The sequence below is a fragment of the Paenibacillus sp. Y660 genome, from assembly GCF_057221575.1.
In genome coordinates, this window is record NZ_JBXBBJ010000002.1 from 345038 (window position 1) to 401352 (window position 56315).

At 46.0% G+C, this 56315-nt stretch carries 59 protein-coding genes, 1 other RNA gene and 2 pseudogenes; 20 read left to right on the forward strand and 42 right to left on the reverse strand.

Annotated features, from left to right (window positions below; translation table 11 throughout):
• Positions 1 to 54: 54 nt before the first annotated feature.
• Positions 55 to 1893 (forward strand): DEAD/DEAH box helicase, encoded by a 1839-nt coding sequence (locus AC2TDN_RS04590; protein ID WP_484687143.1) that lies wholly within the window; start codon positions 55 to 57, stop codon positions 1891 to 1893.
• 84 nt (positions 1894 to 1977) lie between these two features.
• On the opposite strand, the gene AC2TDN_RS04595 is transcribed toward AC2TDN_RS04590, so the two are convergent.
• From AC2TDN_RS04595 to AC2TDN_RS04630, 8 genes are all read right to left on the reverse strand, one after another.
• Positions 1978 to 2682: a DUF421 domain-containing protein gene (locus AC2TDN_RS04595; protein WP_484687144.1), complete on the reverse strand. Its 705-nt coding sequence runs from the start codon at positions 2680 to 2682 to the stop codon at positions 1978 to 1980.
• A 192-nt stretch (positions 2683 to 2874) separates the two neighbouring features.
• Entirely contained in the window at positions 2875 to 4104 is a 1230-nt protein-coding gene (locus AC2TDN_RS04600) for an MFS transporter (RefSeq protein WP_484687145.1), read from the reverse strand.
• A 25-nt stretch (positions 4105 to 4129) separates the two neighbouring features.
• Positions 4130 to 5161, reverse strand: coding sequence for an ROK family transcriptional regulator (locus AC2TDN_RS04605; protein ID WP_482069447.1), 1032 nt, complete (start codon positions 5159 to 5161; stop codon positions 4130 to 4132).
• A 198-nt stretch (positions 5162 to 5359) separates the two neighbouring features.
• The gene (locus tag AC2TDN_RS04610) at positions 5360 to 5968 is read right to left on the reverse strand and encodes a transglutaminase-like domain-containing protein (protein WP_484687146.1); all 609 of its coding nucleotides are present in this window, start codon (positions 5966 to 5968) and stop codon (positions 5360 to 5362) included.
• Between the two features lie 181 nt (positions 5969 to 6149).
• Positions 6150 to 7526: an MFS transporter gene (locus AC2TDN_RS04615; RefSeq protein ID WP_484687147.1), complete on the reverse strand. Its 1377-nt coding sequence runs from the start codon at positions 7524 to 7526 to the stop codon at positions 6150 to 6152.
• Between the two features lie 61 nt (positions 7527 to 7587).
• Complete coding sequence (locus AC2TDN_RS04620) at positions 7588 to 8178, reverse strand: TetR/AcrR family transcriptional regulator (RefSeq protein ID WP_484687148.1); 591 nt, start codon at positions 8176 to 8178, stop codon at positions 7588 to 7590.
• A 115-nt stretch (positions 8179 to 8293) separates the two neighbouring features.
• Positions 8294 to 8824, reverse strand: coding sequence for a GNAT family N-acetyltransferase (locus AC2TDN_RS04625; protein WP_484687149.1), 531 nt, complete (start codon positions 8822 to 8824; stop codon positions 8294 to 8296).
• A gap of 54 nt (positions 8825 to 8878) precedes the next feature.
• Positions 8879 to 9613 (reverse strand): class I SAM-dependent methyltransferase, encoded by a 735-nt coding sequence (locus AC2TDN_RS04630; RefSeq protein WP_484687150.1) that lies wholly within the window; start codon positions 9611 to 9613, stop codon positions 8879 to 8881.
• Between the two features lie 206 nt (positions 9614 to 9819).
• Here AC2TDN_RS04630 and AC2TDN_RS04635 point away from each other — a divergent pair, with 206 nt between their 5' ends.
• The gene (locus AC2TDN_RS04635; protein ID WP_484687187.1) at positions 9820 to 10011 is read left to right on the forward strand and encodes a GNAT family N-acetyltransferase; all 192 of its coding nucleotides are present in this window, start codon (positions 9820 to 9822) and stop codon (positions 10009 to 10011) included.
• 39 nt (positions 10012 to 10050) lie between these two features.
• Here the strand turns inward: AC2TDN_RS04635 and AC2TDN_RS04640 are convergent, their stop codons facing one another.
• On the reverse strand, positions 10051 to 10632 hold the full coding sequence (locus tag AC2TDN_RS04640) for a GNAT family N-acetyltransferase (RefSeq protein WP_484687151.1): 582 nt from the start codon (positions 10630 to 10632) through the stop codon (positions 10051 to 10053).
• 296 nt (positions 10633 to 10928) lie between these two features.
• On the opposite strand from AC2TDN_RS04640, the gene AC2TDN_RS04645 reads away from it, so the two are divergent.
• The gene (locus tag AC2TDN_RS04645) at positions 10929 to 11999 is read left to right on the forward strand and encodes an SDR family oxidoreductase (RefSeq protein WP_484687152.1); all 1071 of its coding nucleotides are present in this window, start codon (positions 10929 to 10931) and stop codon (positions 11997 to 11999) included.
• Between the two features lie 64 nt (positions 12000 to 12063).
• Here AC2TDN_RS04645 and AC2TDN_RS04650 read toward each other — a convergent pair whose 3' ends face one another.
• The 4 genes from AC2TDN_RS04650 to AC2TDN_RS04665 all read right to left on the reverse strand — a co-directional run bounded on the left by AC2TDN_RS04650 (position 12064) and on the right by AC2TDN_RS04665 (position 16310).
• A complete protein-coding gene (locus tag AC2TDN_RS04650; RefSeq protein WP_482069409.1) occupies positions 12064 to 12438 on the reverse strand; it encodes a winged helix-turn-helix transcriptional regulator in 375 nt (124 codons plus the stop codon).
• 591 nt (positions 12439 to 13029) lie between these two features.
• Positions 13030 to 13827, reverse strand: coding sequence for a Cof-type HAD-IIB family hydrolase (locus AC2TDN_RS04655; protein WP_482069410.1), 798 nt, complete (start codon positions 13825 to 13827; stop codon positions 13030 to 13032).
• A gap of 76 nt (positions 13828 to 13903) precedes the next feature.
• Positions 13904 to 14656, reverse strand: coding sequence for a pseudouridine synthase (locus AC2TDN_RS04660; RefSeq protein ID WP_484687153.1), 753 nt, complete (start codon positions 14654 to 14656; stop codon positions 13904 to 13906).
• Between the two features lies 1 nt (position 14657).
• On the reverse strand, positions 14658 to 16310 hold the full coding sequence (locus AC2TDN_RS04665; protein ID WP_484687154.1) for an RsmB/NOP family class I SAM-dependent RNA methyltransferase: 1653 nt from the start codon (positions 16308 to 16310) through the stop codon (positions 14658 to 14660).
• 143 nt (positions 16311 to 16453) lie between these two features.
• Between AC2TDN_RS04665 and AC2TDN_RS04670 the strand changes: the two genes are divergently transcribed.
• The gene (locus AC2TDN_RS04670) at positions 16454 to 16969 is read left to right on the forward strand and encodes a thioredoxin family protein (protein WP_484687155.1); all 516 of its coding nucleotides are present in this window, start codon (positions 16454 to 16456) and stop codon (positions 16967 to 16969) included.
• Complete coding sequence (locus tag AC2TDN_RS04675) at positions 16966 to 17502, forward strand: PCYCGC motif-containing (lipo)protein (RefSeq protein ID WP_484687156.1); 537 nt, start codon at positions 16966 to 16968, stop codon at positions 17500 to 17502. Before AC2TDN_RS04670 ends, AC2TDN_RS04675 begins: the two co-directional genes overlap by 4 nt.
• A 180-nt stretch (positions 17503 to 17682) precedes the next feature.
• Here the strand turns inward: AC2TDN_RS04675 and yjbM are convergent, their stop codons facing one another.
• Both yjbM and AC2TDN_RS04685 read right to left on the reverse strand, forming a co-directional pair.
• Positions 17683 to 18486 (reverse strand): GTP diphosphokinase, encoded by an 804-nt coding sequence (yjbM, locus tag AC2TDN_RS04680; RefSeq protein ID WP_484687157.1) that lies wholly within the window; start codon positions 18484 to 18486, stop codon positions 17683 to 17685.
• Positions 18487 to 18503: 17 nt separating this feature from the next.
• Positions 18504 to 19601, reverse strand: coding sequence for a quinone-dependent dihydroorotate dehydrogenase (locus tag AC2TDN_RS04685; protein WP_484687158.1), 1098 nt, complete (start codon positions 19599 to 19601; stop codon positions 18504 to 18506).
• A 174-nt stretch (positions 19602 to 19775) separates the two neighbouring features.
• On the opposite strand from AC2TDN_RS04685, the gene AC2TDN_RS04690 reads away from it, so the two are divergent.
• Positions 19776 to 19916: a hypothetical protein gene (locus AC2TDN_RS04690; RefSeq protein WP_482069417.1), complete on the forward strand. Its 141-nt coding sequence runs from the start codon at positions 19776 to 19778 to the stop codon at positions 19914 to 19916.
• A 6-nt stretch (positions 19917 to 19922) separates the two neighbouring features.
• Here AC2TDN_RS04690 and AC2TDN_RS04695 read toward each other — a convergent pair whose 3' ends face one another.
• The 3 genes from AC2TDN_RS04695 to AC2TDN_RS04705 form a co-directional block, all read right to left on the reverse strand.
• Positions 19923 to 21326, reverse strand: coding sequence for a L,D-transpeptidase (locus AC2TDN_RS04695; protein WP_484687159.1), 1404 nt, complete (start codon positions 21324 to 21326; stop codon positions 19923 to 19925).
• A gap of 156 nt (positions 21327 to 21482) precedes the next feature.
• Positions 21483 to 21719, reverse strand: a complete 237-nt coding sequence (locus AC2TDN_RS04700) for a ferredoxin (RefSeq protein ID WP_053376893.1) — start codon at positions 21717 to 21719, stop codon at positions 21483 to 21485.
• 56 nt (positions 21720 to 21775) lie between these two features.
• On the reverse strand, positions 21776 to 23062 hold the full coding sequence (locus AC2TDN_RS04705) for a DNA polymerase IV (protein WP_484687188.1): 1287 nt from the start codon (positions 23060 to 23062) through the stop codon (positions 21776 to 21778).
• 214 nt (positions 23063 to 23276) lie between these two features.
• Here AC2TDN_RS04705 and cimA point away from each other — a divergent pair, with 214 nt between their 5' ends.
• Positions 23277 to 24893 (forward strand): citramalate synthase, encoded by a 1617-nt coding sequence (gene cimA / locus AC2TDN_RS04710; RefSeq protein WP_482069419.1) that lies wholly within the window; start codon positions 23277 to 23279, stop codon positions 24891 to 24893.
• A 60-nt stretch (positions 24894 to 24953) separates the two neighbouring features.
• On the opposite strand, the gene AC2TDN_RS04715 is transcribed toward cimA, so the two are convergent.
• The gene (locus AC2TDN_RS04715) at positions 24954 to 25493 is read right to left on the reverse strand and encodes a TlpA family protein disulfide reductase (RefSeq protein ID WP_482069420.1); all 540 of its coding nucleotides are present in this window, start codon (positions 25491 to 25493) and stop codon (positions 24954 to 24956) included.
• 290 nt (positions 25494 to 25783) lie between these two features.
• On the opposite strand from AC2TDN_RS04715, the gene AC2TDN_RS04720 reads away from it, so the two are divergent.
• Entirely contained in the window at positions 25784 to 26251 is a 468-nt protein-coding gene (locus tag AC2TDN_RS04720; RefSeq protein WP_484687160.1) for a M67 family metallopeptidase, read from the forward strand.
• On the opposite strand, the gene AC2TDN_RS04725 is transcribed toward AC2TDN_RS04720, so the two are convergent.
• From AC2TDN_RS04725 to AC2TDN_RS04735, 3 genes are read right to left on the reverse strand one after another with little or no spacing between them, the layout of a single operon-like run.
• Positions 26237 to 26971: an exonuclease domain-containing protein gene (locus AC2TDN_RS04725; protein ID WP_482069422.1), complete on the reverse strand. Its 735-nt coding sequence runs from the start codon at positions 26969 to 26971 to the stop codon at positions 26237 to 26239. The two genes, AC2TDN_RS04720 and AC2TDN_RS04725, sit on opposite strands and share 15 nt — an antisense overlap.
• 12 nt (positions 26972 to 26983) lie before the next feature.
• Positions 26984 to 28051 (reverse strand): DUF294 nucleotidyltransferase-like domain-containing protein, encoded by a 1068-nt coding sequence (locus AC2TDN_RS04730; protein ID WP_484687161.1) that lies wholly within the window; start codon positions 28049 to 28051, stop codon positions 26984 to 26986.
• Between the two features lie 44 nt (positions 28052 to 28095).
• Positions 28096 to 29457 (reverse strand): ammonium transporter, encoded by a 1362-nt coding sequence (locus AC2TDN_RS04735; protein WP_482069424.1) that lies wholly within the window; start codon positions 29455 to 29457, stop codon positions 28096 to 28098.
• A gap of 542 nt (positions 29458 to 29999) precedes the next feature.
• Between AC2TDN_RS04735 and AC2TDN_RS04740 the strand changes: the two genes are divergently transcribed.
• Positions 30000 to 30425: a MerR family transcriptional regulator gene (locus AC2TDN_RS04740; protein ID WP_484687162.1), complete on the forward strand. Its 426-nt coding sequence runs from the start codon at positions 30000 to 30002 to the stop codon at positions 30423 to 30425.
• Between the two features lie 37 nt (positions 30426 to 30462).
• Positions 30463 to 31143, forward strand: coding sequence for a zinc metallopeptidase (locus tag AC2TDN_RS04745; protein ID WP_482069426.1), 681 nt, complete (start codon positions 30463 to 30465; stop codon positions 31141 to 31143).
• A gap of 73 nt (positions 31144 to 31216) precedes the next feature.
• Here the strand turns inward: AC2TDN_RS04745 and gltC are convergent, their stop codons facing one another.
• Entirely contained in the window at positions 31217 to 32131 is a 915-nt protein-coding gene (gene gltC, locus AC2TDN_RS04750; protein WP_482069427.1) for a glutamate biosynthesis transcriptional regulator GltC, read from the reverse strand.
• A gap of 39 nt (positions 32132 to 32170) precedes the next feature.
• Positions 32171 to 32812: a rhomboid family intramembrane serine protease gene (locus tag AC2TDN_RS04755; RefSeq protein ID WP_484687163.1), complete on the reverse strand. Its 642-nt coding sequence runs from the start codon at positions 32810 to 32812 to the stop codon at positions 32171 to 32173.
• Positions 32813 to 32916: 104 nt separating this feature from the next.
• Between AC2TDN_RS04755 and tpx the strand changes: the two genes are divergently transcribed.
• Positions 32917 to 33435 carry a thiol peroxidase gene (gene tpx, locus AC2TDN_RS04760; RefSeq protein WP_482069429.1) on the forward strand — a complete coding sequence of 173 codons (519 nt, stop codon included), beginning with the start codon at positions 32917 to 32919 and terminating at the stop codon, positions 33433 to 33435.
• A gap of 80 nt (positions 33436 to 33515) precedes the next feature.
• On the opposite strand, the gene AC2TDN_RS04765 is transcribed toward tpx, so the two are convergent.
• From AC2TDN_RS04765 to cshA, 4 genes are all read right to left on the reverse strand, one after another.
• On the reverse strand, positions 33516 to 33905 hold the full coding sequence (locus AC2TDN_RS04765) for a DUF1499 domain-containing protein (RefSeq protein WP_169082043.1): 390 nt from the start codon (positions 33903 to 33905) through the stop codon (positions 33516 to 33518).
• A 113-nt stretch (positions 33906 to 34018) separates the two neighbouring features.
• Positions 34019 to 34201: non-coding RNA, 6S RNA (gene ssrS / locus AC2TDN_RS04770), on the reverse strand.
• A 47-nt stretch (positions 34202 to 34248) separates the two neighbouring features.
• The gene (locus tag AC2TDN_RS04775) at positions 34249 to 35025 is read right to left on the reverse strand and encodes a YesL family protein (protein ID WP_484687164.1); all 777 of its coding nucleotides are present in this window, start codon (positions 35023 to 35025) and stop codon (positions 34249 to 34251) included.
• Between the two features lie 359 nt (positions 35026 to 35384).
• Positions 35385 to 36995, reverse strand: coding sequence for a degradosome RNA helicase CshA (gene cshA / locus AC2TDN_RS04780; RefSeq protein ID WP_482069431.1), 1611 nt, complete (start codon positions 36993 to 36995; stop codon positions 35385 to 35387).
• Between the two features lie 155 nt (positions 36996 to 37150).
• On the opposite strand from cshA, the gene AC2TDN_RS04785 reads away from it, so the two are divergent.
• The 3 genes from AC2TDN_RS04785 to AC2TDN_RS04795 all read left to right on the forward strand — a co-directional run bounded on the left by AC2TDN_RS04785 (position 37151) and on the right by AC2TDN_RS04795 (position 39759).
• Complete coding sequence (locus AC2TDN_RS04785) at positions 37151 to 37990, forward strand: YitT family protein (protein ID WP_484687165.1); 840 nt, start codon at positions 37151 to 37153, stop codon at positions 37988 to 37990.
• Positions 37991 to 38128: 138 nt separating this feature from the next.
• Complete coding sequence (locus AC2TDN_RS04790; RefSeq protein WP_053376908.1) at positions 38129 to 38323, forward strand: hypothetical protein; 195 nt, start codon at positions 38129 to 38131, stop codon at positions 38321 to 38323.
• A gap of 239 nt (positions 38324 to 38562) precedes the next feature.
• A complete protein-coding gene (locus AC2TDN_RS04795; RefSeq protein ID WP_482069433.1) occupies positions 38563 to 39759 on the forward strand; it encodes a putative glycoside hydrolase in 1197 nt (398 codons plus the stop codon).
• Between the two features lie 112 nt (positions 39760 to 39871).
• Here the strand turns inward: AC2TDN_RS04795 and pfkA are convergent, their stop codons facing one another.
• The 3 genes from pfkA to AC2TDN_RS04810 all read right to left on the reverse strand — a co-directional run bounded on the left by pfkA (position 39872) and on the right by AC2TDN_RS04810 (position 42296).
• A complete protein-coding gene (gene pfkA / locus AC2TDN_RS04800) occupies positions 39872 to 40840 on the reverse strand; it encodes a 6-phosphofructokinase (RefSeq protein ID WP_482069434.1) in 969 nt (322 codons plus the stop codon).
• Positions 40841 to 40870: 30 nt separating this feature from the next.
• Positions 40871 to 41899, reverse strand: coding sequence for a tetraprenyl-beta-curcumene synthase family protein (locus AC2TDN_RS04805; protein WP_484687189.1), 1029 nt, complete (start codon positions 41897 to 41899; stop codon positions 40871 to 40873).
• A 79-nt stretch (positions 41900 to 41978) separates the two neighbouring features.
• Positions 41979 to 42296 (reverse strand): hypothetical protein, encoded by a 318-nt coding sequence (locus AC2TDN_RS04810; RefSeq protein ID WP_484687166.1) that lies wholly within the window; start codon positions 42294 to 42296, stop codon positions 41979 to 41981.
• A gap of 133 nt (positions 42297 to 42429) precedes the next feature.
• On the opposite strand from AC2TDN_RS04810, the gene AC2TDN_RS04815 reads away from it, so the two are divergent.
• Positions 42430 to 43620, forward strand: coding sequence for an MFS transporter (locus AC2TDN_RS04815; RefSeq protein WP_484687167.1), 1191 nt, complete (start codon positions 42430 to 42432; stop codon positions 43618 to 43620).
• An 85-nt stretch (positions 43621 to 43705) separates the two neighbouring features.
• Here AC2TDN_RS04815 and AC2TDN_RS04820 read toward each other — a convergent pair whose 3' ends face one another.
• From AC2TDN_RS04820 to AC2TDN_RS04830, 3 genes are all read right to left on the reverse strand, one after another.
• Positions 43706 to 44425 (reverse strand): YebC/PmpR family DNA-binding transcriptional regulator, encoded by a 720-nt coding sequence (locus AC2TDN_RS04820; RefSeq protein ID WP_484687168.1) that lies wholly within the window; start codon positions 44423 to 44425, stop codon positions 43706 to 43708.
• Between the two features lie 203 nt (positions 44426 to 44628).
• A complete protein-coding gene (locus tag AC2TDN_RS04825; RefSeq protein ID WP_482069438.1) occupies positions 44629 to 44826 on the reverse strand; it encodes a cold shock domain-containing protein in 198 nt (65 codons plus the stop codon).
• Positions 44827 to 44906: 80 nt separating this feature from the next.
• Complete coding sequence (locus tag AC2TDN_RS04830) at positions 44907 to 45608, reverse strand: class I SAM-dependent methyltransferase (protein ID WP_484687169.1); 702 nt, start codon at positions 45606 to 45608, stop codon at positions 44907 to 44909.
• 162 nt (positions 45609 to 45770) lie between these two features.
• Between AC2TDN_RS04830 and AC2TDN_RS04835 the strand changes: the two genes are divergently transcribed.
• The 3 genes from AC2TDN_RS04835 to pepF all read left to right on the forward strand — a co-directional run bounded on the left by AC2TDN_RS04835 (position 45771) and on the right by pepF (position 48306).
• Entirely contained in the window at positions 45771 to 46004 is a 234-nt protein-coding gene (locus AC2TDN_RS04835) for a hypothetical protein (RefSeq protein ID WP_482069440.1), read from the forward strand.
• A gap of 131 nt (positions 46005 to 46135) precedes the next feature.
• Positions 46136 to 46318, forward strand: a complete 183-nt coding sequence (locus AC2TDN_RS04840; RefSeq protein ID WP_484687170.1) for a hypothetical protein — start codon at positions 46136 to 46138, stop codon at positions 46316 to 46318.
• A 197-nt stretch (positions 46319 to 46515) separates the two neighbouring features.
• Complete coding sequence (pepF, locus tag AC2TDN_RS04845; protein ID WP_484687171.1) at positions 46516 to 48306, forward strand: oligoendopeptidase F; 1791 nt, start codon at positions 46516 to 46518, stop codon at positions 48304 to 48306.
• A gap of 428 nt (positions 48307 to 48734) precedes the next feature.
• On the opposite strand, the gene AC2TDN_RS04850 is transcribed toward pepF, so the two are convergent.
• From AC2TDN_RS04850 to AC2TDN_RS04875, 6 genes and pseudogenes are all read right to left on the reverse strand, one after another.
• Entirely contained in the window at positions 48735 to 49217 is a 483-nt protein-coding gene (locus tag AC2TDN_RS04850; RefSeq protein WP_482069442.1) for an HIT family protein, read from the reverse strand.
• 380 nt (positions 49218 to 49597) lie between these two features.
• Entirely contained in the window at positions 49598 to 49873 is a 276-nt protein-coding gene (locus tag AC2TDN_RS04855; protein WP_484687172.1) for a hypothetical protein, read from the reverse strand.
• Positions 49874 to 49882: 9 nt separating this feature from the next.
• Entirely contained in the window at positions 49883 to 50251 is a 369-nt protein-coding gene (locus tag AC2TDN_RS04860) for an MmcQ/YjbR family DNA-binding protein (RefSeq protein WP_482069444.1), read from the reverse strand.
• 107 nt (positions 50252 to 50358) lie between these two features.
• Positions 50359 to 51288, reverse strand: a complete 930-nt coding sequence (locus AC2TDN_RS04865) for a hypothetical protein (RefSeq protein ID WP_484687173.1) — start codon at positions 51286 to 51288, stop codon at positions 50359 to 50361.
• A gap of 119 nt (positions 51289 to 51407) precedes the next feature.
• Positions 51408 to 52241, reverse strand: a complete 834-nt coding sequence (locus tag AC2TDN_RS04870; protein WP_484687174.1) for a DUF2785 domain-containing protein — start codon at positions 52239 to 52241, stop codon at positions 51408 to 51410.
• A 391-nt stretch (positions 52242 to 52632) separates the two neighbouring features.
• A pseudogene (locus AC2TDN_RS04875) lies at positions 52633 to 53990 on the reverse strand (IS1380 family transposase).
• A gap of 529 nt (positions 53991 to 54519) precedes the next feature.
• On the opposite strand from AC2TDN_RS04875, the gene AC2TDN_RS04880 reads away from it, so the two are divergent.
• Both AC2TDN_RS04880 and AC2TDN_RS04885 read left to right on the forward strand, forming a co-directional pair.
• Positions 54520 to 54873: a hypothetical protein gene (locus tag AC2TDN_RS04880; RefSeq protein ID WP_484687175.1), complete on the forward strand. Its 354-nt coding sequence runs from the start codon at positions 54520 to 54522 to the stop codon at positions 54871 to 54873.
• A gap of 271 nt (positions 54874 to 55144) precedes the next feature.
• Entirely contained in the window at positions 55145 to 55687 is a 543-nt protein-coding gene (locus tag AC2TDN_RS04885; RefSeq protein ID WP_484687176.1) for a hypothetical protein, read from the forward strand.
• A gap of 116 nt (positions 55688 to 55803) precedes the next feature.
• Here the strand turns inward: AC2TDN_RS04885 and AC2TDN_RS04890 are convergent, their stop codons facing one another.
• Both AC2TDN_RS04890 and AC2TDN_RS04895 read right to left on the reverse strand, forming a co-directional pair.
• Entirely contained in the window at positions 55804 to 56028 is a 225-nt protein-coding gene (locus tag AC2TDN_RS04890; protein ID WP_484687177.1) for a DUF5348 domain-containing protein, read from the reverse strand.
• A pseudogene (locus AC2TDN_RS04895) lies at positions 56025 to 56315 on the reverse strand (AAA family ATPase); the annotation flags it as partial. The pseudogene AC2TDN_RS04895 and the gene AC2TDN_RS04890, both read right to left, overlap by 4 nt.

The following is a 56315-nucleotide window of genomic DNA, read 5'->3' on the forward strand; positions in this document are numbered from 1 at the left end:
GACAGCTGTTATACTTAACATCAAACGATGTTTACGAAAAGAGGAAATGTATTAATGTCTAACGCCTTTAACGCTTTGGGTATCATTCCCAAGCTAAGCGAATTGCTTCACCAAGATGGAATTACCGAGCCGACTCCGGTTCAAAAGCAAGCAATCCCTCTCCTGCTTAATGGACAGGATGTCATTGCACAAGCACAAACGGGCACAGGCAAAACAATCGCGTTTGCTTTGCCTATTTTGCAACGAATTAATATAGAGAAAGAACAAGTGCAGGCACTCATCCTAACACCAACAAGGGAGCTTGCCATTCAAATAACGAGCGAGCTTAAAAAGCTTGTGCCTGCTGTAGGCGTTAGCGTTCTTGCTGCTTATGGCGGCCAAGATGTTGATGCTCAAATCCGCAAGCTGCAGCGTTCGCCTCATATCGTTGTTGCAACACCAGGCCGTCTTATCGATCATATGAAGCGCGAGACCGTCAGCCTTGGCAAACTGCAAATGCTAGTCCTAGATGAAGCGGATCAAATGCTTCACATGGGCTTCCTGCCAGATGTAGAAAGCATTATCTCGCAAACGCCGAAGGCTCGTCAGACGATGCTCTTCTCTGCTACGATGCCTGATGCTATTCGCAAATTGGCAGCGGATTACATGAAGACACCCGTCGATATTCGCGTTCGCAGCACGAACGTAACGCTCGACAGCATTACGCAAATCGTTTATGAAACGACAGATCGCAGCAAGCAGCAAACGCTTGTACATTTGCTTGAGAAGCATCAGCCTTATCTAGCTGTTATTTTTTGCCGGACGAAGGTTCGCGCGAAGAAGCTGAACAAAGAGCTGCAGGAAATCGGCATTGAATCCGATGAGCTGCACGGCGATCTGACGCAAGCGAAGCGCGAGCAGGTTATGAAACGCTTTAGAGATGCGCGTCTTCAAGTGCTTGTTGCGACTGACGTTGCTGCACGCGGCCTTGATGTTGAAGGCGTAACGCATGTGTACAACTACGACGTACCGCAGGACGGCGAGCTTTATATTCACCGAATCGGCAGAACCGGGCGCGCTGGACATGAAGGCGCTGCGATAACGCTGGCAACGCCATATGACAAGAACCATTTGCTGCTTATTGAGCAAAGCATTAACGCTAAGCTTCCTCGCCGTGCGATTGACAGCGAAGGCGTAGAAACAGCTGTACGTGCACAGTCGGGTGATCGTCCTGAGACGGGCCGCCGTCCTGCTGGTTCTGACGGCGGAAGAGGCGCCACTCGCGGCGGCAAACCTGCGGAAGGCGGTCGCCGTGGCGGTCGCTCCGGACAGCAGGATCGGGGCGCTAAGCCAGGCGGACGCAGAGGCCAGCGCGAGACCGTACGTCCCGCAGCCGGCAAACGTACGGGAAGAACGGCAGAAGTACGCGGCGAAGCTGTGGAAACGGCTGGCGAAACATCCGGCTGGGCAGCTCGTCGCGGCGAGCGATTCGAAAGCGGCAGCGCACCTCGTAGCGGCGAACGCGCAGGCAATCGCGGAGGCGCTCCTCGTGGCGGTGCTCCTCGCGGCGGCGAACGGACAGGTAATCGCGCCACTGCAGCCCGCGGCGGCGCAAGCCGTGGCGGAGGCTTTGGAAGCCCGCGCGGCGCTGAGCATGTTGCAGGCAAACCAGCGGCATCGGTAGAGAGTCCGTGGGAAGCAGGGCGTAAGGATGCCAAAGCAAGCAACGAACGCGGAGCTGTACGCGGCAAAGCAAGTGGCAGCCGCGGCGGCCAGCGCGGCAATTCATCTGCTGGCGGTCGCAGCAGCTCACCTGCAGGTGGACGCAGCGGCTCACCCGCTAGTGGTCGCAGCAGCACGCGCGGCGGAAGCTCTTCAAACAAACCGCGCGGCGGCGGCGGACGCAATCGCTAAGTGAATTAAAGAGCAGTCCCTGAGGAGTGAATTCCTCTGGAGACTGCTCTTTTTTTGCTTGCAACCATGATAGGATTTATGCGTCTAAATTTGCAGAGGCTCTATCTCTTCGCCTTTTCTATCGAAACGAGGAATCGCCTCTAATCCCCCCTCAATCGTCCATTCAGCGAGAGCGACCGACTGGATATCTGGGTAACCGCGTTTTTTCAATTCAAATAGCAGCCATTTCACATCACGGTTAATTGCGGCAAGCCCCTTCGGTTGAGGAATTCCATCCTCGATAATGATATGGGGCAGATAGGCTGGGGATGATTGAAGATTTAAATCAGCACGCTGTACAGCCTCATAAACCGATTTTCTCAAAATACTAAGCGCTCCATTCGTCTCGTAGACGGCGTATGCCACATCGCTGAGAGAGAATACATCTCGCTGCCGAAGCATCATGCGAAGCTCATCGAATGCCATATTATCTCGACGCAGCGCCTCCATATCAATTTCTCCATTTACTATCAGTAGCTCAGGTTTACCTTCAAGCTGCCTGCGCAGCGGCTTGCCGAATTCCATTATTTTTTCAAATAAATAAGAGAGTCCTGCCCAAATCGCCAGCGCGAAAATAAGCATCCATATCGAAACCTTCTCATCGTAAATCGTATTGCCAACAATTTCACCCATTATGACAGAAGATATGAAATCGAAAGGCGAAAGCTGGGCAATTTCCCTTTTGCCAAGTAAACGTGTCAAACACCATAGTCCAGCAAAAGCTGTAATCAGCTTTATAATGATTGGCAAATATACCTCCAAATGCAGTCACCTCTTCTTACCGTTTATTATTCTTTACCCCCGATCATAGATTTATAACGTTATATGGACCGTGGACTCTTCTTCCAAAGTGATCTGCCTTACTAATCCATATACAAATAAAATCGGCAGTTGCGGACAAAAAGCCCTAAGCTGCCGATCAAAATCTTGCATAAGAGTTAATTAATTTATAGAGATATTCGGTGTTCTCTCTTTTAAAACACGATTTCTTTTCAAGAAGACATTCAATCTCTCTGAAAACAAAAACATAACGATAGCAGAAACTACGATAAACGACGGAAAAATTCCGATTGTTGTATACGAAGCAAGAAAACCGAGAACCGGAGGCATAAACGTACTGCCCGTATAGGCCACTGCCATTTGATAGCCCATAATGGTCTGGGAATGTGTTTTCCCAAACCGTACCGGCGTTTCATGCAGCATGCACGGATAAATCGGCGCCAAGCCTAATCCGACAATCATAAAGCCTGCTAGCGAGAACACGGGCGGCAATGGCAAAAACATAAGCGCCGCGCCAACTAAAGCCGTAATTTGCCCAGCACGTATGAGAATACGGTTGCTCATTTTGAACGTAATAAAACCGGTGATCAGCCTGCCGATCGTGATGCCCGCGTAAAATAAAGAAACCCATTGTGCAGCTGTCGCAGCAGGTAAATCCTTCACATTTACAAGAAAGCTGCTTCCCCACAGGCCCATGGTTGATTCGACGCCGCAATAAAACAAGAAGGATACCAAAGCAAGCTTTACCCCTTTAATCTGCAAAGGCTTTATCTTTTCGGAAGATTGTTCACTTGCTCCTTCTTCTGATGCCTCAGGCTCTTTACTTAAAGCTGTGCTGCCTTTCGCGACCCGTTTCCATAAAGGCAGCGTGAAGAAAAGGATGACAACTAAGGCAAACTGAATAACCGCAACGGTCAGGTATCCTTCACTCCATTCGTTTTGCCCCGAAATAAACTGAGCCATAATAATGGGGCCAAGCGTTGCTCCGACTCCCCAGAAACAATGCAGCCAGCTCATGTGATGTGCTTTGTAATGGGCAGCAACGTAATTGTTTAAACCAGCATCCACCGCCCCTCCGCCTAAGCCTAGCGGTATGGCACAAATCATTAACCAAACAAGCGATGGAGAAACTGCGAATCCAAGCAAAGCACCGGCTGTCATGATGCAGCTGACAAGCGTAACTTTCCCTGTACCGTAACGATTAATGACGGCTCCGCTTGCCAAGCTGGACACAATTGTGCCGGCAGCGATTATCATAAATAGCAATCCAGCAGTCTCTAGCGGCACTTCAAAGTCCAATTGCATGACAGGCCATGCCGTTCCAAGCAGTGAATCAGGCAATCCCAAGCTAATGAAAGCCAAATAAACGATAAATAAAAAGAATGTAGCCATTTGTTACCCATTCTCCTGACTCCTATTATATTTTTGTTCCAGAGATCATAAGATCGAGCCCTAGCTTCTGCAAACCATATAAATAATCATTTTTCCAATCACTCCCCGTAAGCTGTGGAAGATGTTCCTCCGGGATATACTCTGCACTCTTGACTGCTATTTGGTTAATCATTGATTCGTTCACTTCGTCATTCGAAAAAATAATCGTGTGCGGGTTCATTATCGCCGTAAACGATGCTACAAGCCGGCTAATCGCATCGATCCTTTCTTCCTCACGAAGATTTGCGGTTTCTGATCCGCTTCCATCGTTCAAAGCTTGCAGAAAATTTTTATTATCATACTGAGGGACGAACGAGACCTCCCCTGAGAAAAACGTACTTCCTCGGACCACATCGCCATTCACGATAATGCCCGCTCCAGGACCATTTTGACCCAAATACAAATAGACCAGACATGACTTCTCATCTTTCAGCTTATTATCGTGATATCCGAGGACAGCTGCATTCATATCGTTCTCTACAACGACAGGGATAGATAAACGATCTTCGAAGTATCCTTTCATATCGAAATGATGGAACTGCTCGTAGCTTGGTATATAAATGATTCGACCATTGTTGACCGAACCCGGTACACCGATTGCCAAGGAGCTAATTCTCGGATATTTTTCAATGATGTCTTCAATATGCTTCGTTAAGCTTTGAACATCATCCATGAGGACACTTGACGTAGAAGCTTGTTCCTTCACTTCCCCTGAACAATTAAAGATCGTGTAGTTCGTTTCTGTCTTTTCTAAAAATATTGCCAATCCCAGCATATATTCCGAATTGTAAGCATACCTTTGCGCTCTTCTTCCCCCGCTAGAATGATCTAGGCCAACTAAAATGAGCTCCCCTTCCTTTTCCATTTGCGACAGGAACTTGCTAATGGTAGGGAAGCTGATACCCAATTCGTTGCTCAGTTCCGCTTTCGTCGCACTTCCAAGCGCCAGAAGGGCTGCACGAATGCCGCGAAGGATAACCTTCTTCATCTCTTTTGGAGCTGCAAGCAACTCATTCACCATGATCACCACCTCAAACAAACGATACTTATTAAACGTATTTAATAAGTCGTTATGATGATACCAAAAATTTAAGGGGATGAAAAGAAAAAAAACCGCGGACAGTTTCTATGTCCTCGGTTTGTGTTAAGAAGGTGCAGCAGTTCGTTATATATTCCGTCGATCAGCCCAAGTACATAGAATGTTGAGCGCCAAAAGTTAAAGGCTAGTCGGTAATCCGTACAGACACATCTGCAAACAATCCGTATTTTGTTTTAGTGCTTCAATCGTTTTCGAGTGAGGTGCTTTGTATATTTCCGAATAGTCCAATTCATTGTATTCCGGCCGCACTGCAAAAGCCAATTTTTCTTCATCTAAAGAAAACGCTGCATCAACACCTTCCTTATTTCCACGAGCATCTAAGCGTATCCATCTTCCTATGCTTTTAATATAGACGGCATTTAAGGCATGAATACAGTACCCCGTTTCGGGTGTATCTCCCAATGTAAGCTTTTGATAACATAAACCTGCAGCAATCCCTTTGCTCCTTAACAGGGCACATAATAAAATAGACTTCGCATAGCAAATGCCTTCTTTATAAAGTAGTACATCCGAGGCTTTACGAGTTATACGAGAGCTTCTAATATCCCATGAATGATCGATTTCATCACGAACAAATTCATAAGCATGCTTTACAAAATCAATTTCATTTTGCGATGCAAAATAGAGTTCCGAAGCTTTTCCCTTAATGGAAGCGTCGCTAAAATCGATATCTTCGGTTTCAACCAAATAATCCTCTAATAAATCCGATTCACATTTCAAGTTCATTTTATATCCCCCATTAACCTTGATACACAGCGAAAATTCATTGTTTGATTGAACTGGAAAAGAATCACATCGGAATTATTATGCATTAATTTGTATAGTTATACAACACTCGATTTCTCCCATCACAAAAAAAAACAGGCTGCCGCGGCACCTGCTCAACCATTTGTTTAATCGATTTCGTTTATCTTTCTATTGAAATACTCGGCTTTATGTTGCGGAATTGCAAGCGGTAGATCAGCAGAATTCCGATATGCAGTGCGGCAAGAATGAAATAAATATTGCTGAATAGATGACCGTCCGATCCTACCCTTAGCGGATTCCAATGAACAGATGAGCCTTGTTCTGCCATAATACCGTACACACCGGCAGCAATTCCTTGCGAAATAAAGCTGATCATTGAGAAAAGCCCCATGCCCACTCCAATCTGATCTTTGGGCAATGATCTTGAAATGGAACTCGACATCGCGATCTGCAAGAAAGATTGACCCACGTTTCCGAAAATCAAAAAGAATGAGATCCAAAGCGGCGATATTCCTGTAAAGATGGACATCAGAGCAAAACAAGTCATTAATAAACCGGATGCAGCCGAGAACAGATAGGTACTTCCTTTCAAATCCGCTAGCTTCCCGCCTTTTCTCCCCAGAATGGCGGAGGCTGCAGCTGCTGGAACCATGGCGAATCCGATCCAATTGGAGCTGAGCTGATGCACTTCCGAAAGTAGAATGGGAGTTAAAAAATATAACGATATGCCAATGCTGCTGATGAGAAATGTAAGTGCCAGCCCGATGGAATACTTTTTATTTAGAAACAATTGTGGCTGAATAAAAGGTTCTTTTGCATTTCGGATGGTTACGATGAAGAGTATTAATGCGGCTAATCCGAAAACGACATACAGCCAGGCTCGATTGGTAGCCCCTAGCAAAATCAGCGTAATGGATACAGCGAGCAAGCTGCCGCCAAGCCAATCGAATTTTCGCGGAGCCTCTTTCTGCTCATGCTCCAAATATTTTCGATACAGTGGAAGCAGCAGCAGAATCAACATCGAAGGCATAAATAGCCAGCGCCAGTTCGCAAAGCTGACGACAAGCGCGGATATAACAGGTGCAAGGGCGCTTCCGAGCGCTAACCCGACGGCAGTCATGCTTAGTGCGGACCCTCTCTTTTCAGGCGAAAAATACCGAACAGGGATAATCAGTGCGATGGCAGGTACAGCCGCTGCACCAGCTGATTGTATACATCTTCCAAGCAGGGCAAACCAGAATGATTGGGAAACGAGTCCGATTAGCGAACCAACCGCAAACAACGTCAGACCAAACGTCAATAAGCTCTTGAGTTGGAACCGGTCTGCTAACTTCCCATACGTCACCGTTCCAAACGCATAGATAAGCGTATAGGCCGAAGACAGCCAGCTCACCTCTGAAAGGGTTAGATGAAATTCCTTGCTGATTTGCGGGAGCACCACGTTGAACATAAGCGCGCTCATCGAAGACATCATAACGGTGAACATCAATAAGCGCATTAAGATCATACCTTTTTGCTGACGTGATTCTGAAGACATAGACTATCACTCCCCATCAGAAGTATGCAAGTACTCACTTGCAACTATTCTATAAAAAAGACTAGGGTGTTAAAGCCCTAGCGAATAACCGTACGCTTTCCTCCATAAACTCGTCTAACGCATCTTCTGAAACTGGCTCTTTGGCGTTTAAGTACGTGCTGATAAACGCGCCGTAATTCATCCACATGAAAGACATAGCTTCCATTTGAGGATTTGGCGTCATGGCCTTGCCTTGCTCCGACATAGCAGCCAAATAATTCGTTAAAAGTTTTTTCAGATGCTGAGGGTGTCTCCCGGCCTCTTGATAAACCTTTGGCGGGAGAGTACTGCTGCCTCTATGAGAAATTAAAAACAATTTTCTATTCCGCCTCATTATCTTTTGATACGTTCGGCTGATTAAGAGCAGGTCGGAATGCAGTTCACCTGCCAAGCCGTCACTAAACAGCTTTGTCATCTCGTCGGCATAATGATAGCGGCGGAAGGCTTCCTCAAGCAGCTTCTGTTTTGTTCCGAAATGGCGAAATAACGTGACTTCGTTCACGCCTGCTGCAACAGCAATTTCCTTGGTTGTCGTCCCATCATATCCCTTTTCCGCCATGAGATCGATTGCTGCTAAAAGAAGCTTGTCGCTCGTACTTTGATTATTGCTCATTTATCGACCCTTCTTTAATGCAAGTACTTACTTACATCTTTATTGTATGCAGGTCGGTGTACATTGTCAATAACAGGGAATCCATTTTTTTAGGTTGCATTCCAGATAATAGCGATTACAGCGTTACCTCTAACTGAATATCACGAATCTCCCGTCTAATTATCGTCTCGTTTATCTCCAGAGCTAGAACACAACCCATTTTGCGGTAAAAATGCTGGGTTTCAACTGCTGGATGCGCACCGATATATTGTTTATCCGCTCCTAATAATTTAGCCACTTGCTTTGCCTTAACAAAAAGCTGCTCTCCTACCTTCTGTCCGCGGGCTGAGCGAGTGACATGGATATAGGATAACTCTCGATATATAGACTTTTCTCCAAATTGTTCCGCTTCGATAATAGCAAATCCAATTAATTCTGCTCCTTGTTTTGCAGCAATGACAGCGCCGCCATACGCTATGTTACGTTTAAAATGCTGGACAATCTCTCGTTTCCTCTCCAACGTCCAATTGTCCTCAAATGCATCCTCTTTCTCAATCAATCTTCCCGCTTCGTTGAATAACACCTTTGTTGTCTTCTGAGAACGATCAAAGAAATCAAGCATATGGGGTAAAACATCATCGGTTTGTAACACTTGTATATCAAGCATTCGATTTCGCTCCTAACCAATCACACATTTTGCAAGTTGAACGAACTGCTCTTGCTAATTTTTAACCGCCGCAATCATAAGGAATATAGGACGACGGAATTCGTCTTGCATATCGGGATTGCTGCCAGCCATTTCTTCCGACGGTTTTGGCTCGGACAGCTTCGTAATCGCGAAGCCCGCTTCAATCAGTGCATTCAGATGGGTAGCGACGGTACGATGGTATTTAACGACGTCGTTTTCCAAAAACCTTGCTTGCCGCAAGCCTTCAAAGTGGTAGTCATCGACGGGCCAATGCAATCTCTCGCCTTGCGGGGCGTAATGCCAATCTTGTGCGGCGAGCGCAGTGAATACCGGGTGCTCAACGGAGAGCACGAAAGTTCCGCCTGGAGCAAGGCAGTGATGAATTTTGTTACAGATGAGAGCGAAGTCTTCGACATAATGCAGCGCAAGCGAGCTTATGACTACGTCGAATTCCGCTGCGTTAAAATCGATATCTTCGATTGCCAAACAGCGATAGCTGATTTGTGGATCATCGGTCAATTGTCTAGCGCGCTCTAGCATATTTTCCGAGAGGTCTACGCCTACGACAGAATGAGCCTGCTGTTCGCGGGCATATCTGCAATGCCAGCCAAAGCCGCAGCCAAGATCAAGCACTTTTTTACCTTGAAGCTCAGGAAGCATTGCACGCAGGGCAGTCCATTCACCAGCAGCGCTCAATCCGCCAATCGAACGCGGCATCTGGCTGTAATTTTCAAAAAATCCAGCATCATCATATTTGTTCTGTCTCATAATGTTAGCAGTCTCCTTACTTATTCTGATGGAATCCATCCAAATGATTTGGATTTATTACCTATACGTTACCATTAAACCATAACAAAATTCCATTGCGAGATCTTAGTAATCTTTTCATATATAATGGAAACATTCTTAAATCAGAACAGACATAGCGGAAACCTTTTCATTGATCAAACAATTACGCCCACAGCTTAGACGATCTGATTACCGACAACAACAGCCGTTCCAATGGTTATGCTAAGCTGTTAATTGACTGGTTAGAGTTAGAAGCCAAAAACAATAATTGCGAGCAGCTGCACTTGGATTCTGGCGTTCAGCGGCATGTCGCTCACCGATTTTATCTTAATCGAACAATGGACATCACGGGGTATCATTTTCAGAAGACGCTTTAATCATAAGCGTCTTCCCCTTTTTTGCTTAACAAAAAGCAGCTATTTTATTCTATGAAGCTTGTAATAATTGTATTTCTCGTCTTCCATCTCAATAACATCTATAAATTCAAATCCGCATTTTTGGATGACTTTGTTCGAGGCCGTGTTGCGGATCGAAGCTATTGCGATAAGCTCCTCAACATTTATTTTCTCAAACAAATACTTGATTATGCCTTGAGCCGCTTGGGTCGTATACCCCTTGTTTCTATAATTCTTTGAAATGGCAAACATGATCTCTCTGTTCGGAGGCGGCAATTCTTCTTTTATTCCCGTGCAGCACCAACCGAAAAACTCACCTGTCCTCTTTGAAATAATTCCTAATCGCAATCGGAGCTGCCCAATATTCCCGCCTTCCGCCACAGCATTTAAAAACTGTTTATTTTCAATGGTTTCGTAGTTTATTAACCAATCGAGCCTTTGTTCCTTCGGTACGTTCCAGCCCGGCAAAAATTGTATAATTTCAGATTGCTGAGTAAGCGCGTACAGCTCATCCAAATCCTCGATTCTATATTCCCGTAAAAAGATATCTTCACAATCAATTGTGAAAAGGTCGTTTAATTCTGTCGACGAGAGCGCATTCATATTCCTTCTCCTTCCTTTAACCAGTAGCCGTTCGAATAAAACAATGGTATCACATCTAATGAAATGTCATTTGGGATAAAATAGTTAAAATTGTATTCTACTTGTCCTTTTAATTAATCTTTCCGGTTTCTTGTGCTGCACCATCCACTTTCAAGTCTGTATGACCAGTGTAAACCTCCATATCCCTCCTATATTACTTTCAAGTAACTATATCACTCTAAAGTGCGTACTTTTTATTCACTTCGCCAAGATGCACAATGATGGTGAGACTATTACGGATTAGGAGAGATGATCTTATGGAAATTAAGGAAACGGGACCGCACAAAACCGCTCTTGTCGTTGGAGCCAACGGAGTTATAGGTGGAAATCTGATCGAATATTTGGAGCAGCTCCCCGATTGGAATATTATCGGCGTGTCGCGCCGAGGCGGGGATTCTAGCGGCCGAGCCCGATATATAGCCGTCGATCTGCTAAATGAAAGCGATACACGCGAGAAACTAGGCATTCTATCGCAAGTTACCCATATTTTCTACGCTGCCTATCAAGATCGTCCAACTTGGGCCGAACTGGTCACCCCAAACTTAGCGATGCTTGTCAACGTCGTCAATGCGATCGAACCAAACGCTCCAAACCTGCAGCATATCAGTCTCATGCAGGGCTACAAAGTATACGGCGCACACCTAGGGCCCTTCAAGACGCCAGCCCGTGAAACGGATGCCTATCATATGCCGCCTGAATTTAATGTTGACCAGCAGCAGTTTCTCGAACAGCGTCAGCGGGAAAGCAACTGGACCTGGTCTGCGCTTCGACCTTCCGTCGTATGCGGATTCGCCTTGGGCAATCCCATGAACCTTGCGATGGTTATCGCCATTTATGCTTCCATATCGAAGGAGCTTGGACTTCCGCTCCGTTTTCCCGGCAAGCCGGGTGCCTACAATAGCCTGCTTGAAATGACTGATGCGGGACTGCTGGCTAGAGCCACCGTCTGGGCAGCGACAGATGAACGTTGTGCTAATCAAGCGTTCAACATTACGAACGGAGATCTATTCCGATGGAACGAGCTTTGGCCTAAGATTGCTGCCAACTTCGGTCTCCATACAGCGCCTCCGCTGCAGATGTCTTTGGAGACGGTAATGGCAGACAAAGAAGAGCTATGGAATGCTATGGTGGAAAAGCATGGTCTGGTAAGAAATAGCTACAAGGACGTTTCCTCATGGCGGTTCGGGGACTTTGTGTTTTCTTGGGATTACGATTTTTTTGCTGACGGCACGAAAGCACGCCGCTTCGGCTTCCACGAATTCATTGATACAGAAGCGATGTTTCTGAACATCTTTGAAGATTTGAGACGACGCAAGGTCATTCCATGAACGATTGCTGCACACAAAAAACCGGCCACTGTAATCCAGTGACCGGTTTCTGTCTAATCGCTGATCAATTTTCATCCGACCGTGGTGCACCTGCCAAAATCTTGACCTTATCGCCGTAAACAAGCTCAACATGCCTATCTCCCCATCTGCACAAGAGATGAAGAATCTCTTGCAGACTCCAACCATACTCCGTCAGCTCATACTCGACTTTTGGCGGCACCTGGTTGTAGGAAATTCGTGTAACGATGCCATCCTGCTCAAGTTCCCGAAGCTGCTGAGTCAGCACTTTTTGAGTTACCGAAGGCATTAAGCTCATTAATTCACCGTTGCGTTTCTTGCCAAACGTCAGATGGAACAAAATAACCTGCTTCCACTTGCCGCCGATCACTTCAAGCGTTACTTCCACCGCCGTGTTGTATGTCTTACCCGGTTCCAGCATTGGATTTATATCGCCTCCCTGACTTTACGATATCGTCTTAATCCTATGAGCGCAAGGCACAAATCCTTAACCGGCAAATGACGGAATGGCTGGTATCACGAATTGCAGCATAAAACGATGGGGCATTTGCCTAAAAGTAACGTAATCGAGACAAATGTCCAGTCGCTTGATCTTATTTCACATATAATACCATATACCGAACTAAGGGATATTCAGCTAGGAGCCAGTAACCCAGAATCGGAAATTTCTAAATAGGGGGAATAAGCATGTCCGGTGTACATGGAGGATTTTCGTCGTTAGGCGTAATTTTGGTATTGTTCATTCTTCTGGTAATCATTTCTCGATCAGTCATTTTCTAAATCACGCTTATCCAACATCCAACCATGATGATAAACCCCAGCATTGCGCTCGGGGAACCGAGAATGAAGTTTTACACACCAAATCCAATAAAGGGATCCAATAAGGACTCCCGATATGCAAATAAGCCTTAGAAGCGATTCTAAGGCTTATTTTCTTTAGCTATAAAGAAAGTAAAGTTTCACGCAGAAAAAACGTACATGCAGTTAGATTAACGGGAAGAGCTCCTGTTATTTAGCTCCAAGCGTATTCGCGCAGCGCTCTCGCAACGCCATCTTCAGCGTTTGAGTGAGCGACCGCGTTAGCCGCCAGCTTGACATCCTCCGGGGAGTTCCCCATCGCGATTCCCATTCCTGCAAATTGCAGCATCGTAATGTCGTTATAATAATTGCCAATGGCCAAAATGCGGCTTCGGTCAATGCCCCGAATCTCAGCAAGCTGCTGCAGCGCTTTTCCCTTATTCGCCTCCGCGTGATGAACGTCGATAAAAAAATCGCCGCTGCGTATCGAATGGAGATGCTTCGGCCAGCCGGCCCATTCTGCCTGTACCACATCCATCTTATCTTTGCTGCCGAATACCGTAAATTTCACAAGCCCGCTCGGCAAGCCCAAACGAAAATCTTGAATGGATGGCTTAGCTTCAAACTTGCCGTACATCGCCTCTACTTCTGGTGTCATGCTCTCGACCATCATCTCGAAGGCTGTGTTCAAATCAAAATGGATCGCTTGTTCACGGCAATAATTTACGAAGCTTAGCAGATGATCCGAAGCCATCTCAAATTGATGCACCACAGAACGGTCCTCGGAATTAATCGTAACCGCTCCATTATGAGTAATGATCGTACCGCCAAGTCCAAGCTCCTCCATAACGGGTAGCGCTCCGGATGGGCCTCGCCCCGTGCAAAGCACGATTTGAGCTCCTCGACTCGCTGCCTCTTGTACAGACTCGCGAATAGACTCTGTCAGCACATGGTCATCCGTAAGCAGTGTGCCGTCTACATCCAATGCAATTAAATCATACTGCAGGCTCATACTCCCACTCCTATTCCAATCTCTCTTTTTGTCTCTCTATATCTATATTTTAATTCATGCTTCCTTCAAAAAAGTGCTATTCCGCTGCTCGTCTATGCGTACGAAGCAGCTCTACTTCATCATCGGTCAGCTCCCGATAGCTGCCCTCAGAAAGGGTTTCATCAAGCATTAGCGGACCCATGGATACTCTCTTCAAGTATACGACCTTCTTGCCTACCGCTTCAAACATTCTTTTTACTTGGTGAAACTTACCTTCCATAATCGTAAGCGATATTCGCGATAATGTCTCTTCCTCCTGCTGTTCGCTCCCCAGAATTTGCAGGTCAGCGGGCATCGTAACATATCCGTCATCCAAGGTGACGCCGCTTGCGAATTGCTGCTTATCCGCATCGCCAACCTCTCCTTGCACAAGCGCTTCATAGGTCTTAGCTACATGCTTCTTAGGTGACAGCAGCTCATGAGCCAGCTGTCCATCATTCGTTAGTAGCAGCAACCCCACGGTATCCTTATCCAATCGTCCGACGGGAAAAGGCTCGCGCAGCCGATGCTGCTGCTCCAGCAAATCGATAACGGTACGCTCGCGTCCGTCCTCCGTCGCTGAGATCACCCCCTGCGGCTTATTCAGCATGAAGTAAACAACATCCTTATAAACGACTGGGTCTCCGTCAAATGCAACCACTGCTATATCTGGATCAACAATTAGACCGCTATCCTTGACCACAGCGCCATCTACAGCTACCTTGCCAAGCTTTACCGCTTTCTTTATTTCGCTGCGTGTTCCGAGTCCCATATGGGCCAGCAGCTTATCAATACGAATTCGTTTACTCATTTTACATCCATCTCCATCCTGCCGGAAGCTCATTTTTGATCATGCCTCCGGCATATTTCCCCCACCCGATCGGATAACCATCCGTGCAGACTAATACATAGCCCTTCGCCGGAGCATCCTCATGAACCTGTATATCCGCTTCCTCTACAAATAGCGTTTCCCCTTTGAGAAAACGAATCGTTCGCTCATCCTCCGAGCTCCAGCTAATCGATCGCACCGCTGCCTCGCGAGTTAATCCCATCGCAAGCGGATGGGAGGGCTCAAACCGGCCGCGAACGGCTTCCCCGACGTACCAGCCAGCCCTCACCACACGCAAGCCGTCAAGCGAAGGCAGTCCTTCAGGCTGAATATATACGCGCGAGCCGTATGCGACAACATGTCCTTGCCAGCTTGGTGCGCCTACAGCAAATTGCTCTGCATATTGCTGCCATAACGCGATCGGATTGGTTTCCTCCGCATTCATTTCGGAGCTGTCACGACTACTGCGTGCTGCTCCCTTTTGAGCGGGACGCTCAATACCTGCGTTTGCCCAATCATTTCTCGTCTGGCGCTTGCCAGCGCGCCGTTCATCCCGGTGGCTAGACTTCTTAGCGTCCCGCTTGCCCCCGCCGCTTGGCGTCTCGCGCTTCAAGCTGCCGCCTGTTGGCTGGGATGCTTGCCGACTTATCGGCGCTGCAGCCAATATTGACCCTTCCAGCTCGTCCTCCCGCTCGCCGCTGCGCCTCAATACCGCCGCATAATGGCCTTCTCCCTCGATACGATGCGGCCATAGCCTTACCGTCCCTTGAATCGTTTGCAGCCGTTCATCGTCAAGCTGCGCTGACTCCGATACCAAATCCGCTCTTCCCGCGGACCACCCATGTTGCAGCGGCACGGCTTCAACGTAAAAATCATCATGCTCTGCGAGAAATACAGCGATTTGCTGCTCATTCTCCTCAGGCGAGAAGGTGCAGGTCGAATAGACGATTCGGCCTCCCGGCGCGAGCATGGCTGCGGCATGGCGCAAAATATCACGCTGCATGACCGAGCAGCGCTCGACCCCGTGCTTCTCCCATTCCGCAATCATCGAATCATCCTTGCGGAACATGCCCTCGCCCGAGCAAGGGGCATCAACGAGAATGCGATCGAACCATGCCGGGAAAGCGACAGCGATAGCCTCAGGCTCCTCATTCAGCACAACCGCGTTGCGGACGCCGGCAAGCTCGATATTTTTCGCCAAAGCCTTCGTTCTTTCCCTTGCGTTATCGTTCGTCACCAGCACGCCGCTTCCTTGCAGCTTCCCTGCGATTTGCGTCGATTTCCCTCCAGGCGCGGCACATAAGTCGAGTACGCGGTGCCTAGGCTTCACATCCAGCAATTCAACCGGCGCCATGGCGCTGGGCTCCTGAATGTAATATAGCCCCGCATGATAATGCGGATGCTTGCCGGGACGCTCGCCTTCCTTATAGTAAAGACCATCCTTTGTCCACGGAATCCGCCTTACATTCCCGCTCATGGAAGATAGCTGCATCCACTGCTCAACACCAATCTTCAAACGATTGATTCTCAGGCCATATACTCTTGGCGCATCATAGGAAGACATAAAATCGTCAAATTCATCACCTAACAGTTTTTCCATTTTTTCCGTGAAATTACGCGGCAAGTTGCCGATCATGCACATTTCCTCCTGCCAATTATCATCGATGTCCATGCTCTTACATACACATGCGGCTTTGTTATATAATATATTATAGTTAGGACATGCACTTTTAGGAAAAGGTTGTCCAACCTAAACTCGTTTCGGAGGTAGCCCTATTCATGAAAAAGAAAAAGAAAGTCAAAATGATTTATGTGTACATCGGAATTGTAATCCTTCTATTCGGCTTTATCTTCGTACTGAACAACAGCGGCAAGGATAACCCTTTGTATGGCAAGCCTCTTGCTCAGCTTAACCCAGACACTCGCGCTCAGCTTGACGATCCCAACTATCAGAATATCATATTACCGGCCGTATTGGACAAGAAGGTTGCGGATAAAGAAGATTTCTTCGTCTATCTATTTGCTTCCGACTGCCCGCATTGCCGGGCAACAACACCTAAATTGATGCCGCTCGCAGACGAGCTCGGTATTGATTTGCCGCAATTCAACCTGAGGGAATTTCCGTCTTACTTTAACAAATACAAAGTCGAATATACGCCAACGCTGGCTTATTTCCAAGACGGGGTTGAAGTTGAACGGCTAGAAGGCGGCCTTGCCGAGAATGGCGCAACAGGCTACTCATTAGATGATTTCAAATCATTCTTCAACAAACATTCGGGAGCTGAGTCCAAATGATAAAACGTCAGCGACTTACGGACGAACAGATCGCCGAGGAGCAAGCAAGCTCACGTATTCGCGGTATCATGTATGCCCTGCTTCTAGCATTCGCATTCATCACCTTGCTTACCGCATGCGGCCTCGCGAATGATGACAAGGCCGGCGCTGAGCATCAACACGGCTCTGAAACCTGGCAAACGACAGACTCGTATGACGAGCTGCCAGGCTTTCTCACAGACTATACCCCGCATACGAGCGAGCTGTACAAAGCGGTGCATGAACACGCAGACATCATGAGCGGCGTTACATGCTATTGCGGCTGCTCGGACGGGTTAGCAGTAGAAACGCCGCATGACTCGCTCCTGCGCTGCTACGTGGCTGAGCATCCTGCCGACGAAGGCAGCGTAACTTGGACGAATCACAGCACAAGCTGCGGCATTTGCAAGAAAGAGATGGAGGAGGTTATCGCCTTAAGCAAGCAAGGCAAGACCGCTGATGAAATAAGTAAAGCGATAGACGCTTTATATAAACCTAAGAAATCAAGCGAATAGTCTTGCTAAATTCCGAATTATTTGATGGCAAGGGCTGTCCGGCAAGGTCTGATTAGACCCGCTGGGACAGCCCTTTTGTATTTTAATACGGTACTCATCCGCAAAAAAAGGCGCCTCAGCAGCTTTTTCGCCCCTAAGACACCTTTTTTCCTCGTATATTTACTTTCAGACACTTATCCACTAGCTTTGATTCGCTTTTTTGGCTTTTCCGATTGCCGCTTGAATTTCAAGCGACAGCTTATTCAGCTCATGGTAATCCTCTTTCTCAAACTTCTCGTTGAATTTCATTTGGAACTGCGCGGCATCACGGACCCGGTGATAGAAATAGAGGTCTTGTATGCCGTTCAGCACCTTCGAGACGACGTTGGATTGCTCCTCGAACTCCGTCTGCGCATCCAAAATTTCTTTGCGTATACTCGTCATTTCGGTATCGAGCTGAGAGGCGGCTTCCGCCGCTTTCTTCAGGCGTTCACGCACATCCTCCGGCAAGCTTTCTTTAAACTTGTAATTTAAAGAATGCTCAATCGTCGCCCAAAAATTCATCGCTAGCGTACGGATTTGAATTTCTGCCAGCACGATCTTGTAGCCAAGCGCCGTTTGTACCGGATATTCTACGATCATATGGTAACTGCGGTAGCCGCTGTCTTTAAAGTTCGTAATGTAATCCTTCTCGTATACAAGGGAGAGATCCTTCCGCGTACGTATCAAGCCAGCAACACGGTGGATATCATCCACGAATTGGCACATAATTCGAATGCCTGCAATGTCCTCGATTCCCGTATCCAGTTGATCCGAGGGGACATTCAGCCGTTTTGCTTTTTCCAAAATGCTGGATATTCGCTTAACCCGGCCGGTGACGAATTCTATCGGTGCGTAAGCTTCTCTTATTTTCAGCTCAACCCGCATCGTCTTAAACTTCACTTTAAGTTCTTCAACCGCTTGTTCATAAGGCTGTAAAAAAAGATTCCAGTCTCTACCGTCCATCCGGCCGCCTCCTGTTCTTAAACGTGATCTGCGCCAACTGCCTCGGCAATATTTCGGAAGCCATCCTTGCGCAAGCATTCCTTCAAGCCGTTCGTCAATTCCCTAAGCACACCGGGCCCTTTATAAATAAGCGCCGTATAAATTTCCACCAAGGAAGCTCCTGCGCGGATTTTATCGTATGCATCTTGTGCTGTAAAAATGCCGCCTGAGCCAATAATCGGCAGCTGCCCGCCAGTCTGTCGATAAACGGCGCGAATAACCTCAGTTGAGCGTTCTCGCAGCGGCTTTCCGCTAAGCCCGCCCGCTTCACCGGCATTAGCATGCTGAAGGCCTGTCCGCGATAAAGTCGTATTGGTGGCGATGATGCCCGATACTCCGCTTTCCATAATAGTAGCAACGGTAAGCTCCAGCTGCTCATTCGTCATGTCCGGGGCTATTTTGACGAGAACGGGCTTTGCTTTCTTTCCTACTTTCGCCGCCTGCAGGTTTATTTCCTTTTTCACGGAGCTAAGTAGATTTCTCAGTTCTTCTCCATGCTGCAAATCACGCAGGTCAGGCGTGTTCGGAGAGCTGATATTGACGACAAAGAAATCACCATATGTATACAAATCGCGAATGCAGGTCTGATAATCCTCATGAGCAAGCTCATTCGGGGTCGTTTTGTTTTTGCCAATGTTAACGGCGATAGGTATCCGGTTTATTTTGCGACGTGACAGCTTATCTGCCATTGCAGCTGTACCGTCATTGTTGAAGCCCATCCGATTGATGAGCGCTTCGTCTGGCGGGAGGCGGAACAATCTTGGCTGCTCATTGCCGGCTTGTCCTTTTGGCGTGACGGTCCCGACCTCAGCAAAGCCAAAGCCTACGCTTGAGAAACCGTCCGCTGCCTTGCCGTTCTTGTCGAGCCCGGCTGCTAGCCCCACCGGATGCGGAAAATGGATACCGAACAGATCTGTAGCAAGCTCCGGCGACTTTGCTACGCCGTACATTGCATGCATCAATCCGTTGAGTCCTGGCACAACTCCCCCTGCGGCCAAGCCGTCAATGACGAGGTGATGGGCTTTCTCAGGATCCATTCGAAAAAAAATAGGCTTTAAAATTGAAGAATAAAGCAACTTACCCACTCCGATCTCAGATGTATGTTCTACATGACAGTTTATCGTTTTTGCGGCAAAAAGAAAAGAGCCTGCACGCAAGGTGCAAGCATCCGATATATTGCGGCTTGTCTAGAAAACGATTACAATAAGTTTATATTTATTTTAACTATGTAATAGAGAGGTTGATCGTCGATGAGTTCACCAAAAAGAAAACCGGCAACGATTAAAGCCAAACCGAAGGACGAAGTAAATAAAAAAGCATTAATCTGGATCAGCTCGATCGTTGGCGTTATCGTCATTGCGGTTGCGCTGCTTCTAGTCTTTACTTCGTAAGGCATCTTACGTCAACCATTTATACACCTTAGCGGGATTGGTCTCGTTCTGGCGCGGCTCCAGCTTAAAGCGTTCGGCTGGCTGCTGCTCCTTGGACGGGAGCGTCCCGTTTTTTATTTTGACGACCGTTCCTAGCGGCACCATATCGAACAGCTCTTCAACATCCTCCTTGCTCATGCGGACGCACCCAAGCGATTCGTCTTTACCAATACTGCTTGGTTCATCGGTGCCATGAATGGCGTATAAGGTGTTCGACAGCGTCATGCCCCGACTGCCAAAATCGCCATCGACGCGTCCATTCGGATTTTTCACCTTTTCACTTATGTAGAAGCTGCCCTCCGGCGTCTCATCTCCGCCAAGGCCTACCTTGTAGCTGCGTACAATGATATTCCCTTGAATAACCGCAAGTCGATAAGTTGACTTGTCGACTACGATTTCAAGCGGCCTGCTCCACTCCTTATCCAATATTCCATTTGTGCCTACGATCGAACTCTCAGCTCGTTTTTGTTCCGTTGTATTATCCGATGCCTTCTGACCGTCTTCTTGCTTGTCAACTGCAGCCTCGCCATTTTTGCGACCTTGCTCGGATTTCAGTCTCGACAGCACATCAGCGAACATCGATCTCATTCCCCCGCGCTCGCCCGCAATCGTATTGTTCGGATAGGGACGGATAAGATCATCCAGCTTTTCAGGCCATTTTTTGTTTTTCCGCTCATAGTGGTAGATCGCGCTGGACAGCGTCCAATGCGTCTCTTGCTCTTTGGTCCAATTTTTATATTTCTGAGCGATATCGGACGCCTCAGCTGGCTCGCATAAGCAGGTTTGACGATCGAGCATTGCCACCTGAAGCATGCTGCTTGCGGCTTCCTTCTGAATAGCCATGAGCAGCTTCGTATTTCCCGTCCATTTGCGCCAGCCTGCATCCTCTTCTAGGCGTGCAGCAATGGTTAGCAGCGGCGCTTCTCCCGCCGCGCTCACGAGAGTATTCATAGCGCTGCCCATCGGCTCACGTTCCTTCAGCGGCACAAATACGACTCCGACCGAAGGTGCATCGATCTGTTCGCCAGCTGCAGACTGAGACGCATTCTCTTTAAAAACAGCCCCGTTAGCCGGAATGAATACGGCTACGAGCAGCAGTAAAGCCGCTAACAAAGCTGCTCTCGTGGCTAGCTTTTTTTTCTTTTGCCGCTTCGCCCATGCTTTTAGCAATCGCAGTTGATTTTCCGATAAGGGATGGCTTTCTTCCTCGAAGGCATCATAAACCTCGCCGGCTTGCAGGAAGCAGTAGTTTGCTTTGCCCTCCTTGCCATCGAGCAAATACTGCTTGCCTAGTAAGTACCATCCCATCTTGTTATCAGGGTGCTGCTTCACAAATTGCTTCAAATAGAAAAGATCTTCAGGAGAGTCCATCCCTGATTCCTCCCAACAAACAGTTTACTCTCTTTATCGGCAGGAACGTTTCCCAATTGTATCCCAGCTTTATTTTTTACGCTGCGTGAGACGAACAAAAAAGCTCCCCTCCGCAGCATGTGCCAGCGAAGAAGAGCTTCTCTTTATTGCAATGATTTAGTAATTAAAGGGTACATCTGCAATTTTGATCGAATCAGTAGGACAACCGTCGGCTGCATCCTGCAAATCGTCAAATAAATCTTCTGGAATTTCAGTATTGCCTGTGTTTCCATCTGCTTTATAAATAACTTCTGCAAGACCTTCGTCATCATAATCATAAATGTCAGGTGCAGTTGCTCCGCAAGCTCCACAAGCGATGCACGTATCTTTTTCAACCCAAGTAAACTTACCCATGGAAATTCCCTCCTAAATAAATATACGGAATAATCTCGTCTCTGTACAGTCAAGCTTCACTCATCAATATATAACAAACTATCATCCTTTTGCAAGGATGTACCACGAATTCGTTTATTCCTAATTAAGGTCGAAGGGTCGTCCCCCAGCATGCCAGCGGTGAGAACCGCATCCTCGCCATACTTGTCGCGGAGCCGATCCATCGCCTGAGTAAGCGCCTCCTTGCGGGGCTGCTGCTCATAACTGAATAAATCCAGCTGCAAGGCTGTTTCTTCGAGCAGCGTCAAGTTTTGGAGCGTAATGCCAAGCAGCCGAATCGGTTCGCGCGTTTTCCAATGCCGATCGTACAGCCTGCACGCTTCTCTATAGAAATCTTCCGATTCTTGCGAAGGCGCAGCAAGCGTTTGGGAGCGGGCGATCGTCGTCATATCCGGCTTTCGGATCGTAATCTGAACGGTTGTAGCAACAAGCTTCTGTCTCCGCAGCCTGCGCCCGGTTTGATCGGCTAAATTAAGCAGGACGCGGTAAACGTCCTCGCGAGCGGTTATGTCGCTTGGAAGCGTCGTTGTATGTCCGATTGATTTATTTCTCTCCCTATTCGGATTGACTTCTGAGTAATCCAGCCCGTGCGCAGCCGATTTCATCCAAGATCCGACCACGCCAAAATGCTTATTCAGCATCATTTCGTCTGATTCAGCCAACTGCCCAATCGTGCGTATGTTGAGCTTCGCCAGCTTATCGGCCGTTTTTTTCCCGATTCCGAATAACGTATCGCATGATTTATCCCACAGCACGCTCTTCACATCTCGAATGCGCAATACGGTTAAGCCGTTCGGCTTCTTCATATCGGAAGCCATCTTCGCCAGCAGTTTGTTCGGAGCAAGTCCAATCGAGCATGGGAGCGACCATTCGGACATAATGCGCTGTTGAAGCGCCTCTGCTATTTCCAGAGGTGAGCCAAACATCTTTGATCCGGTAATATCCATGTAGCACTCATCGATGGAAACCGCCTCTACCAGCGGCGTGTATTGTCTGGCAATGGCCATGAAACCGTGTGAGTATTTGCGGTATAAATTAAAATCCGGCTTTATTAATATAAGCTCGGGGCATAATTTAAGTGCCTGTCTAACGGTCATGCCGGTCTTGATCCCTTTGCTCCTTGCCGAATACGAGCAGGTGACGAGAATTCCCTTGCGCTGCTCAACGCTGCCCGAAACCGCAGTCGGCTTATTCTTATATTTCTCAGGTTCCTCTGCTTCATGCACGGAACAGTAGAAGGCATTCATATCCAAATGAATGATTACGCGGCCTTTAGCCGGATAATGCTCATTCACATTTTTCATTATCATTCAAAAGCACCGCCTATTCGAAGCAAATTGCCCACATAAGCTTAATCATCCCCAGCATACAATTGCAATAGGGCCAAGTCAACGAAGCTCGAAAAAGCGGACAAAAAATAATACCACCCTCTCTACTTTCATTGTGACAAGTGTTATAATTGTACATTATGATTCGAAAAGGCTAAAAAAGGCTATTAGTGAAGGAGGCGTCCCGTTTATGACAACAAACATTTCCATATTTGATACGACGCTGCGTGACGGTACACAAGGTGAAGGGATCAGCCTGTCGGCGGATGACAAGTTAAAAATTGCCCAGAAGCTCGATGCGTTGGGCGTTCATTATATCGAGGGCGGCAATCCAGGAAGCAACAGCAAGGATATTGAATTTTTCCAACGGATCAAATCATTTAGCCTAAATGCCAAGATCACCGCTTTCGGCAGCACTCGTCGCAAAAATAGTCTAGCTGAGCAGGATGCCAGCCTTGTCCGCATTGCTGAATCCGGCGTACCGGCAGCTACGCTTGTAGGCAAATCATGGGACTTCCATGTACATACCGCCCTGCAAACGACGCTCGAGGAAAACCTGTCGATGATTTATGATTCCATCGCATTTCTGAAGCATAACGGCATGGAAGCGTTGTTTGATGCAGAGCACTTTTTTGACGGCTACAAAAACAATCCGGAATACGCCATCTCCGTACTAAAGAAAGCGCAGGATGCCGGCGCGAATTGGCTCGTTCTTTGTGATACAAACGGCGGTACGCTTCCGAATGAAATCCACGATATCGTAACGCGCGTGAAGCAGGAGCTTACAGCGCCAATCGGCATTCATACGCATAATGATTGTGAGCTTGCCGTTGCAAACTCACTGGCTGCTGTAGGAGCTGGCGCACGCCAGGTTCAAGGCACGATTAACGGCTACGGCGAGCGCTGCGGCAATGCCAACCTATGCTCGATCATACCTACTCTCCAAATTAAGATGAATTACGATGTGCTGCCGGAGGAAAAGCTGCGCACTCTAACCGGAACGGCCCGTTATGTTAGTGAAATCGCGAATGTGCATATGCCCGTTGGCCAAGCTTATGTCGGCAATGCCGCATTTGCCCACAAAGGCGGCATTCATGTCTCCGCGATCATGAAAGACTCCAAAACCTATGAGCATATTCAGCCTGAGCTTGTTGGAAATAAGCAGCGTATACTCGTCTCTGAGCTTGCTGGCCAAAGCAACATCATTTCAAAAGCCAAGGAACTTGGGCTTGATGTTACGGCGAACAACGAGAAAACAAAGCTTATTATGGATCAGATCAAAGAGCTTGAGCATCAAGGATATCAATTCGAGGGAGCCGACGCTTCTATGGAGCTGCTGCTTCGCGAAGCATTCGGCGGCGAGGTTAAGGAAGTTTTCAAGGTTGAATCGTTCAAGATGCTCGTAGAAAAAACGAATGGCCTAATGATTTCCGAAGCAATCGTCAAAATCAACGTCGGCGGACAACAGGTTTATACAGCTGCTGAAGGCAACGGACCGGTCAACGCCCTCGATAACGCCCTGCGCAAGGCGCTGGTGCAGTTTTATCCGAAGATTGAACAAATCCATCTGTCCGATTATAAAGTCCGTGTAATCGACGAGAAGGACGCTACAGCCGGTAAGGTACGTGTTCTTATCGAATCGACTGGGCTCGATAATACATGGAGCACGGTAGGCGTCTCCAGCAACGTTATTGAGGCAAGCTGGGAAGCACTTGTCGACAGCATTCGCTACGCCCTGCTAGGCATGGATAAAGTAGATAGCGCGCATGTTGATCCATTAGATCGAATGGGACTCGTGAATCATTAAACTACAAAAAGGCTGGCAGCACGTCAACAATTGACATGCTGCCAGCCTTTTTTTCGCCTGTTACATCCACTTCTCAATGAGACGTTGCCATTCTTCATAGGTAATGACGCCATTGATCCGCTCTCTTATGACGCCTTCGCTATCGATAAGGAACGTTGTCGGAAATGTATCCACCTTGTACTGCTTCGTTACATCGCCATTGCGATCCATCAGAATCGGAAATGTAAACTCATGCTCATTCACAAAATCTCTAGCCGCCCGTTCTTTATCGTACTTCGTAGCATTGACGCCATAAAGCTTAATCACATCTCCATACTGCTCATGAAGCCGCTGCAGATCCGGTGCTTCCAGCTCGCAAGGTCCGCACCAGGAAGCCCAAAAGTTAACGAAAGTAAGCTTGCCTTGCTTACCGCCCACCTCATAGGACTGCTCGTCAAGTGCCGGAAGCTTGAAGGCTGTCGCCTCAAATCCCGCCTTGGGCTTAAAGCCATCGGCAGGAGCTGCTATCGTAACCGAATTAGGATCATCATTTTTATATTGGAATACAGCTAAGCCAGCAAACACGAATGCAATTGTAAAAAGCGCTATAATGCGTTTCATAAAGTATCTTCCTTCTCTCGCAATATCATTATTCAGTATGGCTTCATGGTATCATTCACCGTATGGAAGCTCAAGGCGCGGGGCATATTAGCCATAAAATCGTCACGTTTAACCAGGAGCCCTCTGTCTTAATTCTCAAACAGGACCTAAATCTATTGTCGGTTATCATGCTTCCATTCATACCCCAAACCAAATATTGTCCTGCCTGTTGCATTGCCCGCAAATGTTAGCGCACCCCGTTTTATTCCGGTATACTTATTTTATCCGTTTCGAAACAGGGAGGCTGTACGATGACAGAACAGCAATCGAAGGGCTTTATAACCAAATCGGCATTTGAGCAGCTAATACAAATTTGTTTGGATGCCAAGCCATATGAGGCATGCGGGATCGTTGCAAGCAGCGATCGAGACTCATTCCCCTCCTCAGATCTGACTGATGAAGCAAACGCTCAAGTTATTGATACGATCATTCCGATAAAAAATATACATCTCGATCCTGCTCACTCGTTCGCCTTTGATCCGGAAGAGTGGACAGCAGCCTTTTATGACATGCAAAAAAACCGACAATCGATTGTCGGTTTATTTCACTCCCATCCGCGAACAGAAGCCATTCCGTCTTCTAGAGACACGGAAGGCTTCCTGCCCGCATCCGAGCTTTCCTATTGGATTGTCTCATTGCAAAACAGCGAAGCCCCTTATGTTAAGCCCTATCGCCTCTCACAAGGAACGTTCATTCCGCTGCAGCTAGTGCTTGCTTAAATAAGCGTACAGATCACCAAGCGTATTTATGTTTCTCTCCAATATCCGCGCCAAATAGTTTTGCCACAGCTTAGCCGTCATAATCGAATCTTGCAGGGCATGATGCCGCTCCGTAATAGGGATACAGCAGCTTTCCAGCAGCTCATCGAGGCTGTACCCTTCAAGGTTCGGCTCCAGCCATTTCGCCACCATCATCGTATCCAGCACTCTGTGGTTTAAATTCACCTTCGAAGTTCTCCAAAGCGCAGCATTTAGAAACTGCTTGTCATGACCAGAAGCATGTGCAATAAGGAGGCGTCTGCCTACAAACTCCATAAAACCATGAAGCACCTGCATCAAATCAGGCGCATCCTGAACCATTTCATTCGTAATGCCCGTCAATTCAATAATCGCCTTTGGAATTCTCCGCTTTGGATTGACTAGACTGTAGAACGACTCCCCTTCCACGATCTCGCCATCTCGCAGCAATACAGCTCCAAAGGAAATGATCTCATCGCCATTTGTTGGATAGAAGCCCGTTGTTTCAAGATCAAATACGACAACCTCAAGCTCTCGAAGCGGCATGTCGAACATGGATTGCTTGCGCTGCTCTTTGTTGACGTTCCGAATAAACGCCATTTGCTGCGCATTTTGCGAGCCTAACATAGAAGCGATGGCAGGCGTAAATCCTCCCATTTTGTATAGGTTCCACATACGACCGACGCCTTTTTGCTCCTTCATTTCTCCACCGCCCTACATAAGCCTGCCCATTGTTTGCTTGAATACCGCTCGCTGCAGCTTCTTGCCTAGACGCAGACCACTCTTTAATTCATCGGTCATTTCCTTCGTCAGCTTTCGGCTCGATAGCTTGCCATTATTGGCATATAAGCCATCGCCATTCTGCTCGGTTGTCATTAACCGAAGTCTCAGAAAAATCCGAAACGCTTGATCGTAAACGGCAGCATCCTCGTTAGACATCTTACCCGCTTGGACAAGCATTTTAATTCGCTCCAGCGTTGAAGTTTCCCGAATGCCTACTTGAACAGCCAAAAGCCTAATCGAATTCACCATAGGGATATAAGCGCCATATTTGATATCCAAGCTGCCAGCATCTTCCCCATACTGCTCCTTCAGCAATTGGCCAAAAAAACCTAGCAGCACCTTATGGCGCATCGTATTATCCAGCATGCGCTGCAGGATGATCGGGTGGTTAAGCATATCCGTAAAAAAGAAGTCCTTTAACTCATCAACCAGTCGATGTTCGCCATAAACGCATCGTCCATCCGCGATGATGAGCAAATATCTAACCGCTTCCCATGCCGGCTCCTCAAACCAATGATCCAGCTTAGCGCCCCACTCCGACAATGATAAGCACCATTCCGGATTGCTGCTCAGCACATTCCCTTCACAAGGCGGGTATCCTACCTTCTGAAGATTGAATACAACAAGCTCACATAGCTCTTTAAAATAAATTTTCACTTCCGCTGAATCAGCCACTGGATCCTGGTAGACAACTCCGCTGTCTTGATCGCTTGACAATGTCTGCTCTTTCCGACCGCCGCTGCCGAACAATAAATATGCGTAAGGCACGGGGGGAGAACCATTCCCCAACCGTGCCATTTCCGCTTCTGCGAGGATGATCGCGCGTTGAATTACCGCATCGTGCACCTCATTCAATTGTTCATTAAATTGTTCGACCGGACGCGTTGGGAGAAGAGCTTCCATCTGCTCGTGTACTTGATCCCGCAAGCCTCGCAGCCCTTCCACATGATCAGCTGAGCCAATCTGCTTGAGAAGCTGCAAACGCACCGGATCACTCATGCGACGCCTCTCCCTTCGGTCAGTATATCATGACCAATCCATTATCATTGAATGTTTTGACCTGCTTTTTTCATTTGCTCAGGATAACCATAAGCCCCATGCTCACTAAGGTCAAGACCGATAATTTCTTGCTCTTCCGTAACGCGGAAGCCCATGATAAGTTTCATAACTCCAAGGATAAGGAACGAAGCTGCAAGCACGAATGCTCCAACGACTACAACGGATTCGAATTGTACCCAAAGTTGCTTCCAGCTTCCTGTGTCGATCAAACCGCCTGTACCTATGCCAACTTTATCAGCAAGCGCTTGAGTAGCGAAGATACCATTAGCAAGCGTACCCCAGACACCAGCTGCGCCGTGAACAGACAAAGCATAGATTGGATCATCCACTTTGATTTTTTCGAAGAACTTCACGCTGTAGAATACGAGAACGCCAGCTACAAGACCAATAACAACCGCTGCCCAAGGATCGACAAATGCGCAAGATGCTGTAATAGCTACTAGACCCGCAAGCGTACCGTTAAGCATTGCAGTAATGTCCGCTTTTCCTGTAACAGCCCAAGAAATAAGAAGTGCTGCCACGCCGCCTGCGCCTGCTCCAAGCATCGTGTTGAAAGCTACATATCCGAAGAATCCGTCGCCGATAGCTACTGTACTGCCTGCGTTGAAACCGAACCAGCCAACCCATAGAAGCAATACGGAAAGTGCAGTAAACACTTGGTTATGTCCTAAAATTTCATTAGCGGAGCCGTCTTTGTTAAATTTACCGATACGCGGTTTAAGTAATACGGTTGCCGCAAATGCTGCAAGTGCACCCGTTAAGTGAACAACAGTGGAGCCTGCAAAGTCTTGCGCTCCGTCTTCAGCAAGCCAGCCGCCGCCCCAGATCCAGTGAGCAACAACCGGATAAATGATTGCGATAAAAAATACTGTAAATACGATATAAGAGGAAAGCTTTGCTCTCTCTGCGAAACCGCCCCATGCGATGGATAGGGAAACCGCTGCAAATGCTAGTTGGAACAAGAAGAATACAGTGCTTGGATAATTCTCGCCATCACCAGCAGCTACTGCTGGATCGAAGAAGAAGTTGCCCCATCCGAACAAGGCGTTTAATCCACTATCGCCGCCGAATGCAATGCCGTAGCCAAATGCCCAATAAATAAGTGCCGCCAAGCCAGTTGTGAAAATGGTTTTGCCGGCAACGTGACCCGCGTTTTTCATTCGAGTGGAACCTGTTTCAAGAAGAATAAATCCGCCTTGCATAAGTAGAACTAGAATGAATGAGAGCATAACCCATAGCGAGTTTAAACCCATGTTCAACGTTGCTGCGGAAGGATCCTCTGCAAACGCCATTACCGGAAACAATAAGGTGAAGATTCCTAAAGCTAACATCGTTTTCTTAATCATTACGACCACTCCCTAAGTGTTATGTTTCCTTACATGAGAGGAAAGACTTAATGTCATTATAGTCAGTAGTGCTCAATTTGACAATACGTTTTATGTAAATTCACAAAAAAAATCAAACATTCAACATGAAATCTAACACGAACGTTAAGAATTTGAACAAATCAGGACAAAAAAACCCTATTGTACCTGCTCATTCTTCGCATTTTCACTTTTTATAGGCATAGATTCCTACTTGAATTAATAGTGATCGTATAGTAGGAGTAGGCGCTCTTTAATTGCGAGATAAAAAACGAGCTATATTACGATATAAATAGAAGCGTTAAAATATTTTATATTTATTTCATAGTGGGATCAATTGAGGATGGTTACACCGCATGTACCACGTTTGACTGTATGGTAACTTTACCATTATCATTAGAGGTAACAGAAGCACCACATTTTGTGATGGCGACACAGCACCATGCTTCGGGTAAAATATAAGTTTAGGGTATGAACGGAATTTTACTTTCTTATATTTTGTACGAATGGAGGAAATGAAAAAGATGTATCGAATCGGAGAATTAGCCAAGCTGTCTCAAATCAGCCCACGAACCATTGACTATTACACTTCAATCGGTTTAATAGAACCTGCTGAGCGTTCTGCCAAGAACTATCGTCTCTATGCCGATGAAACCTTGCAGCGTCTAGAACGTATTGAACAGATGAAAAAAGATAAATATACGTTAGATGAGATAAAAACCAAAATTGAAAGCTGGAGCAAAATTACACCAGAGGAGCAAGTCTCCCGCAAGCTGACGGATCTGCAGCATCATCTAAGCCAGCTGGAGCGGGAAGTGAAGGAGCTTGAGCCCGTCATTAAGAAGCTCAAACCTCGTCAAGCCAATCACCTATACACCCGCCTCATGCCGCAGACCGCAGCCTGCATAGAGGCTCTAATGCTTCTTATTAACAAAAGCTCCCTCATGTAGCGATTATCTTTCATCAATATAATGGAGGAATGACTCAATGACGTTTATCTACATTTTAATCGTACTCGCTTTTATATTAACGATTTGGGCACAATTCCGAGTCAAAGGAACCTTTAAGAAATGGACTAGCGTGCAAGCGAACAGCGGTTTAACCGGCTATCAGGCAGCAAGACGAATGCTCGATTCGAATGGTCTGCAAGATGTGCCAATCGAGCCAGTACGCGGCACGCTCACAGACCACTACGATCCCATTCACCGTGTCGTACGTTTATCGGAGCCTGTCTATTATGAAAATTCAATCTCAGCGGTTTCAGTCGCCTGTCACGAGGTCGGCCATGCCATCCAGCATGCGGAGCATTATCCGATGCTAGTACTGCGCCACCGCATATTCCCGGTCGTAAACTTCGCTTCCGGCGTTGCCCCTTTCCTATTCATCGCCGGTATTCTATTCTCGGCATTGAACCTAATCGGACTGGGCATCATTTTCTTCTCGGTCGCAGTAGCCTTTCAAGTGATTACACTTCCGGTCGAGTTTAATGCGAGCAATCGGGCAAGAGACATCATGATCGCCGAAGGCTTCATTACGAATGATGAGGAACGCGGCGTTGCCAAGGTGCTTAACGCTGCAGCATTAACCTATGTAGCGGCTGCCCTCTTGTCCTTGCTCGAGCTTGTTCGATACATCTTAATTTTTGTAGGCGGAAGCCGGCAAGAATAACATTCAGGCATAACAAAAAAGGAGCTGTTCCAAATCAGTCTATTATGACTGATCGGAATAGCTCCTTCTTTAATTAGTCTAATTCGTTCTTCGACTTAAGGTCCTCTTGGAAATATCGAAGCAAAAAGCCATGGAAGACCTTTGCAACCAGCGGCAGCTTCTCATTCGAACGGCGAATGAGACCAATAGTACGTGTCACCTGTGGCTCAGTCACGCGAACCTTCGTTGGCTGCAAAGGACCTGTATAGTGAAGCGCCATCTCCGGCAGCAAGCTCACACCCATGCCCGCCGCTACCAGACCGCGAATCGTATCTGTCTCTTCGCCTTCAAAGCCAATTTGCGGCGTAAACCCTGCTGTCTGGCAGGCTTCCCAAACGATTGGCCGAAGGGAATAGCCCTCTCTGAACAAGACGAAAGTCTCATTCTCCAGCTCCTTCAGCTCAATGGACTCCATATCTGACAAACGATGACCTGGCGGCAATATCGCATACAGCTCTTCCGTAAGAAGCACTTCCCCACAGACGAATTCATGCTCATCTGGAAATGGAGAAATAAACGCCAAATCGATCTCCCCTTTGATCATGTCACGAATAAGCGAAGGATACATCCCCTGCTTAAATCGAAATTTCACATTCGGGTGAAGCTTGCGAAAGGCTGCAACGACCTGCGGGATTAACGAGATCCCCAAACTATGAGGAAAGCCAAGTCTAATCTCACCCTTCTCAGGGTCCAAAAATTCATGTATTTCAATGACAGCACGTTCCAAATCAGCCAATATGACTTCCGCGCGCTTTAGGAAAAGCTGGCCGACTGGCGTAAGCTGCAGGTTTCTTCCTTTTTGAACGAATAGCTTCACACCAAGCTCTTCCTCAAGCTGGTGGATTTGCCGGCTCACTGCCGACTGCGCCACATGCAGCTCTTCGGCCGCCTGTGTAACATGTTCTTTTTTTGCTACTTTCACGAAGTAATGAAGCTGACGAAGTTCCATACCGGTTAGATTCTCTCCCGTATATACATAATTTTCATTCTACGCGCTATTTCTACGCGTCTTCAATCGATCGAATACGCGGTAAAGAAGGAAGCCGGCTAATGCGCCTCCAACATGCGCCCACAAATCAATCCTCGGCACAAGAAAGGAATAAACAACTCCAAAAATCAATATCGTGTATACCGTTTTACGCGAGCTCTCATCAAGCTGCGACTTTCGGAACAAGGAAATATACAGAAACGCACCGTAAATGCCGTAAATCGCTCCTGAGGCCCCTACACCTATGTGGCTAGTTGGATCACCTTCAATAACATTCAAGGCAGCGCTCATCGCATTACCTGCAATGCCGCAAAGCAAATAATAAATGGCATACCTGACACTATTGAGAAGACGCTCCAGCGGCGGTGCGAACACAAGCAATGCAAACATATTATAGAGCAAATGCTCAATGCCTGAATGCATGAAGATCGACGATACATAACGCCACGGCTCATCCGTACCATACGGATCAAACTCCACATTGGTCGCAAATGCACCGAATTTATAAGCATGCGATGCACTATTAGGATCACCGTTCACAGCAATCACAATAAAATATATAATATTTAAAGCAATCAACGCAGATGTAACGGGATAAAGCTTTAAGTAAGAACGAAAGCTCTCATACCGCAAAAAAATCATTGCTTCAACCCCTTTTCTCTCCAACAATTGGACAAGGTCGTTTCGTAACGATTATAATAAATTTGGTATTGACCACCAATCCATTTAGAGGAGGAAATTTTCACATGACACAAGAACGTAATGGAGCTGCCACTTTCAAGGGCAATCCGATCACATTAGTTGGACCAGAATTGAAAGTTGGGGACAAAGCTCCTGATTTCAGCCTTAACAAATCGCTCGTAGAAAACGTATCCCTTAAGGATTTCGCTGGTAAAATCAAATTAATCAGCGTTGTGCCTTCCATCGATACAGGCGTTTGCGACGCGCAAACTCGTCGTTTCAATGAAGCTGCCGGTTCGCTTGGCGACAACGTTGCTGTACTTACGGTAAGCGTTGACCTTCCTTTCGCGCAAGCACGCTGGTGCGGTGCTGCAGGCATCGACAAAGTTGTATTGCTATCTGACTACAAAGCACACAGCTTTGGCGATTCGTATGGCGTATACATTAAAGAGCTTGGACTTGACCAACGTTCAATCTTCGTAATCGATGCGAACGACACGATCCAGTACGTGGAATACTTGCCGGAAATGACAGAGCACCCGAATTATGAAGAAGCGATCAACGCAGTCAAAGCGCTCGTATAATCCTTATTTTATTGAGCTCACAAATACACAGATTGCAAACAAAGCGAGTGAAGGACATCCTTCCTCGCTTTGTTTATGTATTAACTATTAACTTTAAAGGCTGCAAGCTTCTTATCAAGTGTACGGTACAAATCCAGAATGACTCTGTAATTAGAACCAAGATCCCCGAGTGAGCCGCGGGATGCTGAATAAATATCGACTGCCGATTGCAGCGGATTAACGCTAATCACGGAAACCGTAATGTCCATCGTTCTTCCAAATGCCGTGCGCTTCTCCAGTACAATTTCACCAACGGATTGCACCTCATGCAGCACTTTATAACCTTGCATCTTCTTAAGAGTCGATATCACTTCTTCCCAAGCCTTGTCTTTGGAAAGCTTGTAGAAATGAGATTTGAGCATTGGATCCTTGGCTTTGTCACCAGTCTGTTCATGACTGCGCAGTAGCCCGATCAAGGTCCGCTTCAACAACAACGATCTCCCCCTCCGGCATCTATGTACATTACTCTATATAATACCATGATTTGTCCCATGAAAAAAGAGCTATCACTGGATTTAACCAGCAAATGCTCTTCATTTGAAAATGAGAACCCGCCTATGCCGTCCGACTCACATGTTTCTGAACCCGCTTACGCAGGTGGGTGACCGCAGAACCGCTTTTGAGGTCCCCTTTCGGGGGCATGTCAGCTACGCTTCGATATTGGTCTCCCGTGAAACAGCCATTGGTTCAAAACAGCGTAAAGCCGTAACGAGCATCGCAGGAGGTATTGCTATTATAGACCTAACAAAAGAAAAAGTAAACTTTGACCGACTGTTATTTACTGGACCCGCTCGAATCATCCTTAACGAGATCGATACGGTCAAGCTCAGCAGCCTTCTCCGCCTCTTCCTCCTCCGCCAAACGCGCTTTCTCCGCTTGATCCTGCAGCTTCTGGTAAATCAAATGGAAGTTCCAGAATGCCAAGTAAGCGATAATACTGCCCATAAAGAAAGGAATAAGAAACGTAAACTTCGAGCTGAAATACATAACCGCACCGCTCATAATTGCTGTAGATAGGGAACGGAAAGGCTTGCCGATTGTAATGAGAACGGCATTTTTCAGCAATTGAAACGTTTTCATATGATAATGGACAAGCATAGAGAAAAAATTAAATAGCGATACAATCAGCAGCACTAGAAAAGCAATAAAGATGTACGAAAGCAAATTCAATTGCTCACGATATACGATGAAATCAACAACCATAATCGCCAGCAGTACCGTATAAATAATACCGCCAAGCATGCTTTGCTTATAGTTTTCTTTGTAGCCGCGGAAAAAAGTTTTGAACAACGGGACATCGCCTTCACCCATTACCCATTTGCGGGCAACCGCAAACATGGCTGCAGTAGCTGGGAACAAGGTAAACGGCGCAACGACCGCCATTGCAATAAGAGCGGAATACATTTGACTGACATCCTGTGAAAAAAACAATCCCAACGCGAAGAAAAGGAATGGAATTGAACAGACCAACCATAATACATTGATAACCGATAACCGCATAATCCATTCGGAAATTCGGTAAAACCCACCCATTAGCCCTCTTGGTTCCATCGGATATCTGCCTCCAGAAAAGTAAGATTACTCCCACCAGATCAACTTGCATAGTGACATGTAACCGCCCAATTTCTGCTTCCTAGGCTAGCATCTAAACGGCATGAACCTATTCACAAAAGATATAAAGCCTCAGCCTTCACTACTTATGAAGTTCAAAAAGTGGTTGCCGCAATACTCTCGCAGCTCGGTTAATGTACCTCTACAGGTTGCAATCTCGTTATGTTTATTCTAAATGCATTTCTCAGTAAATCCAATTGTTGCCAAGATTAACAATAAAAGAACCGAGGACGACCGGATGCCCGTTAGGGATACGGACTTCCTCGGTTTTTTTTGGAAATCACATGGGTAAAGCTAAATTAGTTATTTACGCTGCCATCGGAAGAGCTTTTTGGACGACGGTTTTCAGTACGTCCTTCGCTGCTTCTCTTGCCGCCGTAACCGCCGCTGCTGCCGCCACGAGACTCATAGCCACCGCGCGAGCTGCCGCCAGTGCTGCTGCCGCCGCTGCTGCGTCTGTCATCGCGACCGCGATAACCTCCGCCGCTGCCGCCAGTGCCGCCGCTGCGGTTGCCGCCGTATGAAGAGGAAGAGCCGCTGCGATTAAATGGACGACCGTTCGAGCGAATGTCCGGCTTGCGTTTCTTAGCGCGAAGCGGATCTTCCGGAGTCAATTCGATTTCTACGTTTTTCTTCTCGCCAGTCAGCAATTTAATTGCTGCGGAAAGCAGGTGAACGGAATCATATTGCTCAAGCAATTGAATGGAAATCGCTTTGTATTCCGAGAACTCCTCGTTTTGAACGACTTCAAGAAGACGCTCTGCCGTTATGCGTTGTTTGCCTTCAATCGCTTCTGCAATGCTTGGAAGCGGCTTGCGGTTCATCTTCTGACGCGTAACTTTCTCGATGAAATGCAGGTGATCTGTCTCGCGCGGCGTTACGAATGACCAAGCTGTACCTTCTTTACCTGCACGGCCCGTACGACCGATGCGGTGAACGTAGCTCTCAGGATCCTGCGGAAGGTCAAAGTTGATAACATGCGTTACGCCAGATACATCGAGACCACGTGCAGCAACGTCAGTTGCTACCAGTACATCGATGCTGCCGTCACGGAATTTGCGCATTACGCTATCCCGTTGGTTTTGTGACAAATCGCCATGCAAACCGTCAGCAGTGTAACCACGCTTTTGAAGCGCTTCGCTTAGCTCATCAACCCGGCGTTTTGTACGGCCGAAGATGATTGCAAGCTCAGGTGATTCCATATCGAGCAAACGGCTAAGCGCTTCGAACTTCTGGCGCTCATGCACTTCAATGTAAGATTGCTCGATAAGCGGTGCTGTGATTTGTTTCGGAATAACCGAAACATGCTCTGGGTTTTTCAGAAATTGCTGTGCAAGCTTCTGAATGTTAGCTGGCATTGTAGCGGAGAACAGCATCGTGTGACGCTCTTCTGGCACTTGCTTCAGGATGGATTGAATGTCCTCCATGAAGCCCATGTCAAGCATTTCATCCGCTTCATCCAAGATAACCGTTTGCACATCTTCAAGACGAATCGTCTTGCGGTTGATGTGGTCAAGCAAACGACCAGGTGTACCAATAATAATTTGAGGCTTCTTCTTCAATGCACGGATTTGACGACCAATTTCTTGTCCACCATAAATCGGCAACGAGCGAAGACCTTTGAATCGAGTTAACTTCCCGATCTCGTCAGCCACTTGAATAGCGAGTTCACGGGTTGGCGTCATTATTAATGCGACAATGCGTTCCTCGCTTGTCGGAATTTTGTTAATGAGCGGAATTCCGAATGCCGCTGTCTTTCCTGTACCCGTCTGTGCTTGGCCAATTAAATCTTGCCCAGCCATAGCAATAGGGATCGCTTTGTCTTGAATCGGGGTAGATTCCTCGAATCCAAGTTCGGTAATTGCTTGCAACACTTTTGGTTCCAAGCCAAATTCAGCAAATGTTTTCAAACTTTTCTCAAACTCCTTTTATCTGCAGCTTACTTAAGAATATCCAAATCATTATAGCACACAATCATTCATGAATACCAGCGAACCAATTAAAGCCATACTAATCGTGACAAAATAAAGCAAACAGATACGTCGGTTGCATTGGAGCGATTGCCATGAATCCGCACTCCCTGCGTTACCTTTATACGGTGCCGGTTATGACGGCAGGAGCCTTCCTTATTGCGCTTGGCTTCAATCTATTCCTCATTCCGCATCAGTTGCTGGCCGGCGGAATATCCGGTATTTCTATGATGATTGGCTATATATCCGGCGGAAATATCGGATGGCTTTATTTCATTCTCAACTTACCGGTACTCTTATGGGGATGGTTCGTAGTTGGCCATCGGTTTATTATTTGGAGCATCTATACCGTCATCTCGTCCACCTTGTTTCTGCAGCTCCTTCCTATCATCAAAATAGTCGATGACATCGTGCTTGGCTCCGTTTTTGGAGGCATTATCATTGGCTTCGGAAGCGGCCTTGCGATGCGCTATGGCGGCTCCTCGGGGGGCTTCGATATTATTGCCTCAATCGTTACGCGCAGGCGCGATTTGCCTGTTGGGATGATTATCTTTATATTAAATGGCGTTGTCATCGCCCTGCTCGTTTTGTTCACAAACAATTGGAATTCTGCCCTGTACTCGCTTGTCGCCATTTTTTCCGCTGGAAAAGTAGTAGATCTCATTCATGTGAGGCATATTAAGCTAACAGCCTTTATCATCACGACTAAGACCGATGAGCTTCTTGCGAAGCTGCTCCTGCACCCGCGCGGCATTACCATAATCAAAACACGCGGTGCATATTCATCGGCTGAACGCGATATGCTGATGACTGTAAGAACAAAATACGAAATAGCAGAGCTTAGCAAAACGATAACCACAATCGACCCGCATGCATTCATTAACATCGTGGAAACGGTGGGCGTCATTGGCGACTTTTCGAAGCCAAAAGACTAATCCATATACGCAGGAATGGATTTTGCACAGTATCCCTATGTTTTTGAAAATGATCCTGATATAATGTTTGTATCCCGTAGCTTTGGTTTCTTGCCATATGATTTCCCCTAAACATTCGATATGAAAGGGTGATGCTCAATGGATATGGAAACGGTCAAATTGTCTCAAATTGTAGAGAAGCTTGCCCCAGAGCTTAGTCCTTTTCTTACTGCACGTGAATTGGACATCAGCATCGTGCTGCGCGACGGTCTAGCCTTGCTTGAACCCGCAGACGCAATGGAAATTGTGCAGCACAGTATTTGCAATCAGCAGAGAGAAGCTTTGTTACAATGACAATGCGGGACAAACGGATTATTTATGCGCCAGTCGAGATTTATCCGACTGGCTTTTTGTTTTTTTTCAAATATATCCTCTGTAAAAACACAACTGTTATGTACCAAAAATCCACAAACAAAATGATCCTTTCTTGCTCATTTGACACATATACTTTGGTATTCCATCAAAAAAGTTAATGACCCAGCATGCCATCTGCTTTATAATTTGAACAGAATAGCTAACGGGGAGAGAGCAAAATGGACATCATCATTTCAACCTTACTGCTACTGTACAGCTTGCTCACAGGAAGCGGAGAAGAAAGTTCCGCAGCCAAGCAGCTTGCAATTGCCTACCTGAATTCCGCAGCTGGACACACCATTATTCAACCGGATTCGACTTTGGCCGGGGGCAAAAATCCAGGAGCATCTGAAGCTGGCCAGATCAAGAAGGATCCACAGCCGGATACTCCGCCGATAAAAGGCATCTATGTAACAGCCCACAGCGCGGGCGGCGCGCGCATGGCATCTTTATTGAAACTGTTGGATGATACCGATTTAAACAGTATGGTAATTGATATCAAAGATGATAACGGGTACATTACATATCCTACAACGACTCCTGAGCTGCTGGAGGTCGGTGCTTCCAAGAAATATATAAGAGACATCAATCAAATGATGATGACGCTTAAGCAGCACAAAATTTATCCGATTGCAAGAATCGTCGTGTTCAAAGATACCGTACTTGCCCGCAAACAGCCGGAGCTGTCCTTCCTCCATCAAGATGGAACGATATGGAAAAACGGCAGAGGCGAAAGCTTCGTTAATCCTTATCGCAAGGAAGTTTGGAATTACAACATCGCCGTTGCAAAGGAAGCGGCTAGACTGGGCTTTAAGGAAATCCAATTTGACTATGTGCGATTTCCGGAGGGTTTTGAGAATAAAGCAGCCTCCCTCACCTTCAGCAAAACGGAGCAAAGCAGGGTTGACGCAGTTGCAGGCTTCGTAAAATACGCGCGTGAGCAGCTTGAGCCGCTTGGCGTTCGTGTCTCGGTCGATATTTTTGGATATGCCGCATCCGTGCCGGCAGCCGAAGGAATCGGGCAGGACTTCGTGAAAATATCGAATGATGTACATGTCATTTCGCCTATGATTTATCCCAGCCACTACAGTACAGGGTGGTTTAAACAGAAAGACCCCGATCGCAGCCCGTACGAGACCATTAAAGGGGCGATGCTCGATACACACAAGAAGCTCGATCCTATCGTAGAGCTAAAGCCGATCATCCGCCCTTGGATTCAGGATTTCACAGCGAGCTGGCTAGGCAGCGGCCACTTCATCAAATATGGCAAGGCCGAGGTAGAAGCACAAATCAAAGCTCTGCAGGATACGGGAGTTAAGGAGTACCTGCTCTGGAATGCTGGCAATAAATATTCGCCGGGCGTTGCGTACAAATAAACAGCCTCTACATCAAAAAAGTCCACCTGCGCTTTGAAAGCGTTGGTGGACTTTTTTTGGATGTTGTTATTTGAGCGATGACAGCAATGATCATCTGCGCTGCTCACTTAAATTACTGGGATAAACGAAGAGCCAAATCGTACATGGACATGTCAAAAGGCTTCTTCGTATTTACCACGGTATCGATATCTGTTGTAACCAGCTCACCGCGCACAACGCCGCAAGCTTTGCCTGAGTCACCATTCATAAGCTGTCTTACTGCAAAGTCGCCAAGACGGCTTGCCAAAATACGGTCGATTGCCGTTGGCGTTCCGCCGCGCTGAATGTGGCCGAGCACCGTTACGCGCGGTTCAATTCCGCAGTGTGATGTAATTTGCTGTGCGACATCCTCGCCTTTGCCAGCGCCTTCGGCGACAACAATAATACTATGGCGCTTCCCTTTGGCAAAGTTCGTTTTCATACGCTCGGCAACCTCTGTCAGCTCAAACGGAACCTCCGGCACAAGAATCGTTTCAGCGCCGCTCGCTAGACCAGCGTGAAGCGCGATATCTCCGCAGTGACGCCCCATAACCTCAACGATCGACGAGCGCTCATGCGAGGACATCGTATCGCGGATCTTGTTAATCGCGTCAACAACGATGCTTACCGCAGTGTCAAAGCCGATCGTGATGTCTGTGAACGGGATATCGTTGTCAATCGTTCCTGGCAGGCCCATCGTCTTGATGCCAAGCTTGCTTAGCTTGTTAGCGCCTTGATAGGAGCCGTCGCCGCCAATAACGACCAAGCCGTCGATGCCTCTTGCACGCAGCACTTCAGCGCCGCGCTGCTGTCCTTCAGCGGTAACAAACTCCTTGCATCTAGCCGTTTGCAAAATAGTGCCGCCTCGTTGGATGATATCGCCTACGCTTCTCAAATCCATTTGGCGCAAATCATCATTAATAAGCCCTTGATAGCCTCTCTGTACCCCATAGACATCTAATCCATAAAATAGTGCGCTTCTTACGACAGCACGAACGGCTGCGTTCATACCTTGCGAATCTCCTCCGCTTGTCAGTACTGCGATTGATTTGACTGCAGACATGTTCCATTCCTCCACATTTTTCATTTATAGTTAAGCCTGTTGCTTCCGAATCCAGATGCTGTTTATAAGGAAAAACAGGCGTGTTATCGGACTGTTCTTCATTAGCCTCCTCGATACATCTCTAACATCCGCCTGGTGGCGGACCTTCGGGTCTGATAAATACAAGGCCAGCAGCCCTTCAATAATCAAACGATGAAAACGGGAAGCAGGAAGCTGCTTCACATCCTCACGCGCGCGGTTCACGATGGTTCCGAGACGCTCAACAAGCAGACCTTCATTATCATAATAATTGCAAAAATTTAGATCGCCGCCTGCATGGTCCTCTTCCTGATCGATTAAATAATCGAGCAAGATATGGAGGCCGCATACATGCGGAAAGTAAATGTTTTTGATCGAGGCTGCATCCTGCTCTGATAACTGGTCTTCGCTCGCCGCTAAAAAAAGCATAAACATGCCAAGGGTCGAGCCTGTTGCCGCAGCAAATTCATTCCATTGCAGATTAGGGTAATCGCTGCGATGCAGCTCCCACCATGCAAGCAGATGCTCCTCGCGCAAATCCTTATGAATATGCTTGTACACCTGCAAATCGCCATACAAGCCTACCAGCCCGGTTACATACTCCTGCACGCTTCTATAAGATGGCAGGTGCGCGATTTGAAGCTGGCAAGTGCGAACAAGATGATGCAAATAACCGCCATCGTCCTTTTCACTACGAAATGCATAATAATCCTGAAGCTTTGCTTCGGGATTGACGGCATCAAGCATCGATTGATGCAATAATCGAAAATCATCCGGATCAAGTGAGGTGCTTCGATCGCAAAGGTTGTCCAAGTAGTCGCTTATCGTCTGCAAAGCAACAATAAGCGGAATGAGCACATGTCTGCGCTCCAGATTCGCAGCCGCATATACGCCGCCGCCTTGGCAATGAAACTTTTTGCTATCCATACTGCTCAAAGCCTGCGTTCGAAGCTCCGCATCAGGTATTTGCTGCGCGAGAAGACGTAGCCCCTCGAGCTCTCGGTCCACTGCAGGCAGCACATACTTATATACGCGATGCATGAGCCTAAGCGGACTCTGCGGCACCCGTTTGCCAGATAAAGTCGTCAATCTCACGACGCACCCCTCCTCGAAAACATGTTCATGAATGTCGGCGTGATTCTAATTGCTGATCGATGCGATACCAAATATGAAGATCGTTAATCCTGCTTGCATAATCGGCAATTTCATAGTTTAGTATACAGGATTGCTCAAAGCTATCTTCTTCAAACAGCTGAGCTTGCTTCACGTTGATGAACTGTTCAAGTTCCATGACGCGATCAGGAATCGTTCCGCGTATAAGCTCCCACTGCTCAACGATCGTAAGCTGCACAGTTGTTTCATACTGCTCCCATTCCATTTCCAGCACGGGAATACGGATCCGAAGCCGTTCATTCCAGTCAAAACGATAAGCTCCCATTGTAAACCTCCACCTCTAAATGTACCATTTCGAATCATAATAATCCAGCTTCAAATCTCATTGGTCCGATTGCTAATCCATGCTATACTGATATGCATATTATTTAAGATAGAGATGGAGTGAGCATTCAACGATGGATACACCAGATATTGCCAAAGTAGAGCGCTCTTCGACAGCTCGCAAGGAGACATTTTCACTGCGCGTCTTTAGCTTCTCTGCCTATTCTACGGCGGCAATGGTCGTCTCCTTTATCCCGCTGTATTTTCTGGATAGAGGCTTTTCAGAGCAGCAAATCGGCATCATTTATTCAACAGGACCGTTTATATCGATCTTCGCCAACATCATCCTCGGCATGGCAAGCGACAAGTACAGGACGATCAAAAAGCTGTTGATGCTGCTCTTGTTTGGCCAGCTTGTTATGATATCGCTGTTATTTCCTATAGAGAACTTTGCGCTTGTATGCCTTGTCATGATGGGCTTTTATTTTTTTCAGACACCAATAAACCCGCTGAGCGACAGCTTGCTGCTATTATCCAGCCAGTATACCGGAACGCCTTACGCACTGATACGTATATTTGGATCGCTTGGCTTTGCGGTTACCGCGTATTCGTTCGGACTCATTTTAAAAGAAGTAGGCTCGAAATGGACGCTGCCGCTTGCCCTTTTCACAATTGCTATCACGCTTATTCTGACAACACGAATTAAGGATTACCAAGGAAGCGCCCGCAAGATCGACTTCTCCGGCTTCTTTAAGCTGCTGCGCCAGCGCGATGTGCTCTTGTTCTTTTTAATCATTTTGACGATATCCATCCCTCACCGGATGTACGAGGGCTTTCTTGCCGTTATGATGCGTCAAATGGGCGCCAGCGACTCGCTTGTCGGACTTGCATGGCTGGTGTCTGCTTTGAGCGAAATTCCAATTCTGTTTCTACTCGGCAAATACGGGCATAAATTCAAGGAGCTTCCGCTGCTTATGATCGCATCCATTATGTATGCGGTTAGGCTATGGCTGCTTAGCGATATTCAAGATCCGCGCTGGGTTATCGCAACGCAAGCGATGCACAGCATCTCGTTTGGCATTTATTTCTCGACAGCGCTTCGCTACCTGTCGCATCTTATACCAGATGAGTTCCGCGCTTCCGGGCAAGCCGTTTATTCAGTCGTCTGGATAGGACTTGCCGGTGTAATCAGCGGGATGTTCGGCGGCTTTGTTTATGAGCAATTTGGCCGCGAAACGTTCTTCCGCATGGGTGCGGGCTTTGCGATCGTCGCAGCGGCAGCCTTCCTTGCCCAGTACTATTTCAGTCGAACAGATCGTTTATAATCCATTAGAAAAAAAACAGGGCTGCTTCCTTCTGCGTGTGCAACACACGAAGGGAGCAGCCCTGTTGCCTTATATGAGAGTCGTCTTATTCCGCAATTTCGAAATTAGAATAAACATCCTGAACATCGTCATTGTCTTCAAAAGCATCCATCATCTTAAGCAGCTTATCCGCGTTTTCGCCTTCTACCTTGACGATATTTTGCGGCAGCCAGCGAACGCCGGCATTGACGAATGTATAGCCATCCTTCTCCAGCGCGTTCTTCACCTGCTCAAACTCATGCGGGTGCGTTAAAATTTCAAAGCTGTCATCATTGACGACAACGTCCTCAGCGCCAGCTTCAAGCGCGATCATCATCATGGAATCCTCATCGGTCTCATGAACTTCACGATCCACAACAAGCAGTCCCTTATGATCGAACATATAGCCTACGCAGCCGCTCTCGCCCATGTTGCCGCCGCGTTTGTTGAATACGGACCGAACATCAGCAGCGGTACGGTTGCGATTGTCTGTCAAGCATTTAACCATGATTGCTACACCGCCAGGGCCATAGCCTTCATACATAATGTCCTCGTACTCAACGCCGTCACCAGCGCCTGCAGCCTTCTTGATCGCCCGCTCGATATTATCGTTCGGCATTTGCTCTGCTCTAGCATTGGCAATGGCCGTCTTCAGACCGAAGTTGGCGTCCGGATTTGGCCCGCCTCTGCGCGCTTGAACGTAAATTTCACGTCCGAGCTTAACGAACTTGTTATTTTTAGCCTGATCGGCCTTACCTTTACGGTCTTTGAACAATTTAAATTTCATTATGCTCGCTCCCCTGACAAAGTTTCCAAGCAACAGTTTATCACCGCAGGTAGGTCCTGGTCAATGAAAGCGAGCGCAAACGGCCGTTATGTAAAGTCACCTATTTGTAAGTATCACGTAACCTTTTAACAAAATCATACAGTAACGTAAAAAGACTCCCTGTCGCCAGGGAGCCTCTTCAATCGTTCATTCGCACATTTTTACTATGCTTTAGTGACGTTGGCCGCTTGAGCTCCGCGGTTACCCTCAGTAATGTCGAATTCGACCGCTTGCCCTTCATCTAAAGATTTGAACCCATCACTTTGAATCGCAGAGAAATGGACGAATACATCTTCTCCACCCTCTGTTTGGATAAAGCCGTAGCCTTTCTCCGCATTAAACCATTTAACTGTACCTTTCATTTTAACAACCTCCTAAATATTACCGCCTCTTACATATAGGCGAATAAAATTATTATATCTATCTGGAAAACAAAAAGCAATTACACTTGAATTTTCAAATAGTGACTAGACTTGGGAATAAATGGGAGATACGAAGAAGGCAGCTCCACCCTGCCTTTATTTGATGAAATCACGTCCATTAACTGTTCAAGATTAGGGTAAGGCTCCCAATTAAGCGTAATAAGCGGATAAATACGTATTTGTCCACCTGACTTGCAAATTCGCATCAGCTCTAATATAGCTTTTATGTGAAATTCATATCCGAATTGATCTGCATACAAAAACATAAAATGACTGCAAAGCACGAGCGAAAACTGATCATCGGGAAATGGCAGCTCAGGCAGCTTCCCATAAACATAATGATTGGCCGCTTTATGATCCCGTACATGAGCAGCAAATCGCTGAATAGACTCCTCGCGGCTTGCTCGGTGATTTTCAAGCGAGCCATAATAGCTCCAGTCGAAATGGTCTTTCACTTTGGCAAGCTTGGCTGTAGATGTATCAATCTCCTGCTTTGCCTCTTTGATCCACTCTTCAATCCCAGCACCATAGCGCGGATCAACGGCAAATGCCGAATATCCTCTTTCGTTTGCCTCCGCTGTAAAGGAGGAACCTCCTGCAGCTACATCCAGAACGGAACCAATCTCCAGATCCGATAGCTGCAAACCAAACATTTTAACATACTCCTCGAAGCTTCTGCATGTCATCGCAACACCGATTTGCTCATAACCTTGCTTGCTCATTCGCTCAGCTCTCCTCGTCTCGTCTCATCTCGTCTCATCAAATCTTTACCATTCTCGTCTCTTCTGAGCTTGCTTCTTATGCTGTCGTATTGATTACAGCCTCCATAATGGCTATGATGATAAGAATACCATAATTAACTACTAAAAAGGGTGAAAAAAAGGATGTTCAAAAAATACGAAATTTACAAGACCGACAAATACAATATGCTGACGGTTGAAGTACAAGGAAAAACGCTTATCGTTCGGGAAATTTCCGATCAATGGGGAGAAGACACTCATACCTTCATTAGCAGACCTGAAATGATGCATTGGGCGCAAAATCGGTATCGCGCTTCCGACTTTGTCGGCCGCGAAGAAGAATTAGAAGCGATCATGCAAGCATTGAAAGAAGTTTAACACCCGCTATTATTGAAATGCGGCAGGAAAATTTACCCTATGCGGCGAACATATCGTTACTGGTCGAAGCATAGGTAAAATGATGAGGCTGCTGTTCATGCCAGCTTATTGTCAGGAGGCTTTACCAACAGATGGACCCTACTGCTTCGATTATTTTTATTATTGCAGCCTTCTCGCTTGGAGCGATTGTCATTATGAAACGCGACTCCTTGCCCGCCGGTCTGCGCCGCGGACTTGCGATGGTATCCATCGCACTTATTGCGTTTGCGTTTTTCCTCATTGTTTATGCCTTTTTCACGATGGGTCCAGCTTAGCCGGCAGGCTGCTGAATATTCGAAATTACGTTCGGACATAGTAAACACAAACTGTGTCCCGAGGTGATATCTGGATGAAATGGCTCCCCCTTCTGCTTGCTTTAAGCCTTGTGCCGGGTGCTGCAGCTTCCAATGACGCAGCACCAGCAGCTCGCAAGCAAGCTTTACCAACCTTATCCATACCAAGGAGGAATTCGATGAATCACGTACCAAAACGTTCTGAATCCGCGCCTGAGACCCGCTGGAAGCTAGAGGATTTATTTGAAAGCCAAGCGGCATGGGACAAGGAATTTGCAGAAGCGAAGGCATTAATCAAAAAACTCCCTGAATTCCAAGGCAAGCTTGCCGACGTAGCTCAGCTTAAAGCGTGCTTTGAGCTTGAGGATGAGCTGTCGATGCATGTGGAACGGCTTTATGTATATGCGAATATGAAGCATCACGAGGATACAGCAGAGTCAACCTATCAAGCTTTATCCGATAAATCGAAAAAAATTAGCGTTGAATCAGGCGAGGCACTCTCCTTCATCACACCTGAAGTGCTAAGCTTGCCGGATGATAAGCTGGAAGCTACCATTGCAGATGAGTCGGTAGCTAAATTTCGCCATACGCTGGAAGAAATGCGCCGCCAAAAGGCTCACATTTTAACGAAGGACGAAGAAGCGCTGCTTGCTCAGGTCGGCAATATGAGCTCCGCTCCAGGCACGATCTTCAACATGCTTAACAATGCGGACTTAAAGTTCCCTAAAGTAAAAAATGAAGACGGCGAAGAAGTCGAACTGACGCATGGCCGTTACATACAGTTTCTCGAAAGCAAAAATCCAGATGTGCGCCGCGAGGCGTTTAAAGCGGTATACAAGACGTACGGCAAGCTAAAAAACACGCTCGCTTCTACATTGACTTCAAACGTAACAAAAAATATTTTTTATGCGAAGGCTCGCAAATACGACTCCGTGCTCGATATGTCCCTCTATGGGGACAACATTCCGCAGGAAGTTTATACGAACCTGATCAATACGATTCATAAGCATCTCCCGCTTATGCACCGCTACATGGAGCTTCGGAAGAAGCTGCTTGGTCTGGATGAGCTTCATATGTACGACTTGTTCGCACCGCTCGTTGATGAGTTCAAGATGGACATTTCATATGAGGAAGCTAAGAAAACGGTAAGCGAAAGCTTAAAGCCGCTTGGCGATGATTATTTGAAGGTGCTGCAAGAGGGCTTTGACAATGGCTGGATTGACGTATATGAGAATGAAGGCAAACGCAGCGGCGCTTACAGCTGGGGAGCTTTCGGAACGCATCCTTACGTGCTGCTCAACCACAAAGACAACTTAAACAGCATGTTCACCTTGACACACGAAATGGGCCATGCGCTGCATTCCCATTACTCGGATACGAATCAAAATTACCGGGATGCGCAATATACGATTTTCCTAGCCGAGGTCGCTTCTACTTTGAATGAAGCTTTGCTAATGGATTATCTTCTTGGCAAATCGACTGATCCGAAGGAAAAAATGTATTTGCTCACCTATTACGCAGACCAATTCCGCACGACGGTATTCCGTCAAACGATGTTTGCGGAGTTCGAGAAAATCATACACGAGCGCTCTGAGCAAGGCGATTCGCTGACTCCGCAAGAGCTTAGCAAAATCTACTATGATCTGAACGTCCAGTATTATGGTCCAGGCATGGTTATCGATAAGGATATCGAAATGGAATGGGCGCGCATTCCCCATTTCTACAACAGCTTCTACGTGTACAAATATGCAACGGGCTTCTCCGCGGCAACCAGCTTCTCCAAACAAATTTTGGAGGAAGGCCAGCCGGCAGTTGAGCGTTATCTTGGCTTCTTGAAGAGCGGCGGCAGCGATTTCTCCATTAATATTTTGAAGAAGGCTGGCGTTGACATGTCTTCTCCTGAGCCGATCGAGCAAGCGATGAGCGTGTTCGAGGAGCTTATTGGTCAGATGGAGCAGTTAACGAAGTAGCATTTTGAAATAATGGTTGTAAGAGCGAGCGTCAAGTAAGCTTGACGACTATATCCTCAGACCAGACTCCTACGCAAAAAAACGAGCCTCTAGAATCGCTTCTGAGGCTCGTTTTGCGTTATAGAAGCTGTGTTTGAATCTCCTAACCGCATTTCTTTCTCGTGACATTGAAGATGGATCTGATATAACTGGAAAATGTCCATCTAATTCTCGTTTTTGCTTGAACTTGCATGAATTAACAGGAGCTTTTCCCGTTAAGTTAATATTTCCCCAAAGGCTTCAACAGCCACTTCTGCCGCCAGCCCAGCACACACGCTTACCACTTTTTCTCAGCGAGAAGCACCGGGGAGCAGCAAGCGGACCAGCGAGATTGGTTGCTTTGGCAATATTGCAATCGCGGGAGAGTAGATGGGATCGCAAACGTCGGCTCATAACAAACCTTTTCTTAACTTTTCTATACTTTTGATCACATAATTGTTATTCTCCTCATTGTTCATCTCGGTTCTCGCATGTCGTAGCGCAGGCCTTAATGATTCTACCGATTGTCCAAAATGCTTCATCCATTCATAACGCGGAACCATCCACAGATGAAAATGATGTGTAGTATCTTCATTGTAAAAGTAATACACATGATCAATTTTCAACTCTTTTCTTTGCGCCTCACGTATCCTCCTTATCAACTGTATATATCGACTAGATTCCTCCTCCGTTAGCTCATCCATACAATAGAAATGCCGCTTTGCAGCCAAAATAACTAAACCAGGGATTGGATATGCCACATCCTGATGGGCATGAAATAACTCATCCTCATAAATGACGCCCCCTACTGGCTGGACTAAGCCGGAAGTAACTGCGCAGCTTAAGCATTCGACTTCTATCGGAACTCCATTTGCGAGTATAACCTGTCTCATAACAGCCCTCCTAAATTCACTCTCTATCGTTGCAGCGTATGACACATCTCCATTAGTGCAAAATAAAAGGCAACCAAATCTGGTTACCCTTAACAGCTATACTTTTTACCTAGAAAATTAAAAGTTTCAATTACGCAGGAATGAACGACTTCCGAAAATCTTTCTTTAATTGGATTCAGACTATCCTTTAGACCATAAATTTTCACTTGAGCCATGCTCCTCAACTCACCTTTCTCATCGCAGCTATTCTCAAATCTTTTTTCCAATATCATCCTAATTATAGCATGACTTCAGGAAATGGAATACTGTATCGTTTTATGAAATAATGAATTAACAATAAGCGGTGGTTATGAATACCAAAACACAATCCCTCTTTTATGCTAGGAGAGCAGGCCTCCGATAAATATTACCCACAATTCGAGCAAGATCAAGGCAAAAGAACCTAGAAGTGCAATGATAGATTGGCTGGCTGACTGCCAATTTTTAACGCCTCCCAGTCCTGCCACACTTAAAAAAAACACAATTACAGCCGAAATCAAAATGACATAGTGTGGATTAAAAAAATGTCCTGATGATGATGAAGCCACAAAGAAAGCTGCCCAGCAGAACAGCATGAACAAAAATGAAAATAAATTTAGTTTAGTCGCTATTTTCATAAAGCCTCCTTATTCAGTTGCTGCAAATTGCTTCACCAGACGTTTAGGTGCGGCACGCAAATAAGCTTCTTTGAGCAGGACGCTCATCTCTTCCCAATCTTGAGGATCACTTATGGACACCCAGCCGCGATGACCGATATAAGCAGGCTTGAAAAATCGCTCCTCCTGCAGTAAAATCTCCTGCGTCTCTAGATCTGACTTAAACGTAATTCCATAGTCGCTCATGATGATAAACGACTTGTCTTTCACTTTAAAAGTATTATGTCCATGCCCGTCTATTAAATCTACGACCTCAGGCAGCTCGTTACAGATGATGCGAACCTGCTCGAGCATATTGATTCCTTTAGCTGTTTTCATTCCACTCAAATCGTGCTCCATATTAGCCCTCCTCAAAATATTGATCATATATACTTCTTTCGTGACGGCGGCTACTTTTACCTTTTTAACAAAAAATCTCAATATCGAAATACCAACGTGCAGCTTCATTAATTAATTAAATGGAATATCTTTATTCCCTTTACGATGCCTCCCTCGACTTCTAATTGTGAATATAAATAACTATCTTCATCACGACTAATGTCATATGCGCAATTATTAGGGTCTGATCTCCCGTCTGGCATTATTTGTATATCAGGATAAATCGCTTGGACATCCGCGATCGAGTTGCCTAAGCGAGAATAATCACTTGCTTCTTTTTCTATTTCTGTAGCTGAATCCAGGTCAAAATAACCGACTTTTTTATCGAACAAATAATTCTGTATGATTGGCTCCTGCTCAAGAACTTTAAAATAGTAGTACATCTCGTCTTCTTTCACATATTCAGCACCAGCTATCTCGTTAGCCATAATCTCTTTCACTTCATCGAGGGAAAAGCTGTATTCAACAGTATTTGCTTCCATCGAATCAATTCTCCAGCCTGTATCATCTGATTTACGCAAATGGTATCTTACTTGATTCGCTTCTGGGTATGACATATTACCATAGGTTTTAAATTGTACGGTGACTTCTTCATTTGCTAATGAAATCACCTTAAAACTCGGCTGGTACATACTATTTTGATTAGCAAATACTAAGCCCGTTGGTTCCAAAATCCAACCAGGTTCATTATTGTAAATATACTCCCATGTTTTAATTGCATTTTTTGTATTGTATTTTAATAGTTCAGGCGTCAATTCTTCGAATGTTGGAGCTTCCTCATTACCAGCTTTTTTGTCAGCCACACTCATAACATCTAATGTTTGTCGCTCTAAATTACGAATGATTGTAATAAATGATTCATTTTCAACAATTGGCGTATTTTTCGATTCGTTGCTTGTTACACTCTCTATGGATGTTTCACTGCTGCAGCCTATAACGAAGAAGCTAATCATAATGAATAACATGAATTGAACAATAATCGTGTTTGTTTTCATCATATCCCCCCCTATTTTATATATGGACGAATTAACTGGTAAAAAGTTTCAAAAAAAACATTTATTTAATACTTAAAAAAAGAGCCGCCCCACGGGACGACTCGTAATCTTTAATAGTTCAATTAATTCATTTTATTATGCCAAAATTTTAGGTTTTCTTCTATTTGATATCTAGCTCCATCATTTATATTTTTGTAGCCTAATCGGAAATAAAGAGTCTTAAGAAAATTCATTACATTCGTCTTTATTCGAAAAAAGTTTAAAGAACCACCTTCAATCTTATGAAGTTCCTCTAGTACATGAAATAAATTCAAAATCCATTGTTCTAAAATTGTTTCCCTCATACCTTTGTCAATAAGAGACTCAATAACACAAATAAGCCTTTCATCCTCATCATCCACATAGACTGTTCCTCTGATTAAACAATGACGTACGGTATCAAGGGAATCCGAAAAAAGCTCGTTACCAAATTGGGGATGTCTTATTGATGAAACCAACAAATCAGCTCCATGTGCTATACTATGAGCCCAACCTTTTCCTTCTACATATCCCCTCGTATCCCTCTCATGATGCAAATAAGAAATACTACTCTCAAATACATTTAGAATTGTGCTTGCAGGTAAGAAATTAAGTTCAATATCTTTAAGTAAAATAGCACCAATAACCAAGGAAGAAAATGACCGAGTAAACACCGAATCACTATTTGTTTCACAAATTCGAAAAAATAAATGTTCACAATCTACACAGGTTTTTAAAATATGTTGAAGTTGCCTCACATCTAAGTAATCATTATTAATCCATCTTGCAAAAGTGGAGTAAATCAACTCATCCCTTAGCTCTGAATCAGTCGAACCAATGTTAATTAGCATATGCTCAATGATTTCATCAACATTTTGATTTAGTAGCTTTTCCTTCGTGAAATCTTTCAGTTCACTTAATTGAGTCTTTAACTCCATAATAATCACCCATTCTCAATTCATTATTTCCTCTACTTTTGCTTAGAGTCAGATGAAAGTTCTATGTAGATTGGTGTTTTAGATAAATAACCATTTCGAACCGCGAACCAGAAATGTCAGCGTTCTGATACGTTAACTTTTCAGCTTTTAATGTCATTTGAATTTCTCCTTTTATTAGATTATCACAGCGAACTGGTTCACAGTCTACACTCACTCGTTGAATATTTTTATTAAATACTACCTGAATCCGTGACACCTCAGTAATCTCAACCGTATGGCACATGGATCATCTTCCAATCTGACCCAATAGCCAAATTCAGCTGTTTCAGGGTAACCCAAAACAGAACCCTTGCTCTCAAGCGTTCTGCTTAGTCGTATGAAATGCTTGTCTTTAACCGAAGTGTATATATAGACGACGCAACTGCCGGAACCAAGGGCTCCATCTTCCAAAACAAAGCTTGAAGCTTCGAGCATGTTTCACATAACGCGCCGAAATGAGCATAAGATCTTGGATTACGGTCCGAATACGCTGTCGGAAAACCTTCTTCTTCTTCTTCTTTGGCGCATCTTGGTCGGTCAAGGCAACCTGACCAATTAATCGAAGCATGTTGTAAGCGAATAATCCCATATGTAAGATAAGATGAGGTCATTCGTAGCGAACTTGCCTGACGGTAGTCGTTCAAGGTCAAGTTCAGATTTAATCTCACTGTGGAATTGCTCACTTGTGGCATGATCCTTGTACAACTCGACGATTTGTTCCTCCGAGCATTTAAGTGTCGTCCAGAAAAGTGCCAGCTCGATCTCTGGGACAAGGAGCACCTGACCGTCCCGTTCAATGGTGCGCTCCGTCACATGGTAGACGAGTTGCACGGGCTTAATGAAACGCTCTGGTTGGACAGTCATGGTTCCTAAATAGATGTTCTTACCTGGTCGCACTTCTTTGCAACGCCCTTCCTTTTTCGCGTGTGTGAGCCATTGTTCGGGTGACTCTTTACGCGGGTTGCGTTTAATAATGAAATCTCCTTCTTGGTCAAGCAGCAGATTCACATTATCGGCTGCATCATTGCCGCCATCTAGACGAGCAAGAATCGGTAGGCTAGAGATGCGCCGTGCATACCGAAGGCTCCTATCAATGAAGTCGTCAGCATTCTTTTGAACATGTGTTTTGCCTTCACGAAGTTCGACATTAACGCCATAGCCCTCTTGTCCGAGGTAAGCAAAGAAAGGTGAGTATCCATCAAAGCCTTTGTAGGTTCTGGATACGCCTTCCTTCTTCGTATTGGAGTTGTCAAAGGGCGATACATCCAAATCAAGAGGTAAGTAGGAGCGCACTTTATCCTCATCATCGGTTATTTGAACAGCTGTAAGCGGAGCCTTAACACGTTTTAGCAAATCGGCTGACTCTTCGAGAATGATCTTCTGCCATTCGCCAGATGGAGCTGCTTGGTCAAAGCGTTGACGCATGGTGGGACTGGACGCTAATTTGTATATGCCGAGAGCCCGCGAGAAAAATTCATCTTGGCGAAATGGCTCAATATGGTCAAAGTCGCTTTTCCCTTGGCAAAGTAAGCCCAAGTAAGCACGAACGTTGTCTGCATGTGAGATATCGGGTATTTTGGTTTCGCCAACCTTGGATAGGTTCAACCGTTTATTAAGATGAGTACCGGCAAGAAGTTGCCCGACGATAATGAGACCGGCACGCGAAGTTAGATAATCACTGGAAGTTTCAAGTATAAATTTCTTTGGCATAGGAACTCACCCCATAGGTGCAATTAGATATCAGCAGAAAACACGCTGTTACCTTAATTTTACTCCTAAAATCTCTTATAATCTACGATTTTCATAAATCTATGTCACGGATTCAGGTACTAACTAACAACTTATTAATGTTCCAGGCTCACAACTATAAAAATCATGATTTATATTTTTTAGTTTCAAAGAATCTTTTATAACACATGACTTATGCAGTTCATTCCAAGCGATGGAAACCGATTAATAGTCATAGAAATGTAAGCTAAAAGCCGGAAAACCCCTTGACTTTTGGGAATAACACCAATAATCGCGAAGAATACCTTTTCCAACGTGTATCTCTCTCAAGATAATAGGTGATTCCAGTGAAACAAACCCTTGAAAATCCACGATTTCGTAAGCTTTCACAAGGCGAATGCGCGGGAGCGCCAATCTTGCAATCGCTTTGGAAAAGTTCGACTTTTCATTGCTCTTGACACAATCCGGGATATTCAAACGAAGCGGAGCACCGTCATGGATGCTTTGCTTTATGTACGTCATCGGATTGATCTCTGGATGCTCATCGGTTGTACAAATGAGCGCATTGGCTGGCAAAGATGCTCTACTTGAACTCATGTTTAAACCTTACAAACTCGCACAATACACGCTCAGCCGGTTTTTCACAGTCCCCCATGCATGGCTGACCTTTGGGAAAAAACGTGTTGCAAGACTTCAGGAAGAACGAGAAACTGCGCTTCATGAAGGCGATGTTATTAATCTCGACGATACGCATAGCGCTCATCCCTATACAAAGAAATTACCGTTTCTGTGCTGGCTTATGGACTCTTCATCGAAAACCTACAGCTGGTGTATGAACCTCGTTGTCCTGCAGGCGGTGCTCTAAAATGGACTTGAATATCCGTTGTTCTACCGCGCTTGGCACAAAGTGCCATGACCATGTGGCCGGTTTATTCAAGCATAGATTCTCACAATTACCGATACATATTTACTATATAAATTGGCTTTTTTACTTAAATATGGTATTATTGACTAAGTGCACCTTCATACATTGTAAAAGTTCTTTTGTGCTCAAATGCAAGCAAATCCGAAAGCTATGAAATCAGAGAACATTATTGCAACGCAGTAAAACAGAAAAAAAAAGGGGGAATATATTTATGAAGCAAAAAATCTTTTTTAAGATTTCTTTAATAATAATATTGATTTTATTAGTAGGTTGTAATAAAGAAAATGAAGAAAAAAAATGGAATACGAGTGATGATTTTGATAGAAATAGTAATGCGCTTTATGATGTTTATGTGGACCTATCTGGTAACTTAGGTTACATTCAAATTTCAAAAGATAGTAATGGAAATTTAATTGATGAAAAGAAAATGTATTACAATTTTAAAAGCAAATCAAAAACATTATCTACAATAATTGAAACATCACAGGGAGAAATTTATGGACCGGTTAATTCTGTTTCAAATCCGAAATATTCAGATAGAATTATTACTATTAAAGATGGGAAATTAGGAGATGAAATATTATTAAAATATGTGGATGGACCCTCTGAAATAATTAGCGATATAGAAAATCATAAGGCATGGATTATAGGGAGTCCATCTATTGCAGCTGTTTTTCCTAAAGGAAATCCAACGACAATTGTTGATGTTAAGCAAGGTAGGGAGATGAAAACAACCTTCCCTTTTTGTTACTGACGTCCTCACATGACCGGAAATTGACGATGTCTGCTGTCCAAGATATGACGCTGAGCGTGACCGCTAATTGTATTAGATAAGGGAAGTGGTCACTGTAAGAACCACTTCCCTATTATTCATATCTCAACCAGATACGTATCTTTCTTCCACAAATAAAATCGTGTCTGACTAAAAATAACGTACCAGTCCAGGTCCAACTCTAGCCGGCACGGAATTCCTCGATCGCCAATTCGCATGTTCATCCATTCTCCACAATGCATAGGAAACGTTTCTCCCTCCATATGAACCATCCAGCAGGTTGTATCCTTGCCATACGTTAACTCGATCCATCTGGATTTCATGACAATTCACCTGCGATGACATGCTTGACCATATGGTCGTCGATGATGCGATGCTTGTTGTGCGCACCATAGATGAGGCATTGCGTACACGCTTTGTTGATCAGCCGAGCTGATCCGCTGGAATAGCGGTAAATGTCATCGATCGCAGCGTCTGTAAATAAGGTTTGTTCTGCACCTGCATAACTCATATGCCTAGATAAATAGGCCCCTACTCCAGCCCGATCGTAATGCGTCAGTTTGCATTGCAAATCGATGCGTTGCCGAATCGCGGCATAGGATTGAAGCCG

Coding starts and splice junctions, on each gene's coding strand:
- AC2TDN_RS04700 (WP_053376893.1), bottom strand. CDS start 21,719: ATGGGTAAGTTTACTTGGGTTGAAAAAGATACGTGCATCGCTTGTGGA.
- AC2TDN_RS04865 (WP_484687173.1), bottom strand. CDS start 51,288: ATGATGAAAACAAACACGATTATTGTTCAATTCATGTTATTCATTATG.
- AC2TDN_RS04625 (WP_484687149.1), bottom strand. CDS start 8,824: ATGCTTGATATACAAGTGTTACAAACCGATGATGTTTTACCCCATATG.
- AC2TDN_RS04740 (WP_484687162.1), top strand. CDS start 30,000: ATGTATCGAATCGGAGAATTAGCCAAGCTGTCTCAAATCAGCCCACGA.
- AC2TDN_RS04675 (WP_484687156.1), top strand. CDS start 16,966: ATGATAAAACGTCAGCGACTTACGGACGAACAGATCGCCGAGGAGCAA.
- AC2TDN_RS04805 (WP_484687189.1), bottom strand. CDS start 41,899: ATGCATCGCGTATATAAGTATGTGCTGCCTGCAGTGGACCGAGAGCTC.
- AC2TDN_RS04755 (WP_484687163.1), bottom strand. CDS start 32,812: ATGATTTTTTTGCGGTATGAGAGCTTTCGTTCTTACTTAAAGCTTTAT.
- AC2TDN_RS04615 (WP_484687147.1), bottom strand. CDS start 7,526: ATGTCTTCAGAATCACGTCAGCAAAAAGGTATGATCTTAATGCGCTTA.
- AC2TDN_RS04610 (WP_484687146.1), bottom strand. CDS start 5,968: ATGAACTTGAAATGTGAATCGGATTTATTAGAGGATTATTTGGTTGAA.
- AC2TDN_RS04825 (WP_482069438.1), bottom strand. CDS start 44,826: ATGAAAGGTACAGTTAAATGGTTTAATGCGGAGAAAGGCTACGGCTTT.
- AC2TDN_RS04650 (WP_482069409.1), bottom strand. CDS start 12,438: ATGCTGGAACCGGGTAAGACATACAACACGGCGGTGGAAGTAACGCTT.
- AC2TDN_RS04705 (WP_484687188.1), bottom strand. CDS start 23,062: ATGAAAAATGTGAATGAGCATTATCCGGCTAAAGGCCGCGTAATCATT.
- AC2TDN_RS04835 (WP_482069440.1), top strand. CDS start 45,771: ATGTTCAAAAAATACGAAATTTACAAGACCGACAAATACAATATGCTG.
- AC2TDN_RS04670 (WP_484687155.1), top strand. CDS start 16,454: ATGAAAAAGAAAAAGAAAGTCAAAATGATTTATGTGTACATCGGAATT.
- AC2TDN_RS04640 (WP_484687151.1), bottom strand. CDS start 10,632: ATGAATGCGCTCTCGTCGACAGAATTAAACGACCTTTTCACAATTGAT.
- AC2TDN_RS04840 (WP_484687170.1), top strand. CDS start 46,136: ATGGACCCTACTGCTTCGATTATTTTTATTATTGCAGCCTTCTCGCTT.
- AC2TDN_RS04715 (WP_482069420.1), bottom strand. CDS start 25,493: ATGAAACGCATTATAGCGCTTTTTACAATTGCATTCGTGTTTGCTGGC.
- pepF (WP_484687171.1), top strand. CDS start 46,516: ATGAATCACGTACCAAAACGTTCTGAATCCGCGCCTGAGACCCGCTGG.
- AC2TDN_RS04690 (WP_482069417.1), top strand. CDS start 19,776: ATGAGTTCACCAAAAAGAAAACCGGCAACGATTAAAGCCAAACCGAAG.
- AC2TDN_RS04630 (WP_484687150.1), bottom strand. CDS start 9,613: ATGAGACAGAACAAATATGATGATGCTGGATTTTTTGAAAATTACAGC.
- AC2TDN_RS04795 (WP_482069433.1), top strand. CDS start 38,563: ATGGACATCATCATTTCAACCTTACTGCTACTGTACAGCTTGCTCACA.
- gltC (WP_482069427.1), bottom strand. CDS start 32,131: ATGGAACTTCGTCAGCTTCATTACTTCGTGAAAGTAGCAAAAAAAGAA.
- AC2TDN_RS04830 (WP_484687169.1), bottom strand. CDS start 45,608: ATGAGCAAGCAAGGTTATGAGCAAATCGGTGTTGCGATGACATGCAGA.
- AC2TDN_RS04695 (WP_484687159.1), bottom strand. CDS start 21,326: ATGGACTCTCCTGAAGATCTTTTCTATTTGAAGCAATTTGTGAAGCAG.
- AC2TDN_RS04785 (WP_484687165.1), top strand. CDS start 37,151: ATGAATCCGCACTCCCTGCGTTACCTTTATACGGTGCCGGTTATGACG.
- AC2TDN_RS04890 (WP_484687177.1), bottom strand. CDS start 56,028: ATGAAATCCAGATGGATCGAGTTAACGTATGGCAAGGATACAACCTGC.
- AC2TDN_RS04790 (WP_053376908.1), top strand. CDS start 38,129: ATGGATATGGAAACGGTCAAATTGTCTCAAATTGTAGAGAAGCTTGCC.
- yjbM (WP_484687157.1), bottom strand. CDS start 18,486: ATGGACGGTAGAGACTGGAATCTTTTTTTACAGCCTTATGAACAAGCG.
- AC2TDN_RS04735 (WP_482069424.1), bottom strand. CDS start 29,457: ATGATTAAGAAAACGATGTTAGCTTTAGGAATCTTCACCTTATTGTTT.
- AC2TDN_RS04885 (WP_484687176.1), top strand. CDS start 55,145: ATGAAGCAAAAAATCTTTTTTAAGATTTCTTTAATAATAATATTGATT.
- AC2TDN_RS04870 (WP_484687174.1), bottom strand. CDS start 52,241: ATGGAGTTAAAGACTCAATTAAGTGAACTGAAAGATTTCACGAAGGAA.
- AC2TDN_RS04725 (WP_482069422.1), bottom strand. CDS start 26,971: ATGAAGGAGCAAAAAGGCGTCGGTCGTATGTGGAACCTATACAAAATG.
- AC2TDN_RS04645 (WP_484687152.1), top strand. CDS start 10,929: ATGGAAATTAAGGAAACGGGACCGCACAAAACCGCTCTTGTCGTTGGA.
- AC2TDN_RS04620 (WP_484687148.1), bottom strand. CDS start 8,178: ATGAGCAATAATCAAAGTACGAGCGACAAGCTTCTTTTAGCAGCAATC.
- AC2TDN_RS04820 (WP_484687168.1), bottom strand. CDS start 44,425: ATGAAATTTAAATTGTTCAAAGACCGTAAAGGTAAGGCCGATCAGGCT.
- AC2TDN_RS04810 (WP_484687166.1), bottom strand. CDS start 42,296: ATGGGAGCTTATCGTTTTGACTGGAATGAACGGCTTCGGATCCGTATT.
- pfkA (WP_482069434.1), bottom strand. CDS start 40,840: ATGTCTGCAGTCAAATCAATCGCAGTACTGACAAGCGGAGGAGATTCG.
- AC2TDN_RS04775 (WP_484687164.1), bottom strand. CDS start 35,025: ATGGAACCAAGAGGGCTAATGGGTGGGTTTTACCGAATTTCCGAATGG.
- tpx (WP_482069429.1), top strand. CDS start 32,917: ATGACACAAGAACGTAATGGAGCTGCCACTTTCAAGGGCAATCCGATC.
- AC2TDN_RS04590 (WP_484687143.1), top strand. CDS start 55: ATGTCTAACGCCTTTAACGCTTTGGGTATCATTCCCAAGCTAAGCGAA.
- AC2TDN_RS04850 (WP_482069442.1), bottom strand. CDS start 49,217: ATGAGACAGGTTATACTCGCAAATGGAGTTCCGATAGAAGTCGAATGC.
- AC2TDN_RS04880 (WP_484687175.1), top strand. CDS start 54,520: ATGTACGTCATCGGATTGATCTCTGGATGCTCATCGGTTGTACAAATG.
- AC2TDN_RS04600 (WP_484687145.1), bottom strand. CDS start 4,104: ATGGCTACATTCTTTTTATTTATCGTTTATTTGGCTTTCATTAGCTTG.
- AC2TDN_RS04660 (WP_484687153.1), bottom strand. CDS start 14,656: ATGAGTAAACGAATTCGTATTGATAAGCTGCTGGCCCATATGGGACTC.
- AC2TDN_RS04815 (WP_484687167.1), top strand. CDS start 42,430: ATGGATACACCAGATATTGCCAAAGTAGAGCGCTCTTCGACAGCTCGC.
- cimA (WP_482069419.1), top strand. CDS start 23,277: ATGACAACAAACATTTCCATATTTGATACGACGCTGCGTGACGGTACA.
- AC2TDN_RS04855 (WP_484687172.1), bottom strand. CDS start 49,873: ATGAAAATAGCGACTAAACTAAATTTATTTTCATTTTTGTTCATGCTG.
- AC2TDN_RS04665 (WP_484687154.1), bottom strand. CDS start 16,310: ATGATCGGCAACTTGCCGCGTAATTTCACGGAAAAAATGGAAAAACTG.
- AC2TDN_RS04745 (WP_482069426.1), top strand. CDS start 30,463: ATGACGTTTATCTACATTTTAATCGTACTCGCTTTTATATTAACGATT.
- AC2TDN_RS04730 (WP_484687161.1), bottom strand. CDS start 28,051: ATGAGTGATCCGGTGCGTTTGCAGCTTCTCAAGCAGATTGGCTCAGCT.
- AC2TDN_RS04655 (WP_482069410.1), bottom strand. CDS start 13,827: ATGAGCCTGCAGTATGATTTAATTGCATTGGATGTAGACGGCACACTG.
- AC2TDN_RS04720 (WP_484687160.1), top strand. CDS start 25,784: ATGACAGAACAGCAATCGAAGGGCTTTATAACCAAATCGGCATTTGAG.
- AC2TDN_RS04860 (WP_482069444.1), bottom strand. CDS start 50,251: ATGGAGCACGATTTGAGTGGAATGAAAACAGCTAAAGGAATCAATATG.